The organism is Cupriavidus sp. D384 (assembly GCF_001652915.1).
Lineage (GTDB): Bacteria > Pseudomonadota > Gammaproteobacteria > Burkholderiales > Burkholderiaceae > Cupriavidus.
Window position 1 is genome coordinate 171384 of the sequence record NZ_BBQI01000012.1, and the last position, 46132, is coordinate 217515.

A 46132-nucleotide genomic window follows, 5' to 3' on the forward strand; every position below is an offset into this window, starting at 1 on the left:
CTCGGGCACCATCGCCGATGTAACGGGCAGTGGGCAGTTCTCGATCGGCCGGTGGACGAACGGCGCCACGAGCGTCGGCTCCATCAATGCAAACCAAGGCGCGCACTACGTCGTTGGGCGCCCCATTGCGCTTAATCGTGTCGCAGGGCCAACCGCAACCTTGACGTGCAGCCTCCAAAGTGCCACTCTGCCGACGGCAGTATCTGGGAACTTCCCGGCTGGGAAGCTGAACAGTGCTACAGCGGTTATCAATCTGAATGGTCCCCTCGTCGATACGCTGAGCCTCGACATCTCTATCGGCTCGGACCGCGTGGTTAAGACGTTCTCCGGTGCCGGTGTTACTGGTGTGAATCTGTCTGCAAGTGGCACTCTTCTGGCAGAAACTCTCGGCTCGGATCAAGCAAAGCCGTATCTCGCCATCGGATACACAGTTGCTAGCCAGTCGAGTGGTGATGTGTCGGGTGCGATTGTGTTCGCTTGCCAGTAAGTCCAGCAGCTTTCTCGAGGCAAAGAAAGAGCCGGCACTGCCGGCTCTTTTCATCGCAGTCAGCCTCCGTTTCCACCACCTCCACTTTGGATAGAGTAGAGAGGAATCATGGCCGTGCCAGGCGGGCATGCATACCCGTCGGACTGCTTGTAGCCCATGTTTCCATACATGTCGCTGTATGGCACCGAGCCCGCGCGATAGTCTGTCGAGAGGGCTCCCGACCCTTGATATACGCCGGGGGCGCCAGCTAAGGTAAAGCAAGCCATCGGAAATCTGTCCATACCCCCTTGTCCTCCGTATGTCCAGGTAATCGAATGGACACCCGAAGCGGACCCGCTAGCCGCCCGCCAGACACCAGATTGACAGGAGAGTGATTTCCCCGCAGCGTCGCTACGAATGGCCCCTTGCGGATCACCGCATCCCCATCCCTCCGCAACCTTTTGGCCAGGGTCGGCCGATGGCACGATCGCACCTGCGGCCGTTACATAGCCCGACGCAGCGACACTTCCGTAAGAAGTAATGGTATTTCCAGCGATCGTGTTTGCGGTCATCGCTCCAGCAACGTACGCACTACCGTTGGATTGCATGTAGTTGCCATACACCCCGTTCCCGGTCACGTTACCAGCAGCGGAGACGCTACCGGATGCCGACATGTTTCCGGCTGCCGCGACTGAACCATTCGACTGGAAATTCCCCACGCGATTCATCGCCTGGTTGTTTGCGTCCATTGGGCCGGTCAGGTTGAGCGAGCCGTCACGCTTGTAGAACTGGTTCATCGACTGCGCCAGCAATGAACTCGAACCGGTCCGCATGGCCAGCACACCGGAGGGCTGTGCGGCAACCGGATTCACGGTCGACCAGCTCGCAGACATCCCGGTGATCGCCGCGGGCGTTTCCGCGTACGACACGCCGGCATCCTGCCCGGCCTTCGCCACGGCAAGACCCAGCAGGTCGGTCCGAACACGGCCAACAGCGTCCCGATACCCCGTCGTCGAGTACACCAGGCCGGGGATTGAACATGCTGTGATGTCCGCCCCGCAGTTTGTCGGCGTCAGATCCACCCGAAACGACAAGCCCAATGGGCTGATGTCGGTGTATCCGATCGGCAGAAGACCGAAGTTAATGAGATCCTGCACCGTCGGATGCAGCGGATTTGGCACCCCGATGGTCTTGCCGCCCACCGTGAGGTTCGTTGGGCCGGTTGGGCTTTTCGCGAGGTCTGTGAACGCCTCGAACGTGTATGTATTCACGGCCGAAGCTATATTCGCCATGTAGTTGCCCGTGCCGACCGATTGCACCTCCTCGATCTCGGCGTACGTCCACGGCACCGATGCCATGAGAGCAACGCTGCTCAGCGCAAGCCCCATGGCGTAGTTCGACATCAACATATTCCACTCTCCTATGCCAAAGCCCGGCCAACGGCCGGGCTGTCTATACGCACGTCAGGTTGCGCTCAGGACATGTAAAGGTCGATCGTGTTGCTGTCGCTGGAGCACTTCACCTGCGTCATGTTCACACTACCGCCCACGTCCTTGACGGTGGTGCCATTGACAACGATCTTGCCCGCACTGCTCTGGAAGGCCGATGCGATCTGGGTGCAGGCGGCGTCCGGCTGATTCGGGATGGTGTACTGCACGGAGTCGTTTGCTGTCAGCAGCTTGCCCGGCACGATGGTCAGCGTGCCGCCGCCCGGCTGCACCGTCACCGTTCCGCTGTCCACGGTCATGGTGGTCAGATCCTTGAACGTGCCGTTGTCGACGACCGCAGCCACCGTGACCGTGCCGTAACGGCCGCGATAGTTAGTCTTGACCTTGCCCATCACCTTGTTCAGTTCGGTCGTGAACTGCTGGGCCTGCGAATCTGTCGAGTTGCCCGAGAAGAGCACCAGAATTGCAACGAGCGAGAAGGCCACCAGCAGCAGGTAGAAGCCATATTCGTCGAGGATGCCGCCGTGCTGGCCACGAAGGCGTGGATTGCTACGGATACGCTTCCATTGCTCGGCACGGCTCAGCTGATTGAGCGGTACCCGGTATTCGCCCGCCGTCGTTTCGCGAGCCGCCGTATTGGTTTGCAGGTTGGTTTCCATTGTTCAGCCTTGTTCGTCAGTTGGATGGGAGGGTGGAAGGATTGATGCCCTTCTGATGCGTCTTCATGCCGTGCACCTGCATGCTTTGCTTCAGCTCACGCGCCATGAACGCGGGCATGAACGCCAGGGCCGTGATCAGGAGGATCAGCAGGATGGAGGATCGTCGGTTGAACTTTGACGCCCGTTGCTCGAGCTCGCGCGGCGCAGTCTTCAGCAGCGTCACCGATACCGTATTCAGCATCTTGGACAGGTCGTCCTCATACTCCGCGATATCCTGAATGCGGTACGTGGTGTCGCGGTCGAAGAGGCCGGTATCGAACATCTTGCCGCCGGCGTTGGGCGACTCTTCAAGCGTCGCTTCGATACGCCGGATGTGCTGCGCAAGGTAGGGGTAGGCGTTGGCGCGCATCATCTCCAGCGCGTTGGTCAGGTTGTTCATGTCGCCGCCGAACCGCTGCGTCACGGCAGACATGGCGCCCAGGAACTGCGCACCCTGAAACCGGCGAAAGAAGTCGAAGATGATGACGTGCTTGTCCAACCACGCGCGATACGGGCCGGTGTAGTTGCGAAGCGCTCGCAGTACCCACCAGATGAGCCCCACCTCGCCAATGAGCACAAGCCAGCCCCACTCGCGCAGGAATCTCGTGCCCAGATGGAATGCCCGGGCAATCGGCCCGTAGCCATCGACCGGCAGGAGGTTCGCAAAGCTGCGATCCAGCATCGGGGCCACGATGAAAGCCATGACGCCGAGGTACACGTGCAGGATGATGAGCGTGATGCCCATGCTCGCGAGCAGCAACAGAATGTTGGACTTCGCCGCGCTCATGGCCCGGAGGTTGTCCGCCAGCCGGAACAGCCCGTCCTTTACATCGCCGCCCTGCTCCGCCACTGCAAGGATGGCCAGATCTTCGTCAGGCACCGTGCCCCGGAAGATCTCCGCCAGCCGTGATTCCTGCGTCTGCCCATCTAGACCTTCATAGCGGGCCAGCCATAGGGACGCCAGCAGGCCCAGCGGCTCACCGGCGCGGCGGGCCGCGTCCTTGGCAAAATGGTTCGAGATGGGCTCGCCCGGCATCTTCTCGATGCGCATGGCCAAGTCATAGTAGTAATCCGCACGTTTGGGCGAGAACTCCAGCTTTGCGAACCACAGTTTGTCGGGGAACCGCCCCGTCGCACCGCCAATACTCTCGGCGGCCGCCGCGTACTTTTTGCGCTTCATCGCGGCAAACGCATCTTTCAATCGTTGCATCATGCTCGGGCTCCCGTCAGCCGCTTCAACTTGGCTTCATATGCATCCAGAGACAAAATGCGCTCGGCCTGGCGCGGATCGACCGTGCCAGCGAACACGTGATACATCGCCACTTCGAACACCGACTTGCCGGTACTATCGGGGATATCGAAGCCCGTCGTTCGCTTCTCTCGCTGGTGCGCTTGCAGTTCGATGGCACGAGCGTCGCGGATGTACATCAGGTCCAGCTCATCCGGCTCGAACATCTCGGCGGCCATGACACGGCCGCGAATGCCGTTCAGATCCGGCAAATTCGCGCGCCGGCATTTGTCGCATCCGGCTTCGCGCCGCACTCGGATACCGTCCACGTCATACTGGAATAGACGCTCGATCTGATGCAGCTTCGCCGCGCCTAGAATGTCCTTGGCTTCCTCGCCGTGATGGCCGCATTCGCACGTCTTGGCGAGCAGCGCTTGATACACGTAGAGGTTCACGAAGCCTGGGGTGGCCAGCACACTGCGCGGAATCTGCAGTTCGCTGTCGGCAAGACGGTCGGTAGCTGCTGTCGCCGACGGCGCGTGCAGCGTCGTCATCGCGCGAAGGCCGGCGCCGGCAACGTCGCGGAACAGCCCGGCCGACTCGAAATCCCGCACTTCGCCAATCATCACGAAATGGGGATTCATCCGCTTGAGCTGGCGCTTGGCGACGATGAACGGATCCTCTTCCCGGTTCGAGCCGTCCAGCTGCCGTGCCACGGAAAAATGGTGCGTGCCGTGAGCCATCAGTTCGACCGGATCTTCGATCGACATCTTGTTCATCCAGGACGGCAAGCGCTGCATGACGGCGTGCGCCGTGGTCGTCTTACCCGAGCCCACCGTACCAACGAGGACGACGCCACCGCCCATCTGCATCGTGCAGCGATCGATGACATCCGCCTGCTGCTGGAAGAAGTGCAGGTCCTTGACGAAATCGACCTGAGTGGTCGTTGCGTTCTCGGGATTCATCCGCATGACGGTCACGTGGCCATCCGCGCTCTGCATCGACGCCCACCGGAACACCATTGGCACACCGTCGACAACCGTGCGGATACTCGTTTGCTGCGGTTGCACCCGGCTGAACACGCCATGGGAGCCGCCCTTCCCTTTCTGGAAGACGTGGGACAGCATGTCCAGCAGATCGGTGGTGCGGATCCGGAACTCGGGGGGCAGGACCAGATGGCCATCGATGGCGAAACGGATCTGCGACAGCTCGCTGTTGTCCTTCACCTCGAAGTGGAGGTCGGATGCCTGCTCGCGCTTTGCGAACTGCGCTGCCGCCAGGAACGTCTGCCACAGGCCGCTCGCATTGCGTAGGCCCGTGGTCTGGATGCCATCCTGCCGTGCACTGCCTTCGACACCGCGTGACAACGCCGTCATCACCTGGGGCGTGGCCGTGTAGAACAGTGGGTCGGCCGCGTCCCAGCGCAGCTTCGCTTGGCGCAGGATCTCATCCGTATAGTCCGAGTACCGCATGTCGGCCAACAGGATGAACGCGAACTTACCGCGCTGGCCATCTGCCGGCGCCTCGATCAGGACCGGACAAATCTGGTGCCGCAGCGATTGCGCCAACGAGAGGTCGTCGTACAGCACCCGCGAGAACGGTGGCAGGTCATCGGTCGTTCGTACCTCCGTACAACCGACCTCGCTCATCTCAGGCGTTGAAAGGGAGGGTTCGGCGTGAATGGGCACCGCCGCTACAGGCGCCGCGCCCGGGCGAGCCGAACCGCCGCCGGATATGACCATGATGCCGCCTGAGGCCTCGGGCACCAGCCCTTTTCTGGAGCGTTCAAAGAGTCGCACGATGGACTCCTTAGCCCTGCGCCACTGCGGCAGGCGCGGCCGGCAATGCTGGTACTGCCGGCACCGGCGGCATCACCGGGGCCACGCCGTTGCTACCAGCACCTGGAAACGGCGCCGGCATCACCGGGTGCTGCGACGGCATCGCGGCGGGGGTGCCGGGAGCGTGCGCGGGCATCGGGTTGCCGGCATTCATCATCGGCGCTCGCTGTACGGGCGGCTCCTCGACCAGAACCGCATCATCGTCGGCACGCGCGGCGTTCAGGGTCTGTTTTCCCCTGGAGAGCTTCGTGCCCGACTCGGAGATCGACACCACCTTGTAGCCGCGCACGCTGCCGCCGACCTTTGCCGCATAGACCTGCTCGCCCCACTTCACATAGCTGCGCAGCGTGACCGGTAGCCCGACCTTGCTGCCGTCCACGCCAAAGATTGCCACGGTCCTCGGGGTGCCGCGGGCTTCACGCTGCTCGGCGGTAGGCGCCGGCGTGGTGACTACTGGCGCCGGATTCGTCTTGGCCAGCTCCTGGTCAGCTTTCTGCACGGCGATCTGCGCGTCCTTCTCCAGAAGCACCCGCGTCACAGTCTTGTCGCCTTCCGCATGGGCCAGCGAGGCGGCAACTGCAAGAAATGTCATGGCGATGCGTTTCATTAGCTTTTTCCTCCATCGCGGGCGTACGCATCGCCCTTCACATTGAGTTCAAACTTCGATTTCTGGATGTCGGAGTCCGCGTCCAGGTTGATCGTCAGGGCGATCTCGTTGACCGAGACGTTCGGCGGGAAGGTGCCGATCTCCGCCGCATTGCGCAGCGGCCCCTCCATTTCCCACTTGGCGCTCTTGTAGACATACGGGACCGAGGCAATACCCTCGCCGGGGATCGTGCCGAACAGTCCGATGTCCTGCAGCACCGCCTTGGATGCCGCAGGACGCAACAATTGAAGGGTCGAGCCGAAGTCCATGCGCAGCGCCATCGACGTGGGCAGCGTATCGAGCAGCTTGGCGAGGGGTGCGTCCGGGCCGAATGGCACCATCGCCTGCACCGTGACTTCCTTGTCTTCCTTGGAGAAGACGGGCGCGCTGAAGGCGTCCGGCAGCGCAGCCAGGAACGTCGCGTTCGTGACACCTCGTGGCGCGCCCTTCGCGCCGCCGAGTCCGTAGGTCAGCGAGCAAGATGCTTGCGGCGCCACGACAACTCCGCAATTGATCTTCGTGAGCTTCCACCCGCCGACAAACAACGGATCGACGTCGACGAACCACTTTGCGAAGCGAGGCACGGCCACTGCCGCGACCGCCGATGGCGCGCGGCCGCGAGCGAGGATGTCTTCGGCATAGCGCTGCGCCGGGCTCTTTTGCGGAGGCGGCGGATGCTTGCGTGCCTCATAGGCCCGGTACTGCGCCATGCCATACTTGTAACCAACGGCGCCGACAACGATCAGCGCGGCGAGCGCAAGCAAGCGCTTCTTCGTGGCGGCGGAACTCGGTTTGCGCAAGGCAGCGTGCTGGTCGGCTGCGTCGGCCAGCTGCTCAAGCGTCAATTCCGAGAACGTGAGCGCCGGCACGTTGCCGAGCAATTGAGCCAGTTCGGGAAGGTTTCCAGCCAACCGGAAGGTACCCCCTGCGACCCGCGCGAACTCGACGGCAAGCTCCGACAGGGCTTGCTCGTCCTGAATGACGCGGTCGAACCCGACACGTGGCCTGCCCTTGAGGATGCCGCAGACCAGGTAGCCGACCTGCTTCCCGGCGTGTTCGAGCCTGAACGCGAAGAACACGTTCGGCATCAGCCCCGGAATGCGGGCCACGGCGACAGCCGCCGAATAGAGCTTGTCCTTGACCTTTGTCTGTGCGTCTTCCGGTGCGAGATAGCCCATGTGCAAGGCCGCCCCGTCATGCCAGATGCGCGCGGCCTTCACTTCCTTGGCTACCTTGGCGGCCAAATCAGGCGCGGGCGCGTTCCCGGTGAGGGTGCGCCATTGCATCCCGAACGCGATCGCCTTGCCGCGGATCTCGAGGATCATCGGGCAACTCCTGCCACGCTGTCGGCACCGGATTTCGACAGGCGCGCGCGCAAGAAGGAGCGGAACTCAGCCCTCTCGGCCGCCGGCACGCGCTCATTCCCCTCGAGCCGATAGAGGTCGGGCCGCTCAGTGGTGGGCAGATTCAGCCGCCGGCGCAGGGAGTGCTCCAGGTCGGCCCGAAACTGGTTGCAGAAGCCAATCGCATTCGGCATGAACATGCCATAGATCACGGCGGCCCAAGCGATCGTCAACACAAGGCCTTTAGCCATCCCATAGGCGAATGAATCAGGGGACGTCTGAGCGAGCACCCACACCTTACGTGCCACGGCCAGCGCTGTGGTCGTGTCGAGAAGCAGCCCCCCGATCACGACCCAGAATGCCAGGAATGGAATGGCCCGCGTCATCGAACGCACGAAATTGAAGCCCATCTCGCAAAGGTTGGCGATCTGGTGCAGATAGTTTGCGACCGAGAAGGCCGCGTGATGGCGCAACGAGGCGTATTCGACGTCCGAGATCACCCCCAGATCCATGCCGTGTACCTGAACTGTCCACGTGCGGTCAGTCTTGGCCAGCATCCGTTGCTCAAGCGACAGGCCAAAGATTGACAAGATCCCCTGGCCAATGAGTGTCAACACGGCCGATACCACAGCCACAGGGACCATATCCTCCCGATGTTGTATGAGGACTAACGAAAGGCCCGGCAGGCACGTCAGGATCGCCACAAGCGGGTAACGGCGATACAACGCCAGCGCGTCAGAGAGAAGCGTACGGATAGCCAGCATGATTACTTGCCCTCCCCGTGGTCCTGCACCATGACTGTGGCCAGCAGCAACGTGAACGTGCGGGTCTTCGATACGGTTTGCGAACCGCCGAGAATCATCGGCAACGACTCGCCCAGCGTTCGGCGCGTGTTGGCGGTATCGTCCTGGTCAAGCGCAGCCATCAGGACGGTCTGGCCGTTCCGGACGATGATGTCTTGCTTGGGAATGCCCTTGCCGATGATGTTGATCTGCTGCACCGACTGCTGGTTGTCGCCTGAGCCGGAAGTGAACTTCACCAACGGGCCATCCTGTTGCGACTGATCCAGAGCGATCGTCAGGTTCACGTCATCGCGCGAGGTCGCATCGGCGTAGGCGGCAAGCTTGAAGCCCACCGTGGCGGTGGACGTAGTGATGCCTGGCACGCCACCAGTCCCGCCCACCGTCGAGGCGGCAGGTGTCGTGTTGGAGACGTACGAGAAAGTCCGGCGGTTGTTGTATTGGAAGCCGTGGCGATTGCGCATCGACACCGGAATGGTCAGACCCGATGTGACCGTGCCGTATTGCTTCAGCGCATTCACGATTGCCTGTGTGCCATTGAACCCGCCCGATGTGATGTTCAGGCCCACACTGCCTGCCGCCGACGACACCAACGTCGCCGGTGACAACGCGTTGACGGTAAAGCCCGGGATATTCTGCAAGGCCTTAGTGAGCACAACATTCCAGTCGACACCTGCCTCTCCCGAGTCCGAAACTGTCAGGTCGATCATCTGGAACTTGAGCGTCACCATCCGCGAGTAGATGGCGATCTGCTTTCGGATGATCTCGTCGGCCGCATCCACCGCTTCCTTGGTATCTCGCAACGTCAGCACACCCGTCGCAGGATTCAGTTCGGCACTGCCAACCATCGTCATCGCCGGCAGGATGCTTTTCTGCACGCCGTCAAGGTCGTTCTGCTCCTTGATCTCCGCTTTAGCAGCGGCGTCAATCTGCGTCGACTGACCAGTACCGCCACTGCCGCCAGCCGACGAGTTGCCCTGTGCGGATTGCTTGAACTCTGTCGTGAACGAGTTCGTGCCGCCCGCCATCGGGAGTTGCCAGGTCTTCGTGACGAGCCGGTAGAACCGTACTACGCCCTTGTCGGCGTTGAACTCCCAGTTGATACCCAGCCGCGTGGCAATCAGGTCGAGCATGTTCGCCAGCGGCATCTTTTCGCTGTTCTTGAACTCGACATTCAGTGGGGTCTCAAGCAGCGCCGTGGCCTGCGTCATGCCAACGCCGCCGGCCGTCGTGAGAGCAGATGGCAGCGGCGAGTTGAGCGCCGGTGCCGGGCCCAGGCCCTGCGACAGCGGATTCACCGCCCCGCCCTGCCCTTGCTGCGCCGTGCGCAGCTGCTGCTGGGCTTGCGCGGCGAACGTCCGGGGGAGCAGCAGATTCGGCGGCAGGTAGACGTCGGATTCGATCTTGACCGGGATGCCGGTCGCCATCTGTACGCGCTGCGCCGCAACCGCCAGCGACATCGAGCGTTCGGGGAACACAACCAAGGTATCCACGTCCTTGCGAAGCGCAATAGGCAACGTCACATTGCGGGCCACCGGCACACGCTTGCCGGCCAGGAACGGTCGATTGACCTCCTGCTCCGCTTCCACGGCGGCACGGTCCCGGCGGATACGGGCGTACAGGTCTTCTGTAGACTGCGTGATCTGCATCGTGGTGTGGTCGGTGGTCTGACGGACGTCCTTGATCAGAGACGGTGAAACGCAGGCGGACAGCGTCGAGCACACCAGGGCAGCGCTCGTTACCGGGCGAATAATGCGATTCAGCTTCATGGGTACGCTCACTTCGTTGGGTCGCACTTCGTGGTGAGCTTCACCACACGGACGAGGTTGTTGGAGTAGAAGCACGGCTTCAGGCTGTAGTCGGTCATTTCCGTCGCCGAGAGCACCCGGCGAACCGCCGTCTTGAAGTCGGCGGTAAAGGCGTCAGCCCCTTCGATCTGCACGTCCTGATCCGGCTCCCACGGTGCGGTGGCCCAACCCGCATCGCGGGCCCACTTCTCTATGAGCAAGCGATAGTTGCCGTCAGCCGGCGAGACAGACCAGTCGCGCTGGCCGTTGGAAAGAACAGGTGCCGACGCAGGCGCCGGGGCCGCAGGCGTTCCCGAAACCGGTGATGCAACCGCTGTGATGGTCGCCGTGGCCACCGATGTCGGCGCCAGGGCCGCAACGGTCGTCGCATCGGCCCGCGGCGTCTTGCGGTCGGAAAGCAGCTGCCAACCGCCGCCAGCCAAAGGCTTGCTCGGCTCGAAGTTGCCCGAGGCGTCGGCGCCAAACGGAGAGGATGCAGGCACTGCCGCGTGCGCACAGGCAGCAACGGCTGCGGCGCCGGCAAGAAGAACCCGGCACATCCGGGACAACGATCGAGACTGGTGCATGGCTGTATTCCGTTTGAATTCGAATGGGTTATTTGGTCGTCGATTGCAGCTTCTGGTACACACGGTTCGCATACCTGAGCCGCTTGTCTGGCGAGCCGGCGTTGTAGCAACCGACAGCCGTCCACGTCTCGCCATACCGGCCCAGGCAATCGGCGAGGATCCAGGTACCAACGTAGGCATTGGTGCAAGGATCGAAGAGACTCTGGCGGGTGATCCCGAACTTCGCGAGGCGCGGCAGATGCACAGAATTGATCTGCATCAGCCCGATGTCCTCGCTGCCGTTGGTGTTGGTGTTGGTCACCCAAGAGCGCATGCCGGACTCGACTTGCGCGATGCCGCGGACCAGTACTGGACTCACGCGATGGAACGCCGCCGCATCGTCCAGGCAATCGGCGTGCACGACGCCGGCCAATGCGGTGCCCGCGATCAGCAGCCCGATGCGCATCGCAATCATTGGACCGCCCGCTCGTAGAAGCGGACCTCAGGCAAGCGGTCCACACGAACTACATTGCCGTCAGCGATGACGGTCAGGTGGTCCGATACCCCGTTGAACTTGAAGTAGCGGTCCTTTTGCTCTCCCCCGCCCTGGTGGTTGTCGCCGAACACGGAGATGCTGGCCATCGACTTGGCGAAGCTCAGATAGGTCGCACCATCCTTTTCGAACACGCGTTCGAGGCCGGCGCTGTTGTCACGCGGGAACAGGAAATTGATGCCCGGCACACGGGCCACCTCCACGCGCTTCCCGCCGCTGCTCGCAGTGAAGCTGTCCACCGTCGGGAAGGACAGCACCCGCTCGGTATCGTCCCAGCGCGTACGCAGCTTGTCGCCGGCGCCGTCACGCACTTCCAGGTCCTTCGGCTCGGCCTCGAAGCGCACCTCGATGCGGCCGTTCTTGGCATCGCGGATCGCCAATGCGTTGAAGGCCGAGGCGAGAGTCGGACCTTCCGGCAGTGCTGTGGCGGCAGGTGCCGCGTCAGCCACCGGCGCCGCCACTACAGGAGCCGTAGCCCGCAGCATGCCGCCCGCAGACGCCGTGTTACCGGGCTCTACCGAAAATGCCTTGGGCGGCGTGGCGCGCAGCGCGATATTCCGGCGACCGAAGTCCACCTCCGCATAGAGATTGCGCTGCTCGAGCACGCGCGCAAGCGCCTGGACCCAGTTCTCGCCCGCCCGCACTTCCAAAGCGACTTCGTCGGTCAGAGGAATGTCTTTTTGCGCGGTACCGCTCCACCCCGTCGGCGCGATAGACTTGACCATTTGCGCCAACGGCAATGAGGAACGGCCGGCACGGACGAGTGGCAGCTCGCTGTAACTGCCGATGAGCGCCAACCGACCAGACACTGACCCGAGACTGCGCGGGAGATCGCCGCTCGGATTCGCAGGCTCCGACGTAAAACCGTTCGCCCGCTTCCAGCGTGCGACTACCGGCTGACGATTGACCGTGTAGCGCAGCACGTCGGGGACGCCATCGACGACCCAATACGGACCGTTCTGGATAGCACCGTCCGCCTGTACGACTTGGCCGTGCCGAGGTTGGATGTAGGTGGAAAGGCCGTCGTTGAACACCATGGCCGGACGGTCCGCTGCGCGCGCGACGACCTGATAGTCGAAGTCGAGCGGATCGGTATCGGCCGCGTGAGCACACCCCGCGACCAGCGCAAATGCGGAGAAGAGTAGCGGCCTGATCATTGGAATTGGGCGACGTGTTTCATGAAACGGGAGAAATAGGGCCCACCACGCTCTGGATTGGCGCTGTGGTACCAGGCGACGGCCTTCATGGCCGATCCACTGCGCTGGAGGTTCTCTGCCAGAATGTCTTCTGCCACGCGGATATTCGTAGCCGGGGCCAGCGCCTCCCACGGCGATGCGAATCGCTTGCCGTGGTAGCACCAGTTCACCTGCATGAGGCCCACATCGAAATCGCAACGATCATTCGCAAGCAGGCGATTGACAGCGGCATAGGCTTCCTCGCGCGTCGCAAAGAACATGCCGCGCCCCGCCACGTTGAGGGTCCACGGCCACGGACGGCCCCGGTACGAGGACTCGTTCATGGCGATGCCAGCAGTGATCTTCGGATCCACGCGGCTGCCCATCTGGGCGAACGGCTCAGTCTTCGGCGCGCAGGCCCAGCCCCCGCGGCGCTCGGCGAGGGCTTCTTGGGACGCCTCGGTCAATACGGCCGGCCGGAGCCACCCTTCACGGGCGAAGAGTCGTGAAATCGGCGTGGACTTCTCGCCCAGCGTGACAACCGGGCCCTCGTCTGAGCCCGGCGCGATCTGTGCGCCGAGCAACCGGGCCGACCACCCCAGGAACGCATCGAGGCCGCAGTAGAGGACCGGCTTGCCCTCAAGCGAGTGCACGCGAACCTGCCCGGCATCCTTCACCACAATGGCATTAGGACTGATCACGGCTTCAATCGTCGCGGCGTGCGCGCCCGCCAAAGTCACGGCGCAGACCAGGAGAGTCGCCAGCGGCCTAATCACGGTAAGGCTCCAGGACAATGTCGTGCTTGACCTGAACCATCATCTTTTGGCCAGGCTCGGTGGTGATCGTCGGCCGAATGTTCTGGTTGCGGTTCAGGATCGTCTGTGCGGTTTGCGTGGCCACCTGACCCGCCGCGTTCCCGTATGCCACCAGGCCCGCCGGTCCGACCGTCGTCGTGGTGGGGTTGTCGTTGAAGCGCAACGACAGAGCGCCGATCACGAGCGCGCCGCCGAAGATCTTGAGGAAGTGGTTGTTGACATCACCAGTGTTGCCAGCGGTTCCGTCGGGGTCCGCGCCCTGCATACCCATGAGCGGCACGGTCTTTCCGTTCGGCAGTTGCATGCGGACGAAGGCCGTCAGAATCCGCTCCTGACCCACCGCGATGTCCGCGCTGTACATGCCCACCAGGGTCGTGCCGGCCGGGATGATCTTGCAGGTGCCCTTGACCGTGTCGTAGACGTCCTGCGATACCGTCGCGCGAAACTCGCCCGGCTTGTCCGAGTTAAGGCCGCCCGCGAAGTTGGCGGGGATAATGAAGCCGCGGCTCAGCGTACAGCGCGGCGGCTTGCCGTCGAATCCGGTTCTCAGCGTGTTCATGCTCCCGGCATCCCGCAGAAACTGGCGATCGGCCGAGGCCGGCTGCGGAGCGACGCCGTCAGGATTGACACCGGCTGCATTGGCAGCCGCAGCCTTCGCAGCGACCGCCTGCTGAATCGCGCGCATCTGCGCAGGGTCCGTCACGTCTGCGAGGCCTGCAGGCTGCTTTACCTGCGCGACCTGCGATTTGCGCGTGCCGCTCTTGAATACCGATGAGGTGAAGAGGTCGTCTTCCGCGTTTTTCTTCGCGTCCGCGGCCCCGCCCATGGACTTCGCCGGGGCGGTAAGGTCGCCGGCAGTCATGACCGGCGCTTTGGTGTCAGCTGGGATGGCTTGCTTGCGCTGCTTGTCGGATTCTTCGCGTGCCTTTTCTGCTTGCGCACGGATGGCGGCTTCGAGACTTTGCCCGTTGTCCGCACTGCCGGCGCGCTGCTTGATCTGGTCGGCGCGTGCCTGTTCCGCCTTAGCATCGAGCTGCTCATCTGACACCGTTTGGAAGTAGTATCCCAAGGCGCCGACCATCAGTGCCGCCACACCACCCAAGGCAAGCACGACGTTGCGCGGAAGCTTGCCCTTCACGGTGCGCTCCTGTGCTTCGGTCACGTCGGTGACGTTCTCCGCTTTCTGCTTGCCGCGCATCAGAACAGCCCCAGGATGCGACGGCGGCCGCGTTCGATCTTCACTTCATCGTCGCCCGAGCGCAGCACGACCGTGTCGGCCAATCGTTGCACCACCAGATACCCACCGCGCCGGATGGCATTGACGACCACGAAATCACTGCCGTCCTTGATGAACGCAACCGGCCAGTTCTGCAGTGCTGCGTTGGGCAGGCGCAGCCACAGCGCCTTGCCGTCGTCGAAGGCCGTTTCCGGCTTGAAGCTGGCACTTCCCGAGATTGCATACTCGAAATTGAGCTGGTCAGGCGAAACGCCAACGGCATCGGGACTGCGCGACACGTCCGGCTCGCTTGCCTTTGCTTCGTCCGAGGCGTCCGCACGTGCGTCATTGCGCGCCTTCACCTTGGCGGAGATTAACGTCGGCACCTTGAAGCGCACCTTCTGGTAGAAGATGCCGCCGAGGGGCGAGGATACGAGCGTGAATTCGTAGCTTCGCTTGTTGGTATTGACCGACAGCGTATTCACCAGGCCGGCCGCCTGCGGCTTGACGTACAGGTGATTGGCACCGTCCGTGTCGTAGTCCCAGCGGACGTTCTCGCCCCAGGCCGGGTCGCCGACGATTTGCTCGTCGTCCGGGAATTCGATCGTCGTGATCTTCAGCGGAGCACTAAGCACGCGGAAGATCTGGTCACGACTGTAGGTGAAGACAACCAGGCGAGAGTCGCCCGGCAAAGCGATGGGATCAACGCCGCCGTTAAACGGATTCGCCGGATTCATCGCATCGCTGAGGTCGCCAATACCGAGACCGGCCATGCCAGCGCCGGTACGACGAGTCTTGTCGGCGGCGTGACTGTCCGGTGCGGAAAGCATCAAAGCCATGCAAAGGGCGATGGCCAGAGGGATGAACCGGGAGGGGGTACGAGCTTCCATGGGCGTATGCGCGACGATCAGGCCGCCGATTTCTGAATGCTGAAAAAGATCGGGTACACCCCGAACGGGTTGGTACCGAGAACCGCCTCCTTATCCGCAGGCTTGGTCTGGTACCGGAACGTGATGGTGTAGCGCTGCTTGCGCGGCTTGTAGCCGTCTTCCGTCGTCGTGGTGACAAACTCGACCACCACCGTGCTATCCGGCAGGCTCGCGATATTGGTGAACTTCGGCTCTCGCGTGAGCGTGGGCGAGGACATGACTTGCCGGAACGGCTCGTCCTCTTGTACCCACGCGTTGAATTGGTCCTTGGCGGCACCCAGCATCTGCTCACGTACGGAACGCAGGTTCGCAGCCATGCGCGACGACTCGATCTGCGGCGTCAGGATGGGCTCGATCGTGAACCAGCGTTGCACCAGGTCCTTAAGCGCCGTCTGCACCTGGCGCTCGTCCGGACGAAAGGCCTCGAGTTCTCGGGTGATGGGCTTACCCGTGACATCGGACGACACACCGACTACCTTCACAACAGACGGGGGCGGCTCCCGCGTGAGTATCGCCGACACGGCAATGATGCCGAGGCCCACCGTTGCCAGCTTCCAATGATTGCGATCCACACTGATACGCGTGGTGCGGTCGAAGATCGCTTGCTCCGGGCTTTCATTGCCGTACATCCCCGGCGCAACGGTCAGGGGCTTGGCTTTGTCGGCGGGCTTTCGGAAGAAGGGCATGCTGCGGCGGTCCAGTGGGATGCCGCCAATTGAAACAGCGAATCGCGCTCGGTTTGTCTCGAAAGCTATGCCAATTTGCTGAGCTTTCCATCTTTTTGCGCGAGGCCTCCTTTCACGCTCTCGCATGAGTCATCGCGATCGATGAGCAGGCGGTGGAACGCGCATGTCGGGACGGCAGTTGGCCTCGGGCAGGTGAATGGGGTATCGACAGGCTTGAAACGCGAATACTCGGGATTTGACCGTGCGATTCGCGGTTTTTGAAAGGAACATGTTCCTTCGGCGGCACGGACGGTTAGTTCTCGGAGAACGTGGGACGAAAGCGATTTTGTCGAAAGCTATCGAAAATCGACCATCTTTCGCCGCCTCTCTTACCCAATTGCCCGCCAACAATAGCGGGCATGGAATCCCTCGCTAACAACCACCCTCTCTTGCAGTTGACGCAGCTGGCCGACAGCGCCGTCTCGATGTTCTTCGAGTCCCTCGCTCCGCTGCATGACGTCATCCATTCGGCGGACGTTGCCGAAGTCATGATCAACCGGTTCGACAGCATCTGGGTGGAACGTCGCGGGGTGCTAACGAAACTCGATATCGTCCTCGATCCCATCAAGGTCGAAGGCGCTGTCCGGTCCCTCGCCTCCTCGGTGGAGAAGTCCGCAGTACGGGGGACAACCCAAGGCATCATCAATGCAGGCCACAAAGGTCTGCGGATCGCAGCGGTCATGCAGCCGACAGCGATCGACGGCCACGCGCTGAGCATTCGCCGACATCGCGAAACGAACCTGACGCTGGAGGATTACGCCAAAGCGGGTGCGTTCTCGCTGCGCAACGCTACCACTCACGCTGAGGAGCCAATCTTCCTCGGCAATGAGGAAGATGAGGCGCTCGTGCGCGCGCTCGAGCAGCTGATGGTCCGGCGCAAGAACATCATCGTTGCGGGCGGCACGTCTACGGGTAAGACCACGTTCCTCAACGCACTGGCCGGGTGCGTACCGGCCAGCGACCGTGTCCTCACGATCGAGGACACGATGGAACTGACGCTGACCGTACCAAATCAAGTGCGCTTGCTCTCCAACAAGGACAAGGGCGTGACGACGCAGCACCTTGTCGCCCTCGCCTTGCGCTTTCGTCCCGACCGCATCTTCGTGGGCGAAGTCCGATTCGGCGAGGCGTTCGACATGCTCCAGGCCCTCAACACCGGCCACGACGGCGGCATGGCTTCCCTGCACGCCAGCAGCGCACGTTCTGCCCTTTCTCGCCTGGAAAGCATGGCGCTCCTCGGCATCCCGCCCGGATCAGGCTGGAAGCTCGACGACATGCGAAAGCTCATCGCGGACTGCATCCATTACGTCGTGCACCTCAGGCGCACCGGCGAGATGCGTCACGTCTCGGAAATCCTCGAGATCAACGGCTTCACCAACGGCGACTACGACATAAAACGCGTTTTTTAACCAACGGAGTCCATCCGAAATGACATTGACCCTGAACCACCGCGTCCGCGCCACGGCACGCAAGTACGCGCCCTCTGCCCTGCTGATGCTCGGCATGATGGCCGTGGCCACCTCGGCGGTCGCCGCCGACGACGCCTTCCTGAACAATCTCGGCAACTTCATCTGCGGCATCGCGACGTTTATCAACACGAAGTATCTTTTCGTGGTCGGCCTGATCGTGATCGTCCTGGGCGCCTACGCGTACGCCAACGCGGAGTCTTCGCTCTCCAAGTTCATCTCTGGCGCCTGTGTGGGCGTGGGCCTCGCGGCCGCCGCCCCTTCGATCCTGAAGTCGCTCGGCCTGATCGCCTCCTGCACCGGGTTCTAACATGCGCAAGCACCACGTGAGCATCGGCTTGTCCATGCCGCGCCTGATTGCAGGCGCAGTACGGGGTCTGGCCATCGCCAACGGCACCATCGTCGCGCTTCTGATCTACGTGACCTACCGCAGTGGCTGGCAAATCCCCGTGGCGGTCTTCGTATATGGACTGTGCAGCCACGCACTGCTCGCCTGGCTGACGAGCCGTGATCCGTGGTGGAACCAGATTCTGAATGTCTACAACCAGTACGGAGACCTATACGAGTCGTTGCCGTGGCATGGCAAGTCTCACGCGGTGTTCCGTCGCCCCTATGGCTTTGACAGCGATCTGCCATGCTGAAGCTGAAAAGACGGCCGCTGGCGGAAATCGCCCCCTGGCTCACCTCGATCACCCCCGAACTCATCCTGAATAAGGACGGCTCGCTGTTGGCCACCTATGAGTTTCGGGGTGTGGACGCCGATAGCGCGGATGCGAGCGACATCACCTCGGCCCGCGACCAGCTCGACCAGGCATGCCGTTCGTTCGACAACCGTATCACCGCATGGTGGCGCCTTACGCACCGGCGCACCAAGGGGTACGTCAACGGCGACTTCAGCAACGGAACAGACGCCCGTCTCGACGCGCTCAACCGCGCGCACATGACAACCGGCCGGTACTTCCGCAACGCGCATTCGCTGAGCATCGCCTATACGCCCGAAACGGGCGTGGCCAAGTTCTTCGAAAAAATCGGCCATCACATGACCGTGGGCGGGAAGCCGCTATTTGCCGCCTTGCTCGAAGCGACTAAGGATACCGTGCTTGCTCGCAGCGCGTTCGCCTTCGACATGGAAAAGATCCGCTCGGACACGCGGCGCTTCGAAGCCATGCTAGATGCATTCACCGGCGGTATTCCGCGCATCAAGCCGACCCGCCTTGCAATGCAGGACAGCTACGCGGCACTCCACCAGGTAGCCAATCCCTGTGTCCCGAAGCGCCGCATCCGGTTCCCCGTCACGATGCTGGACACCCATCTGAGCGAATCGGAGATCACGGTTGGCTCGGAGCGACTGCTGTTCGAGTCCGCCCACGGCAGACGCTATGCCGCGGTTGTTGCCGTCAAGGAATGGATGAGCTTCCAGGAGGCAGCGCTCGACAGTTTGCTGCAGGTCGATGCCGAGCTGGATATCTGCATCATGTACCGCTTCCTCGACACTGCTCGCGCGACAGCCTACATCGAGAAGGTACGCCGCTTCTACAAGATGGCGGCGGTCAACCTCCGGTCGATGGTCAAGCAATATGTGTCGAAGGAAGAAGACGACAACGACGAGGGCCGCGAGGAACTGGCCAAGGAAGCCGGCAAGGCACTCAAGCGCCTCACCGCTGAAGGCGTACAGCACGGGTTCGCCAACATCTCGATTGTCATCTATGCCGACACCGAAGCCGAATGCGAAGATGCCGTCAGCGAAGTGGTTGGCACACTGACCAACGCCGGCTTTGGCGCGATTCGTGAAAAGACCAATCTGATGGCGGCTTGGAACAGCACGCTCCCGGGGCGCTGGGACCGGCAGCGGCGCCTGCAGTTTGTCGAGACGCCCGCCGTGTCGGACATTGCTCCGGTACGGTCGGTGCTCGAAGGCCCAACGCGCAACGTCTGGCTGTCGGAGAAAACGGGCACGGAAGTACCCCCGCTCACGTGCCTTCCCACTCGCCACCGAACGGGCCAGCGTGTCGATATGCACCAGCCGGGAGGCAACGGTCACCTTTTTGTCATCGGCCCCATTGGTGCCGGCAAGTCAGTGATGCTGAATTTCCTGGTGTCTCAGGCCGACCGGCACAAGGCGCGGCGAATTCGCTTCGACAAAGACAGGTCGACCCGGATTCCAACCCTCTTGAGCGGCGGAGCATTCATCGACGTCACGGGAAAATTCCAGGCGAGTACACCGGTCAACCCCCTCTCACTGCTGGCCGATCCCGGCAGCTTCACCTACGTCGCGGAATGGCTCACCCTCGCACTGGAAGATGATGACTTTTCGCTGACGCCGCAGCAACGGCAGGACATCTTCGAGGCGGTGAAGCTCCTCGCCGGTTATCCGCGCGAGCGTTGGACACTGAGTGCCCTGTCCACCATGCTACACGCGGACTTGCGGGAACGGTTGCAAATCTGGCTGGTTGGCGGCCAGTACGGTCACTTCTTTGACCATGTCGAGGACGCCTTTGCGGTCAGCGACAACCTCTGCATCGAGTGCGGAGAACTGTTTCAGAAGTTTCCACGCGCGGCTGCTCTCTTCACCGACTATGCGTTCTACCGCATCAGCCAGTCGATGGACGGTATTCGCTACACAGTCATTGAGGTCGAGGAATGCGGCTTCTTCTTCCAGAACGAGCGCTTCTACAAACGCTTCGAGGACTGGATCACGACGATCCGGAAGCTCAATGGGTCCATCTGGGCCGCGACCCAATCCTTGCGGCAGATCGCTCGCGTGGCGAACTTCGAAATCCTGAAGGAGAACATCGCCAACTGGATCTATCTGCCCAACAGCCAGGCCAAGACGAGCCCCGAACTTTACAAGGAAAAGTTCGGCTTGACCGACGACCAGGTGCAGATGATCTCGGACGCGGTACCCAACCGTGACTACCTGTGGATCACGAACATCCAAACGCGAATGCTGCAGACGGCATTCAACGACGAGATGGTGGCGATGCTGCGCTCGGACGGCGTAGCGCAATCCATCTGTGACACCCATTACGCGTCGGGAGACCCCGACTGGCAAGACCGCTACGTGCGCGAAATGCTCGCCCGCGCAGCCTAAACAGGGAGAACCCAGAAATGAAAAAGTGGATCGCCAACATCGCCGTCGCCGCGTCCGTTCTCGGCGCTGCCCCGGCTCACGCCGCACTGCCCGTTACCGACTGGGTGGGACTTGTGCAGACGACGATCTCGGCCTTGCAGTCGATCAAGTCCGAGGTGTACGAGAACACCAACATCGTCTACCAGTACCAGATGATGGCCAATCAGCTACTGCAAGCGACGGGGCTCGACGCCGAAGCCATCATGGAACAGTTCAACAGCATCAAGGACGAGATCGGCAAGTACGAGATCTACGGGACGACGCTCAAGGATCTGTATGGGACTGTGTCCGACAACGCCGACTACCTGAAGAAGATTCAGAGCATGGTGGTTTCCTCCGGCAAGACCAAGGAACAGTGGTTCGAGGATCAGCGGGCCCTACTGACCAACGGCGACAAGACGGCGAAGGCACTATTCACTCTGGGCGAGCAGATTTTCAAGAACACGCAGTCGGTGGCCAAGCGCCGGCAGAAGATCCAGTCGCAAATCAAGCTGTCGCCCACGGCACAGGCAGCGGCGCAGACCACCAACCAGATGCTCGATGTGCTTGCCAGCCAGAATTCCGACCTGCTGCAGCTGATGAGTGTGCGCGCGCAGGCCGATGCCGACCGGGACCAGCAGAGCGTCGCCAAGGAAACGCAGAGCGCCGAAGCGATCCGCTCGATGGCGGCCGCGCAGGATGAAGAACTCAAGAATCTCCGCGCACGCGTCTTCTCGCGCAAGCTGCAGTCGAACTGATCCGAAACTGAAATGCAGATCGCCCGCTTCATCGTCCTGTTGCTTACGACTCTCCTGTTGCACTCGCCGGCAGTTTTCGCACAAGCGTCGGCTCCACAAACGGGCACCGAAGCGGCACAGACAACGCCGGACACGGCCGCCCCAAAGGGGTTGTTTTCCCAACCCGGTTCCATCGGCGAATCGCTTAAGAGTTGGCTCAGCCAGTTCGAGTCCTTCCGCACCGGCCTGATTGGCGGCGCTACGACGTTGAGCAAGAGCCTTACGCCTGATGCCGACAAGATCGCGTTCGGATTGGCAGTCATCACGTTGACGCTGGCGGGCATCCAGTTCGCCGCGACGTCGGACCCGGTATCGGCCTGGACGGAGGTGTTTGAGAAGCTGTTAATGCTAGGCATCTTCGCTTCGCTCTACACCGGATACGACAAGTTCGGGCCGGGCATCTACGAGTACTTCAAGCATCTCGCCGACAAGGTCGCGGGGACACAGGCCATGACGCCTGCGATGACACTCGCCGCCGTCGGTGCTGGTTTCATTGATTCCTACATTCAGTCAATGAAAGCCGCCAGCGGTATCTCTGACGTCTTGATGATCGCCTTCGCCGGACTAATGTTGATGGCAGCATTCGTCCTGTGTGCGATCGCGTCCCTGCTCTACACGTTCTTCATTTCGTTGGGAGAGATCGCGGCCGCCATTGGCATCGTGATCGGCCCGATTGCCGTGGCGTTGGGCTTCTCTGACTATAGCCGCCGCTACTTTACTTCGTGGCTCGATTTCATGATTGGCGCATCGATGTATTCGGTCGTCGCCGCCATCATGGCGCGGCTGGTCTCGAGCGCGCTGGTGTCGACGCTTTCCGAGCAGCAGAGCGCCGGCACCGCTACGCTTTCCGGCGCGGCGTACGCGATGAGCGTCGCATTCTGCATGATTCTGGTTGCCTTCGAGCTTCCGAAACTCGCCGGCGCAATCTTCGGATCGGGCGGTGGGATCAGTGGCGGCGGCGCCATGCGAGTGGGTCTCAAGGCAGCGGGCGGCATCGGTAAATTCCTCGCAAAGGCCAAATGAGCGCACATACCCATACCCCGCTGTCGCCAGCAGAATTGCTGGCTGCCCATGAGAGCCGCATTGCACTCATCCGCCAGTACGCGAACGAGACGTCCGCGGAGACGTTCGATGCCAAATGGCTGAGCATCCTTTCCCGATGCGCGGACTGGTTTTCGAGCATGCCCTTGCGGCCGGGAGAACATGCAGAGCCAGGCGGCGCCTTTCGGGCGACCATCGAAGCGGCCTACTTTGGCATGCGGCTATCCGGTGCACAGAAGTTCGGTGCGGACCTCTCGTCCGAGCGGCGTCGAGCGCTGGAGCCGCAGTATCTCTACGCCCTGTTCCTCGCTGCGTGCTGTTCGCGGCTCGACGAGCCCTGCAGGCATTTCCAGTTCCATCGTGACTGTGATGGTGCCGAATGGGTTCCTGCCGCCCACGGCGCCTTCGGCCCATGGCTTGGAACCAGCAGTTACAAGGTTTCTAGACGCGACGCTGCACAGCCTGTTGAGCGGATGCGCACCGCGCTGCTTGCGCGTGAGATTCTGGGCAGTGATCGACTCAGCGCCTTCGACTCTCAAGTACTGACTGACCTCTTCGGTGCCATCAATCCCGACCCGCGACCGACCGGTCTGGAAACCCTGCTGCATAAGGTCGTACGGCAATCGATCGATACCTTGACGCAATTCGAGGTAAAGGCTCGCAGAGCAGAGTTCGCGCCAGATCCGACACCAGCCCCGAACGCCGAAGTACTGGCGAAGGCTGGTCAGCCGTCCACCATTCAGCCCATGGCCGCTGCGGCAGCGGTACCGACGGCGACCGCCCACGTGGCGAGCGAAGGAGCAGTGGAACCGGAACAGGCGGTCGCGGAAGCCACCGCGGAGATCGGAGCGGTCACCGCCACCCCGTTGGACGCTTCCAGCACGCGGAACGTCGTACAGCTTGACGGTGTGCAATCCCTTCGGAAGGGACCATCCGGCGACGATCCCTTCAAGGCTGTGGCGGGTTCGTCCAATCTGATGCGGGAATTCTTCAAGGCGCTGGCCCAGGACGTGGCCGCCGGCAAGACCAAGGTTACGCGCATCGACGGCAAGGTCGCGATCAGCAAGCGCATGCTCGGCAACTATGGGCTCGCCTCCGACACCCTGGTCGAGCATCTTCGCAAAGGCAAGCACCTGTACAGGGCCGACGGCCAGAGCATCTTGCTGGTTGATGAGGTCGGCAACCTCATTGCGCCGGACGTCACGCCATGATGAACCACTACATCAACCATTTCCGGCCAATCTTCGAGTTTCGCGCGGCCGTTGGCTGGGCTCTCGCGGGGTTGCTGATCCTGGTGAGCGGCATGCCGCACGCCGGCTACTTTGCCCTTCTCTGCCTGGGCGCACTGTTTTTCCGCACGGCGCAAGTCTGGCGGGCTTTCAGGTTTAGACTCGCCATCTCCACAAAGTGGCTGACAGTCGTCAAGATCGACCGCCTGCTGGAGGCGAGCCAGCGCCTTCGGTCCACCGACAAAGACGCGGACGCCATGTATCTCGGGACAGGCTACGAGTGGACCCAGAAGCACTGCCAGCTCGCGCACGACATTCTGCGCATGCCATCGACCGATATTCCCGGCCTGCCGAAATGGCTAGCCAACGGCACCGTGCGCGCAATTGAAAAGGCGTTCTCACCACGTGGCAGCATCCCTGACCGCTCCCCCCAGGGCAAGCCGTGGATTGCAGGGCTCGAGGCCAAGAAGCGGCCGGTGCCTTTTCACTACAAGGCGATGGGCGGTCACACCTCGATCAGCGGCACCACTGGCGCCGGCAAAACGCGCACATTCGAACTCATTTCGACCCAGGTGATTCATAACAAAAGTGATGTTTTGATCATTCTGGACCCGAAGAACGATCCCGACTGGGTTGCACGATGCAAGCGCGAGTGCGAGCGCGTGGGTCGCAAGTTCCTGTATTGGAAACAGGCGGCGCCGTCACAGTCGATCCGGTTGAACCCGCTCGAGAACTGGTCGCAACCTTCGGAAATCCCAACCCGCATTGCGCAACTGATGGAAGAAGGCCCGTTCCGCCAGTTTGCGTTCCTGTTCATTGATCGCTCGGTCAAGGGCGAGCTTTACGTTGGCGACAAGCCAAACCTTCGCTCCATCCTGCAATACGCGCAGAACGGAATCAACAATCTGCTCGAGCGTGCGCTGCAACGCTTCTTTCCAGAAGCCGGCATGGCCGACTGGGATGCAGAGGTCGCAGGGTACATGCAGCAGGTCGGCCAGAAAGGTGGCACGCGACTCGACGCCATGGCGCGTTTGTACATTGACCGCTTCGCGAACGTCGGAAAGGGCCACGAATCGATCGATGGTTTGATCTCGACGTTCCAGCACGACCGCGATCATTACGGCCGCATCATCGCGTCCGCCCTGCCCCTTCTCCAAATGCTCGCCACCGGCGAGACAGGTCTGATGCTCGCGCCCAAGGCGGACGACTTCGACGACGACCGAGAAATCTGGGATATCGACAAGGTCATCAAGCAGAAGGCAGTGCTCTTCGTTGGCGCGGATTCCCTTTCCAATTCGATGGTGGCCCAGGCCGTCATGTCGATGTTGCTGGCAGACATCGCGTCCGTGGCTGGTGCCATTTACAACTTCTACGCCAAGCCACCCGAAATCGTCCTGGTGGTCGACGAAGCCGCCGAAGCGATCAACGAGCAATTGCTGCAATTGCTCAACAAGGGCCGGGGCGCGGGCTTCAAGGCGTTCATTGCTTACCAGACGCGCTCGGATTTCACGGCCAAACTCGGAAACGTGGCCAAAATGCAGCAGGTTTTGGGGAATCTGAACAACCAGATGGTCTTACGCTTGGAAGACATCGACACGGCCCAATGGTTTGCCGAGAAGGCCGGAACGACGGCGATCCGCAACCTGGTGATATCGAGCAGCACGAGTACCGGCACCGAAGCGCACGTGGGTGAATTCAGTGGCTCTGTATCGCGGTCGGCACAACTCGAAAAGGTCCCGCTGATTCCGCATGACCTGGTCATGCAACTGCCAAATCTCCAGTATTTCCTGCGAATCTCCGGCGGCGCTGTCTACCAAGGTCGTATTCCCATTATTCAGGACTAACCATCCATGCGCAGCAGTCTTTTCCGCGAAGTTATCAAGCAACACAATCTGTCGGCGAAGCTCTCGCCCGTCTTTACGCTGTCTCCGGACCTCGATGAGATCTGTGCACGCGTGGTCGATTACGTCGGTGTGAATTTCCGCGTGCGAGACGAGCCGCTGATCAAGGAGATGCTCACAGACGGCATCACCGCCTGGCGCGCAGCGCGCAAGCATGGTGACCCCTCGGTGGCGTTCATGAAGGGGCTCTTCTCACGGGCGCATGACCTGTACAACAAGCGGTACGCCGCTTTCAAAGGCGAAAAGTACAACGTCTGGTACCCCTTCCACGAATCCATCCCGGCATTCGAGCAACGGCAGACTGCAGGCTACGTCTGTCAGGTTGTCGACGAACCGGTGCCCGGCGAGATCTCCCAGCGGTGCGCGGCATTCCAGCTTGCCGCCAGGGTTCTCACAGGCTACGCCTTCTCACGCTACTTCGAGAGCTACGATGTCGCTGGCAACTTTGCACACTGACGCCCGCCGCGTCGCACAACGGCTTCGTCGAATCCCGCCGAGCGTGGCCGCCTGGTTGTGCAGCGTGGACCCCACGCTGGCCCTAAGCATGCAGGACTGGCTCACCTCGCCCGCCTGGGCGGATACGCCGCCGGAAGCGTTCACGGCCGCCGACGTCGTGCCCTGCTTTGCGCTGGTGAAGATCTCTGTTAGCAAGCCCGCTGTGTTCTGGGCCGCGCTGGTCGCGATTCCCAGTTTCCCTATCCTGCTGGCATTACGGTGGATCTGAGCCATGGCCAGTAGTCGTTTCGCATCCCATGTTCGTCTTTGGCTGATCATTTCGCCGCTGATGATCTGCACGCTCGCGCCATTCATCCAGGACCAATCTGCGTTCGAGATCAGTCGTGACGAGCGTGCGTCGGTGGAGCGCGTCCTCGGTCCGAGTAAGGCCGATATCGCGTTGACATCGGCGAACGCAAGGTTCCACGAATGGTTCATCGATTCCGGCGCAGTGAAGGCATCCTTTGCCGGTTCGGACGCCCCGAGTGCCTTCTCGGACGGAGGCGCATCAGCGTTCGGCCGCGGCTGGATGCAGCACTTCTGGCTGACACTCTATCGCGCGCTGTATCGCTCGGCCGTCGCTTATCACTGGCTCTTCGGCGCGACGGTGTTGATCATGGCCATCGTCAACGATGGATCAGTCTGCCGGAAGATCCGCGCGGCAAGCGCTGGATTCGCCAACCCCGTGTCTTTTCATGTCGCAGCTCACGGCCTGATGCTTAGCTTCGGCATAGGTGCGTCTGCGTTGCTACTCCCGATTTCACTGCTCGCTAACTGGTGGACCTATGTGGTCTGCCTGGTGGGCCTGCTTTGCTGGCGCCTTGCTGCGTCGTTTCATGTCGGCAAATAGGCCGGCCACTCAATGACGATGAGGCCATGTGGATGGCCTTCCAAATGGAGAAATCATGACCACGACCGACCTGATCCCGACCGATGAGAGCATTTTGGATGCATCGGCAGCGGCTTCCACTACGCCTAGCACGCTCGGCACCATCGACAGCACCGGTGACGTGGAGCACGAGCTCAACGAGATGGATGCTTCGGCCGATGCGCTGCGCAACGAGGGCCTGCTATCGCCGGCTGATCACGAGCAGCGCAAGGCTGACGTCGAGCGGACGCGCAAGCTCTTTCGTGAACTACCGCCGGAGCAGCGCCAGGCGATCATCCGCCGGCGCCGTGAGCTGGGCCTGCAGATCCTCGATCGCGAACTCGCAGGGGCTGCCGTCGTATCTGTCGCCCTGAAGTTGAACCACACGCGCCTGCGCCCGCTGTTCGAACAATGGTGGCCGTACATGAACCGGATGTCGCTCAATCTCCAGCGCTTCGGCCCCAGCACATTCACCCGCGCGGACCTTTCCACGCTGGAGACGTATCTGGAACGCGAGTTGTCCAAACTCGAGGACTACGTCGACGAACAGTTGCGCGTGGCGAAGGCGTACCGCGAGCAACGCGAAACCGAAATGCGTACCGTCGGAGATATCGTCTTCGCGCCGACGATCCAGCGCCCTTCGCTCTCACTCGAGGTTCAGGCTTACTCGCGTTTCGCCGTTCGCGCGCTACAGGTTCTGGTCAAGTTTGACCAGACCATGGATCAGTTCGACTTCATGGTGTGGAACGGGATTCGAGACCAAACCGATGTCAACGAAGAGGTCTCGCGTTTCCTGCGTAAGTTCCAGCCGCTGGGCCTGCGTAGCTATACCGCCCATTTGAAACTGATGACGACGGTGCGCGGCATCTAGTGGTCGTGCAATTGCAGTGGCATCAAGTCCGCCCCCCTCAGCCGTGTCCGGTCTTGATGCCACCAAGTGGCACATTCATTTAAACGCATGCTCAGTCGTGGCCAGAGTCTGTCGGACCATGTCAGTTGCAATGGCAGTGCGTGGCAGATGCCTCAAGGACATTCATGGCACTTGCTGCCACATGCCAGCGCTTGCGCCCAGTCGAATGTACCGGGTCTGAGCAAGTCCGATCTTGCCGGTCAACGGCTGAGTCTGATCCAGCGCTATGTCCTTCGCCGCAGCACTCGAAAAACTGAATCCCTCGCAGCGCGAGGTGGTGGATTGCCGTGACCATTGCGTCGCCGTTGCGGTGCCCGGGGCCGGGAAGACGGCCACGATCGCAGCAAAGGCCGCCTTGCTGCTGAGCGACCCGAACATGACCGTCGGTGCCGTTACCTTCAGCAAAGATGCCGCGGTCGAGCTACGCGACCGGATACTGGCTTTGGCGGGGCCATCTGCCAAAAGGCGTCTAATCGCAGGCACCTTCCATTCCTTGGCCTACAAGCAACTTTCGTCGGCAGCTGGCAAGAGGCCTGACATTGCGACTGATGGTGAGCGCACCGCGATTCTGACGCATGTCATACAGGAGTCGAGCACGGAATGGAAGCTCGAGGACGCCATAGCCGCGATTGAACGCATCAAGTCTGAGCTAGGCGATCCGTTGCTTGAGACGCCGGAAGGCCAACTGTTCGTCGCCTATCAAGAAGCGCTGCAGAGAAATGGCCGGGTCGATTTTCACGACCTCCTTCGATACGCAGTAGACGGCATGAAGCGAGGCACAATTGCTCCCTACAAAATCGACGCTTTATTACTCGACGAATATCAGGATGTGGACCCGCATCAGGCTCTATGGACCGCACTGCATGCGAGAACTGGTGCCATTACGACTCTCGTTGCCGACGACGACCAGGCAATCTACGGCTTTCGTTCTGCGCTCGGACTAAGGGGCATGGAAGCCTTCGCTAGAGAGTTCGATGCCCGACAGATTGTCCTGGGGATTAACTATCGCTCGCATTCTGAGATTTTGTCTGTTGCCGACAAGGTCATTCGAAACAACCGCGAGCGAATCGTAAAGGAGCTTGTATCCAACCGTGGCGCCGGCGGTACTGTGGACTTCGCACGGTACGACGACGAGTACAAAGAAGCCATTTCGGCGATGGAAGCAATGGCGGCGGCAGTGCGCGCTGGAAAGACTGCTGCGATCCTAGCCCGTACAAATCGCATTCTCGATCCAGTCGAGGCCGTTTGCCGATCACATGGGGTGAAGTACCACCGCGCGGCAGGACGCTCGATCCTGGATCGCCCCGAATCGGCCTTGATGGGCAACTTACTTGAATTGATCCATGGAACGAGAACCAGCGGCATAGACGCGATTCTCGGCTTCGCTGGCGTGGGTGCCGCCGATCTCCAAACGTTGTATCGCAAGTTCTCCGGCGCAAAGGAATGCGAAAAGATCAAGAAGAAGGATCTCTTGGACGCGGGACTGGGTGACGATGCCGTCGAGAAATATTTGGAGCTGGCGAAGAAGATCTGTGAATGGCGATCGCTTTGCGATCGCCAGTTCCATGCACTCGTACTCGACGGGGTAAGCGAGTGGATGCTGCGCTGGGTGAAATCAGATCAGGGTAAGCGTTCGATCACTACGACCTACGATGTGCTGACCAGGTTGAACGGCACTTTCGTGGATCGATTGGAGTTCCTGCGTCGTCGCAACAACGAACCAGCTGAAGATGCCGTCGTGCTCACAACCTTCCATTCAAGCAAAGGGCTCGAATGGGATCATACAGCTCTCATCCGGCTCGAAGAAACGGTCATCCCCGACGAAAGCAGTCCGGAGGCAGAGGAGCGGCGACTGTTTTACGTGGCACTCACCCGCGCCCGACGAGTCATGCTCCTTTCCACCGCGAAAAAGCATCCAACTTCAAGATTTGTCATCGAATCTGGCCTGGCGTAGCTAAAGATTCGCGTCGACGTACCGTCAGAGCTTGACTCCAATCTGCGACCGCTAGTCTGGTCGTGTCTGCAACAAAATATAGCTGAGAAATGAAACACCGACCTCGTGCCCATCAGCGGGAAGCGATCCAAGACGTGGTCGGCGGATTTCAATCCCACGACCGCGGTCAACTCATCATGGCTTGCGGAACAGGAAAGACTCTGACAGCTTTGTGGGTCGCGGAGTTGATGAAGGTGAGGCTCACGGTGGTATTCCTCCCATCTATCTCGCTTTTGCTGCAGTACGCGCTATCCTGGCGGGACAACCATTCGATGGCGGACTACCACGCCCTCTGCGTTTGTTCGGACACCTCTCTCTCACGTGGTTCTGTCGATGACCTCGGAGTCGCAAGCCTTAGCGATAGCGGGTTCGCGGTGACCACAGATTCCGGCGACATCGAATGCTTCATGCGAGGAGACGGAAGCCGTGTGGTCTTCTGCACCTATCAATCCGCCTGCGTGATTGCAGCGACTCAGACAGAGAGCGACGTACCGACCTTTGATCTCGCTATATGCGACGAGGCGCACCGTTGCGCGGGTGACATCAGCTCGCCCTTCGCGATCGTGCTCGATGGGAAGAGGATTCGTGCCGACCGAAGACTGTTCGCAACGGCAACGCCGAAGGACATGAACGCCCGGCGCAAGAGCAGTCCCAACTTCATCGGCATGGATAACGAAGCCGTCTTCGGCCCTCGCTTTCACACCCTTCCCTTCCGCAAAGCCATTGATTGTTGATTTGCACTGAGAACTGACCCACCTGACCCGGTAATTTGCATCGAATGTTGACCCACGGGGGGTGCGGCCGAAAACTGTGCAATTTACGATTGGCATTGACAGCGTACGCATCGGAGGGCTAACGGTCGCCAGCCCGACACTAAACCCGCCATGCCACGCTAGTGGGGCATACCTGCCGCGCGACCCACCCTACAATCACGCTGTCGTGATTGACCCCATGACACCCCAGCCCGCGCGCGATTCGCCGCGGGCTTCTTTTTTGCTGCATCCCGGATATACTGTATGCATATACAGTATCCGCGCGGTAAGCCCATGCTTCGGATCCGAAGCGTTGGCTGGGCTGGCGGCTAATCGCAAGCCCCCACACAACAAAACCCTTTGAATCGCTGGAACCGACTTCTCGCTCAGGCCCTAGTTACCGCGACCGTCATCGTCGTGGCCGCCGTCGTGTCGCGCCAGATCTATCTTCTCGTTCAACAGCCGCCCGCAGCAGAAATGGAAGATGTCGGCGACTTCGACCAGTCAACACCGGATTGCCCAGCGCCACGATGGGAGCAATCCGCACCACAAGGCGGAAATCCGGAACGCCAAACGCACAGATCTCCTGGCTGCCTGGAATCCTGAAATATGCCAACCGGTCTGCGCGCCCAATGGGCAAATAGACTGCAGTCGACGGCAGCACCCGACATCGGCGGCTTCGGCTGCCACGTTCTGCAGGCAAGCGGCCCGCTATCGCGCACAGGGTTTCCGCGCACAGGGTCGTTTTCAGAGTCTTTGGGGAGCCGAAAGGCAAAAAAAATGGGAAGCCTTGACTTCCCATTCTTCGTCCTGGCGAACCCGTGCCTTACAGGGCAGCGTCCTTCAGCTTCTTCAGCGGACGAACCTTGACCTTCACGGAAGCCGGCTTGGCAGCGAACCACTGATCCTGGCCCGTGAAAGGATTCTTGCCGAAGCGCTTTTTCGTTGCCGGAACCTGGATCGCGGAGACCTTGAAGAGGCCCGGCAGCGTGAATTCGCCAGCGCCCTTCTTGTGGATCGAGCTCACGATGGTGTTCTCGAGGTGCGACAGCACCGTTTGCACCGTTTTCTTGTCCAGTTCAGTCTGGGCAACCAGGTGGGCCAGCAGGCTCGACTTGTTGAACGTATCCTTCAGCGGTTTTGCAACCGGTGCGGCGGCGGCTGCCTTCTTGGCTGCAGGCGCAGCCTTCTTCGCTACGGGAGCAGCCTTCTTTACCGGGGCTGCCGCTTTCTTTGCCGCAGTCTTCGGGGCGGCCGTCTTCTTCGTTGCCATATCGCTCCTATCGCAGAACAACCGGCACCATTGCCGGATTCCGCGCAGCATAGCGGAGATTTGCGCGAATGTGCAGTCCCACCTGCGCATAGGTTGTTTCGGCCTGTTACGCAGAGCAAGCGTGCGGGAATCAAGTCAGCAGGCGGGCGCGCTAGAATTGCGCCCTCAATCCACGAAGGAGTTCGGTTGTGCCAGGCATGCATCCCGCACCGCACCGTATCGCGATCAATGGATACGGCCGTATCGGCCGGTGCTTCGTACGCGCACTCTACGAGTCCGACTGTCGGGAATCCTTCGAAATCGCGGCGATTAACGAGCCGGCCGACCTCTCGAGCATGGCATATCTCACCCGCTTCGATTCGACCCACGGACGCTTTCCGGGGAAGGTCGGTGTAGGCGATGGCGCCCTGCTCATCGAGGGTGACGAAATTCCGGTCTTCCATGCAACAACCCCCGAAGCGGTAGCTTGGGATGCTCTTAACGTCGACTTGCTCGTTGAATGCTCTGGCGTCTATGGCAATCGGGCATCGCTGACACGGTTTCTGAACGCCGGCTGCAAGCGCCTGCTACTGTCCCACCCCGGCGACAGTGCGGCCGATGTCGACGCAACCATCGTGTATGGCTCGAACCACAACACGCTTGCGGGCAAGGAGCGCCTGGTCTCGAGTGCTTCCTGTACGACCAATGCAGTGGTCCCGGTGCTTTCCCTGCTTCACCAGGAACTGGGAATCGAGCAGGCCGTGCTGACGACGCTGCATTCCGTCATGAACGACCAGCCGCTGATTGACGGCTATCACGATCGTGATCTGCGCCGAACGCGCTCGGCCATGCAATCCATCGTCCCGGTATCAACTGGCCTGGCCCGCGGCGTTGAACGCCTGCTTCCCGAGCTGAAGGGGCGAGTGCATGCCAAGGCAATACGCGTGCCCACGCATAACGTATCGGCCATCGACATGGTGCTTTCGGTCGAGCGCGACGTCGACACGACGAGCTTGAACCGCCTGCTCCAGGACGCGACGACCGGACCGTACGCGGGTCTCATCGCGTACTCCGAAGACCCCCACGCTTCGATAGACTTCAATCACGACTTCCATTCCGCAATCATCGACGGTGCCCAGACAAACGTAAGCGGCCAGCGCCTGGTCAATCTCATGCTGTGGTTCGACAACGAGTGGGGATTCGTGAACCGGCTCCTGGACGTGGCGCGCCATTGGCTCAGGCAGCCGGCCTGAAATGCAGGTCGGACCGGCTGGGCACACTCAGCCGGATGCGGCTGCTTCCCGGAGCGCCCGCAATTGCGTGATCGATGCGTCCGCGCGAGGTCTGACAAGACCGATCAGATAGAACGCGATGAGTGCCTACCGAATGGTCCGCCGAAGCGCGGAGAAAAACAGTTCTGACTGAAGGCGTTCGCCCTGGACCTGGCGGGCCACCGTCTCGGCGAGACTGGGCGCTACCGGGCACAGCTTCTTTCCCGTGGAGAGTGCAATCACCTGAGCGGCACAGGCTCGCTCCAGGTAATACAGGTCATCGTACGCATAGTCGACGCGCTCGCCGCACACGACCACGCCATGGTTGCCCAGAAACATGACATCGGCGCCCTTCATGGCTCTCGCAATGCGCTCCCCTTCGCTCGCATCCAGGGCCAGGCCGTTGTATTCGGCATCGATGGCGATGCGTCCGTGATACCGCATGGCGTTCTGCGACAAGGTCGTATCCAGCCCGCGAACCTCCGTCAACGTCAGTGCCGTGGCATAGGGCATATGTGTATGCAACACGCACTGCTTGCCAGCGATGCGGTGAATCGCAGCGTGAATGAACATGGCGGTTGGCTCCACTTCGTGGCGTCCCGCCACCTTGCTGCCTTCGGCATCGACGATGACGATATCGTCCGCCGTGACCTCGCTCCACATCAGACCGCGTGGGTTGAGCAGAAACAGACCCTCATCGCCCGGAATTGCCACACTGAAGTGATTGCAGACCCCTTCCGCAAGGCCATGGCTTGCCGCTGCCCTCAAGGCAAGCGCCAGGTCATCCCGGAGTACAGCTACCGCTGACTGGTAAAAACAATCTGGATTGCTACCTTGAAGGGCACTCATATGGTCTCCTCGGGTCCGAACAGCAATGTCATGCCGGCAATGCGACGCGGGCAATCTGCGCGAAATAGTTCGCCCCGATGGTCAGCACGTCGTCATTGAAATCGTAGTGGTTGTTGTGCAACGGAACGCCGCCCGTGCTACCCGATTCACCATTGCCGATAAAGACAAATGCGCCAGGTACAACCTGCAGGAACGCGCCGAAATCTTCGGAAATCATCATCGGGGCGACGGCGCCGTTCACGCGATCCTCGCCGACCACGCTGCGTGCCGCTTCCACCGCAACCGGAACACACTGCTCCCAGTTCACGGTCGGGGCAAACTCGTGGGTGTATTCGAAAGTGCAGGTCGCCCCATGCATTCGGCAGATGCCTTCGCAGATGTCCCGCATACGGGCTTCGAGCAGGGACTGGACGGCAGGAAGCCTGTCTCCGGATGTCGATGAAGTTCGTGCCGCCAGGATTTGAGCAGGTCACGGAGGTCTTTGTCAGCGTGCATGGAAGTGTCTCGATGTCGGAGCAACCGCTAGCATCTTACGTGCGCGACGTCGCAAGAATTGCTCGATCTTGCAGGCCGGAATGAAACGTCGTTGCGTTGGGAAGGGCGATATATTGGTAAAAATGCGCAATAATCGAACGAAACTTGCGTCGATCCGATCTACGCCGCCGAAGGGAATCCATGGCATCGCAACTAGATTCATATGACCGGAAGTTGCTGCAACTACTGCAGACCAACAACAGGCTGTCACAACGCGAACTCGCAGACGCGGTCAGCCTGTCGCCCTCGGCGGTGAATCGGCGCATTGCTGCCCTCGAGGCGGATGGCGTCATTACGGCGAACGTCTCGGTGGTGGACCCATCAAGGGTGGGCAAGCCCATTACCGTGCTGGTCCAGGTGAAACTCGAGAGCGAGCGGCTGGACCTGCTTGACGAGGTGAAAAAGCGCTTCGTCGATTGCCCACAGGTCCAGCAGGTCTACTATGTCACCGGAGACTTCGACTTCGTTCTGGTGCTGGCCGTCGCCGACATGACAGAGTATGAACGGCTCACCCGTGAGCTCTTTTTTGTCTCCGGCAATGTCAAGAGCTTTCAGACGCACGTGGCCATGCAGCGGGCCAAGGTAAGCCTTGGCGTGGCCATCGAATCCTAGGCTTTCGGCCAGACAAGCCTGTGCCACAGACTGGCTTCAACGCGCCAGCCAGGCAGTCTGGCGTGCGAGCACCGATTCATGCTGCTCGCCCACCAGTTGCTGGTAGACGGACGGCGCCGTTGCCCCTTCCGTATTGATGACCAGGACGCGTGAGGTTGCATCCAGCCCGGCTTCCTCGGAAAGCGCTGCATTCGCACGAAGCACGGCCAGTCCGGCGAGACCCGCTGCGCCAGATTCCCCCGCCACGACCGGCAGATCGCCAGTCGGCTTCCCCGCGAGTTGGTGCATTGCGGCCACGGCGTCTTCGTCCGAGATCGTCATGAAGACGTCCACGCTGCCCTCGAGAAAGCGCCAGGCGAGGGGCGACGTCTCTCCGCAGGCCAGCCCTGCCATCACGGAATCAACCGAACCGGTGGCGTTGGCCGCCCTGCCTTGCAGCGCGCTTTGATACAGGCAGTCCGCCTGCGCGGGTTCGACGACGATGAACTGCGGACGATGCGCGCCGAAGTACTCCCAGAAATAGCTGGCGATGCCAGCGGCAAGTCCACCGACGCCCCCCTGCAAGAATACATGCGTATAGGGGCACGACTGCCCCGAAGCCACCTCTGCCTGCGTCAGGATCTCGGCAGCGATGGCGCCGTAACCCTGCATTACGTCGCGTGGGATGTCCTGATAGCCCTCGTAGGAGGTGTCCGAGACGACCGTCCAGTGATTGGCAGCGGCAAGGCGAGCCGCCTCTTCCACGGATTCATCATAGTTGCCGGCAATACGGACAATGGTTGCGCCGTAGGCCGCGATGGCATCTTCGCGCTCCTGACTGACATTGGCGTGCAGCACAATCACGCATTGGCAGCCGAATGACCTGGCTGCGGACGCCAGTGCCCGGCCGTGGTTGCCGTCCGTCGCGCTGATGACGGTGAAGTCCTTCAGCAGGTCCGCATATTTCCCGTCAATCAGTGCCAGCGGGTCCAACTTCCGCTCGGGGTACACGCGCAGAATCAGTCGGACCAGGGCAATCGGTGCCCCCAGCGCCTTGAAACTGCCCAGCGGCGAGCGAACGGATTCATCCTTCACGCTCAGTTGGCCGATATTCAGGCTGGCGGCAAGCATGGGAAGGTCGCGCAGCGGCGTGGGCCCGGCGGTCAGTTGGTCCCAATGCGAGAGCCAGGCGCGGCTGCGCTCGGCTTGCTCGACGCTCATGATGTCCTTGAGCTCCGCAGGATAGGCGGCCCGGCGGGCACGGGGATTCTTGGTCAGCATAGATAATCCGATCGGATAATGGTTCAGGCCTGCGCCTGGCCGAGGCGATGGAGCACGACATCGAGCAGGACTTCCGCACCCATGATGAGTTGGTCGTCGTCGGTGTGCTCGCGTGGGTTGTGGCTGATGCCCCCCTGGCTCGGGACGAAGATCATGGCGGCAGGCGCGATGCGGGCAATCATCTGCGCGTCGTGGCCAGCGCCGGACGTCATGCGCCGGTTGGTAAAGCCAAGGCGATTCGCCGACGCCTCGACGCTATCCACCAGACCAGCGTCGAAAACAACCGGCTCGAACCGGGCCGACCGCTCCGTGGTAACTGTCACACCCTCCTGCTGGGCGACCGTCTCCAGGAATTCCGCAAAGCGCCGCTCGGCCAGCTTCAGGCGCTGCTCGTCCGGGTCCCGAAGGTCTACCGTGAGCGTGGCGCGGCGTGGGATGACGTTGATGACGTTAGGCTGCACGCTCAGGCAGCCAACCGTCGCCAGTGTCGTACCGCCGGAGTCCTGCGCGAGTTGGCGCAAGAACGTCACGATGGCAGCGGCCACGAATCCGGCATCGTGCCGAAGATGTGTCGGCGTCGTACCGGCATGGTTGGCGTTGCCTTGAATGGATACCTGTTGCCAGGAGATACCCTGCAGGTTTTCGACCACGCCAATCTGGATACCTTCCGCCTCCAGAATCGGGCCTTGTTCGATGTGGAGTTCGACATACTCATGGGGGACGATGGCACCGGGCTCCAGCGTGCCCGCATAGCCGATGCGCGTCAGTTCATCGCCCAGCCGCGTACCATCGGTCCCAACGGTATCGAGGGCTTCCTGGACGGATAACCCCCCGGCATAGACCAGCGAACCCATCATGTCGGGCTGATAGCGGATGCCTTCCTCGTTGGTGAAGGCCCCGACCATGATGGTGCGGGAGGGTGCGATGCCAGCTTCCCGATAGGCTCGCGCCACGGCCAGTCCTGCCAGCACGCCATAGCAGCCATCCAGCGCGCCCGCGTTTGTCACGCTATCAATGTGCGAGCCCATCATCAGCGGTGCCTGGGTGCCATCATCCGCCTCGGATCGAAGGATGCCGAACAGGTTTCCGATACGGTCGATAACGACCTCCAGTTCCAGTTCGCGCATCCAGTGGGCAACCAGGTCGCGCCCGGCCTTTTCGGCGTCGGTCAGGGCAATGCGAGTACGGCCGCCGACCTCGCTATCGGCGCCGATTTCCCCGAGCTCCTTGAGCTGGCGCAGCAATGTGCCGCCATCAAGCTGAAGCCGCTGCGCTTTCGTCGCAGTGTGTGACATTCAAACGTCTCCCATTCCCTGACATGCCTTGCCCAGCACGCGACGCGTCGTGGCGCAATGTCTGCAATGTTAGAGCGTTGTGGCGCAACAGCGTCCCCGTTTGCTACCTCCCTGCGCAACAACCTTGCGAAGTTGGATCGCAAACCGCAGCGAGGCAGCCAAGGCCACGGATTACGTAGCCTGCCTGCCCGATTCCTGCTGCTACTTTTGTCCTCCCAGGGCCGCTTCGAAGCACTGCATGAGGGCTTGTACGCGCGCCGTCCGTCCACGCCGTCTCGGTACGAGCAGGGTCACCGGCGCGCTGTCGAACTCCCAGTCGGCCAGAACCCGTACAAGCCGGCCACGTGCGACAGCTTCGGTCGTGTCCCACTCCGAACGCAGCACCAGACCCAATCCCTGCTCCGCCCACTGGCGCGCAATACTCCCGTCGTTGCTGGTGTAGGCGGGGACCACACGAACGGTCTCGCGCGCAGATTGCCGTCGGCCAGCGCTGCTGTCAGCCCGTCGAAAGCGCCATAGGGTCACATCCTCATCGTTCTCACGAATACAGATGCAGGCGTGCGCGAGCAGGTCGCGCGGTTCGGCAGGCGTGCCGTGCTTGCGCAAATAGGCCGGGCTGGCACACAACCAGCGCGCATTGGCCGCCAGCGTGCGGGCGACCCAGGATGAGTCCCGCACGGTGCCAATGTGAATGACGGCATCTGAATCATGCCGATCCGGCCAGGGTGTCTCGCGTAAATCGAGCTGCAGACGCAAATCCGGATGGGCCTGGGCGAAGCGAGCCAGCAGCGGCGCAATATGGTGTCGTCCATAGCCGAAGGGTGCGGCGATACGCAAGGTTCCCGTCAGTCGGCTGTCCTCACGCCGGAAAGACTCCGGCAGCGCTTCCAGTTGCGCCAGCAGGGCCGAACCCTCGCGCGCAAGACGTTCCCCCTCCGGGGTCAGGCTCAACCGCCGCGCCGTGCGGGTAGCAAGCGCCAGTCCCAGGGTCGCTTCCAGCTTGCGAAGACGCGCCGACAAGGCCGGAGGCGTCACATTCAGGGCGCGTGCCGCCGCACTGAGCGAAGGCGACTGCGCCAACGCTTCGACCAGCCGGAGGTCCTCGATCTGGATCATTCACTTCAGCTTAACGATTGATGTTCTCAAATTTAACCACAAGCCGCCCTATCGTTCGTACATTAAGGGCCTCGGCCAGCCGTTCGTCTCGGCGCAAGTTGCCAGGCAACAAGAGGCAACCGATTGCGAGCGGCCTGCGCGACGATGCGCTGACGCTGAACGCCAAGGGCCAATTTCCGGACTGAAGACAAACAAGGACGATATGACAAACCACTCCCAATCCCTTGCGAGCGTCGACACGCCAGCGGCGATCATCGACACGCAGCGCATGCAACACAACATCCACTGCATGCAGACGCGCATGGATGCGCTGGGTGTGCGCTTTCGCCCGCACGTCAAAACGACCAAGTGCTCCCCCGTCGTCAAGGCACAGATTGCGGCGGGCGCCAGCGGCATCACGGTTTCCACGCTCAAGGAGGCCACGCAATTCTTTGACGACGGCATCACGGATATCCTCTATGCCGTGGGGATGGTGGCCAACAAACTGCCGCAGGCGTTGGCGCTGCGCCGCCGAGGCTGCGATCTCAAGATCCTGACGGACAGTGCGGATTCCGCCCGCGCCATCGTTGCCTTCGGCGCCGCGCACGGCGAGATGTTCGAAGTCTGGATCGAAATCGACACCGACGGTCATCGCTCCGGCATCCGGCCGGATGAACCGGCATTGCTCGACGTTGCAACCATTTTGCATGAAGGCGGCGCGTGTCTGGGTGGTGTGATGACCCACGCTGGGTCGAGCTATGAACTCAATACCCGCGAGGCACTTGTCGCGATGGCCGAACAGGAGCGATCCGGGTGCGTGCGGGCTGCCGAGCGCCTGCGGCAAGCCGGCCTGCCGTGCCCGGTAGTGAGCGTCGGGTCGACGCCTACGGCCCTCAGCGCAGAGAACCTGCAGGGCGTGACCGAAGTGCGCGCGGGGGTCTATGTCTTCTTCGACCTCGTGATGCACAACGTCGGCGTTTGCTCGACCGACGACATCGCGCTCAGTGTGCTGACCACCGTGATCGGGCACCAGGCCGAAAAAGGGTGGGCTATCGTCGACGCGGGCTGGATGGCCATGAGTCGCGACCGTGGCACGCAGAAGCAACAACGCGACTTCGGCTATGGTCTGGTGTGCGGCATCGATGGCGCGGTGATTCCAGGGTACATCCTTGGCGGCGCGAACCAGGAGCACGGCATCCTGTCGGCGCGAAGGCGCCCCGGACACCGACATTGCCGCGCGCTTCCCGATCGGGACCCTACTGCGCATCCTGCCCAACCACGCCTGCGCCACCGGCGCGCAGTTTCCTGCTTACCAGGCTCTTGACAAGGAAGGCGGAATCACGGAATGGAGCCGCTTGCATGGCTGGTAATCGGGGGGCCCGCCTGGCGGTCACTACAGCCACACCGCCGTCGACAACGGCACGGGCCAGGCTTACGCCCCAGCCGCCACGGCCGATCCACGGTGCATAGGGCTTTCGCAGAGTCAGGGTTAGCAGCGATAATCGGGCAACTCTGATCGAATCAAAAGGCACAAGGAATGGACAAGCAAGGCTTCACGACCGCCATCGTTCATGGCGACAGGACCACAGGTACCGAGCATGGTGGCGTTCACCAGCCGATTCATACCTCCGTGCAGTTTGGTTTCGATCGCGTCGAGGATCTGATCGGTGTATTTCAGGGCACCAGGAAGGGCGGATTCAACTACGCGCGGCAGGGGACACCTACGACCGCCGCCCTCGAGCGCAAGATCACCAAGCTGGAGGATGGCGCCGGGACAATCTGCTTCAGCACCGGCATGGCCGCCATCACGGCCACGTTTCTCACGCTCCTGCGCGCGGGAGATCATCTCGTTGCAAGCCGTTACGTGTTCGGCAACACCAACAGCCTGTTCGGAACGCTCCGTACGCTTGGCATCGACGTGACGACGGTCGATGCATGCAACGTCGAAGACGTGAAGCAGGCAATCCGACCGAACACCCGCATGGTGTTCGTCGAGACCATCGCGAATCCGGGCACACAGATTCCCGATCTGGTTGGCATCGGCAACGTGTGCCGCGAGCGCGGTATCGCCTATGTCGTCGATAACACGATTACCTCGCCCGCCCTGTTCAAGCCAAAGGCGGTCGGCGCAAGCCTCGTGATCAACTCGCTGACGAAGACGATCGCCGGCCATGGCACCGCGCTTGGGGGCGCCGTAACCGACACCGGCCTGTTCGACTGGAGCGCGTATCCGAACATTGCAGATGAATATCGGCGTTCGGCGGCACAGGAACAGGGCCTTCTGCAGATACGCAAGAAGGGGCTGCGCGACATGGGCGCGGCCTTGTCGTCCGAGCAGGCCCATACGATTGCCACCGGGGCGGAAACGCTTGCGCTGCGCGTGAAGCAAAGCAGCGATAACGCGCTGGCACTCGCCCAATTCCTGGAGGGACACGAGGCTATCGGCAAGGTGTTCTATCCTGGCCTGAAGAGCCATCCCCAATATGAGATCGCGCAATCGCTGTTTTCTGGCGCGTCATGGCTCCTGTCGTTCGAACTGCTGAACGCCGACCGCATGATTGACGTGGTCAATGCGCTGAAGCTGCCGATCAAGGCGACCGGCCTCGGCGACACGCGCACACTCATCATTCCCGTGGCGCCGACGATTTTCTTCGAAGCCGGCCCGGAGACCCGCAAGGCAATGGGAATTTCCGATGGCATGCTGCGACTGTCGGCCGGTATCGAGGATATCGATGACCTGATCGCCGACTTCTCGCAAGCGCTGAAACTCGCCGCGTAGCACTGGCTGGAGGCGTTCTCGACCTCCGGCCATCGATCACCTCGCAGCCAACCACGAGCACGGTGCCCAAATGTTAGTGGAATGGGGCGACGCGGAAAGCGCCGCCCTTTACCGCTTGAACCTCAGTGCACTTGGCGAAGTGAGCATGCGTGCAATCCCGCGCCCGATCAGTTTCTGAACGAAGCGCGGCGCGTGCTTGCCGGCTTACCTGCTTACTTGAAGGGCGTCTGCAAGATGCCCATGACAGTCTGAATGCCGTCGCGATAATTGCCAAGCCGCATGTTCTCATCAAAGCTGTGCTGATTGTTGTCGGCATTGACCAGCGGCACGATCACGAACGGGGACTTGAGCGCCTGCACTGCGGCGCCCGTGGGTACGGTTCCCCCCATCATCCGGATCTGCACGGGCGCCTTCCCGTAGGTATCGTGCATCACGCCCTGCAGCCATTTACTGATCGGCGCATCCAGATCGGTGCGTGCGGCCGAACTGGAGGCGGAGACTTCGCCGGCCGTAAGCGATGCCAGCTTCGGATAGCGCGCCCGTTCTTCCGCCGTCGGCTCGCCGTACACCAGGTGGTAGCCCTGCTTCTCGATATGCTTGCGCAGCAGCGCCACCAGCGACTCGGGCGGTGTCTCCGGCACCGTACGCAAATCGATGTCGGCGATGGCGACTTCCGGAATGATGGTCCGCGCCTTGGGGCCCACGTCGCCCGCCACGATGCCGCGCACGTTCAGGCTCGGATACTGCATCGCCTCCTGATAATTGGCGCCAACCTTTTCCGTGCTGGCGATGCCCAGCCGGCGCTTGAGCGCCGCTTCGTCGTCCGGCACCGCGGCCATGATCTTGCGCGCACGCTCATCGAATTTCACCGGCGTGTAATAGCCCGGGATGGTCACACGGCCATTGTCGTCCTTCATCGACGCCAACAGGCTCGCCATGCGCTGCACCGGATTGGCGGAATAGTTGCCGTAGTGCCCGCTGTGCAGCCCCTGGCTTGCACCGAAGACTTTCAGCTGCACGAGCTGGATGCCCCGATTGCCAAATACCAGCGTCGGCTGATTGCTCTGGTGCATCGGGCCGTCGAAGATGACCATGCCATCATTTCGCAACAACGCAAGATTCTGCGCAATGACCTGTCCCAGCGAGGGCGAGCCCTTCTCCTCCTCGGAATCGAGCAGCACCTTGATGTTCACGCCCGGCTCCACGCCCGCCGCCTTGAGCGCATCGAAGGCCGCCAGGAACATCACGATCGGCCCCTTGTCGTCCGATGAAGACCGCGCGAACAAGCGCCACTCGGGATCCACCTGCCCCCCGTACAGTTTGTCCAGCGGCAGGGTCTCCCACTTGCCATCGGCAGCGCGCGCCTTGAGCGTGGCTTCCCATGGACTCTTCTGTGCCCACTGGGACGGCGTCACGGACTGTCCATCCAGATGCATGTAGAACAGCACGGTCTTGCGCGGCCCGGCCCCAGGCGCGGTGTACTCGGCGTACATCATCGGCTTGTCGCCATTTGCAAGCGCCAGCGCCTGGAAGCCGCGCCGTGCGAACGCCTTGGTAAGCCAGTCCACGTTCTTCTGGATATCGGCCGGCACGGTCGCATCATTGGGAATCGCCAGCAGTTCTACCCATTCGCGATAGCTCGCCGCCGCCGCGCGCCCTGCCGACTGCTCAAGCTGTGTGCGATCCAGCGTGGCGGCGCCTACCCCAGTCCCGTACGCCAGGATGAGCGACGCGACAAGTGCCAGTCTGCCGGAACGATGGTGAATTGCCGATGGGGTGCGCATGTCCTTTTCTCTCTCTTCGTTGTATGACGACATGCATTATGGCGGCAGATTCGGCCAACAAAAAGGCCTTGTGCGCCGTGATCTGCCCCCTGTGGATGTGCCCACGTACATACCGTTCCACAGGGGGCGTTTCTCCACGGGAGTCCAGGCACTGTTTAGCCGTCTTGGCAAGCAACCTCGGCACGGATCGCAGCGCCATGCTGGTCCAGGTCGGGTAGCGTCGCGTCGAGGTGCGGCGTCTGATCGATCGTGAGGGGCAACGCTGGCATCCGCAGCATCCGATTTCCCGGGCTCGATACGCTGACCAGCCGCTCCGGGGTGTGCGTCTCGGCCTGGTGCATGGCCCCCCCAAGGTCGCGCACAACACCGCTGACGACACCAGCCTCGTTCAACAAGACACACGCCTGCTCGGCACTCACCTTCGACATCGCATCGGCCAGCACCTGTCGCAACGCCGCCCGGTTCGCCACGCGCGCGGCGTTGTCGCGGAAGCGCGGGTCCTGGGCGAGGTCTGGTTTTCCGATGCACTGGCACAGGCGCACGAAGTGCTCCTGCAGGTAGGCCGACAGCACGATCTTGCCTTGCGCGGTGCCGACCACATCGGCCGCTGGCGCCAGTGCCGGTTGCCCATTGCCACACCGCGACGGCATGGTGTCGTAAAGCTGGTGTTCGGCCCACTGCTGGCTCAGGGCGTCGGTCGCCACGTCGATCAGCGACACCATGACATGTGCGCCCTGCCCGCTCACGCTACGCCGTACCAATGCAGCAAGCACCCCGGTAACCAACGTTCGACCGGCCAGGACATCGACGATCGTGAAGCCAACCCGGGTGGGATCTGCATGAGCGTCGCCATTCATGCTCATCATGCCGCTTTCCGCCTGTGCCGCGATATCGAGTCCGGGCCGGGAAGCCGCCGGGCCGCTGTGCCCGAAGCCGTTCACCGACGCGTAGATCAGTTTGGGAAACTGCTCACGCAACTGGCTGGCGCCCAGCCCGTACTTTTCCATGACGCCAGGGCGTGCGTTCTGCAGCAGGACATCCGCGTCTTGCACCAGCGCCAGCGCTACGCCACGATCCTTGGCATCCCGCAGATCGAGCACGATGGAGCGCTTGCCACGGTTGTAGGCCGAGAACATCGGCCCGCACTCATCCGCCTGCCAACCGGAGCGGCGGCTGGCATCGCCCCCCGGCGGCTCCACCTTGATCACGTCCGCCCCAAGGTCAGCCAGGATCTGCCCGGCAGATGGCGCCGCAATGAACTGACCGAAGTCGATCACGCGCAGGCCCGCCAGCGCGGCGGGCTCCTGACCACCAGTTTTCGAAGATTGCATTGTTGTCCGCTTCCCTTTCAGGCTTACTCCGGCTTCACGCCGGCCGTCTCGGCGATGTGATGCCAGGCCACCGTGTCGTCTGCAACCACCTTGCGGAACTGCGCCGGTGTGAGTGCCGGGGATACCGGCACATTCAGCACCGTCAGACGTTCACGAAAGGCTGGGGTGGCGATGGCACACAGCACCTCCTGGCTGGTATGGCTTGCCTCCTGTCTTGTCTGCAGCGTGATGGTGGCGATCCCATTTGCCACGTTGTATTGGAGGGTGTGGAAAGCAGGGTTTGTCGTCATGGGCGGAAGGCGCCAGGGCCGTCAGGTTGTCGGTGCCATTGACACTAGCAAGCCCTGTTCTGCGCCTGCGACAACTGTTTCGCTATCTTGAACGGTCCCGGCAGGGCGTGGTCGGGGTGCGGTATGACCGTGGGCCGTCCTTTTCCGGACATGAATGGTCCGGAATCGGACAAGCTTTCAGCCCTGGCCAGCCAAGGCTGGGGGCGATGCCTACCATTGCGGCACATTTCAACGCCTGTGAAGACCAAACCATGAAGACCAAAGCCGCCATCGCCTGGAAAGCCGGCGCCCCGCTCACCGTCGAGGAAGTGGATCTCGATGGCCCGCGTGCCGGTGAAGTCCTCGTCGAAATCAAGGCCACTGGCATCTGCCACACCGACTACTACACGCTGTCCGGCGCCGACCCCGAAGGCATCTTCCCGGCCATCCTGGGCCACGAAGGCGCGGGCATCGTCACCGACGTGGGCCCGGGCGTGACCTCGCTGAAGCCGGGCGATCACGTGATTCCCCTCTACACGCCGGAATGCCGCCAGTGCAAGTTCTGCCTGTCGCGCAAGACCAACCTGTGCCAGGCCATCCGCGCCACGCAGGGCAAGGGCCTGATGCCGGACGGCACGTCGCGCTTCTCGATCGACGGCAAGCCGATCTTCCACTACATGGGCACGTCGACGTTCGCCAACCACATCGTGGTGCCGGAAATCGCACTGGCCAAGATCCGTCCGGACGCGCCGTTCGACAACGTCTGCTACATCGGCTGCGGCGTGACCACGGGCGTGGGCGCGGTGCTGTTCACGGCCAAGGTGGAAGCCGGCGCCAATGTGGTGGTGTTCGGCCTGGGCGGCATCGGCCTGAACGTGATCCAGGCGGCCAAGATGGTGGGCGCCGACAAGATCATCGGCGTCGACCTGAACCCGGGCCGCGAAGCCATGGCACGCAAGTTCGGCATGACCCACTTCATCAATCCGAAGGACGTCGAGAACGTGGTG

The 46132-nt window shown here is 61.6% G+C and carries 42 protein-coding genes and 2 pseudogenes (1 of these 44 running past the window's edge); 20 read left to right on the plus strand and 24 right to left on the minus strand.

Annotated elements, in window-relative coordinates:
- Window positions 1-487, plus strand: the 3' portion of a protein-coding gene (locus A9J21_RS30790; protein WP_082926268.1) for a hypothetical protein. The gene continues 332 nt to the left of window position 1, outside the view; the window shows 487 of its 819 coding nt (coding positions 333-819); its start codon lies off the left edge, out of view; it ends in the stop codon at window positions 485-487.
- Window positions 488-546: 59 nt separating this feature from the next.
- On the opposite strand, the gene A9J21_RS06415 is transcribed toward A9J21_RS30790, so the two are convergent.
- The 15 genes from A9J21_RS06415 to A9J21_RS06485 all read right to left on the minus strand — a co-directional run bounded on the left by A9J21_RS06415 (window position 547) and on the right by A9J21_RS06485 (window position 16194).
- Window positions 547-1875, minus strand: coding sequence for an adhesin (locus A9J21_RS06415; protein WP_066733020.1), 1329 nt, complete (start codon window positions 1873-1875; stop codon window positions 547-549).
- A 65-nt stretch (window positions 1876-1940) separates the two neighbouring features.
- Window positions 1941-2573 carry a type 4 pilus major pilin gene (locus A9J21_RS06420; RefSeq protein WP_066733022.1) on the minus strand — a complete coding sequence of 211 codons (633 nt, stop codon included), beginning with the start codon at window positions 2571-2573 and terminating at the stop codon, window positions 1941-1943.
- A 16-nt stretch (window positions 2574-2589) separates the two neighbouring features.
- Window positions 2590-3825 (minus strand): pilus assembly protein TadE, encoded by a 1236-nt coding sequence (locus A9J21_RS06425; protein ID WP_066733025.1) that lies wholly within the window; start codon window positions 3823-3825, stop codon window positions 2590-2592.
- Window positions 3822-5639 carry an ATPase, T2SS/T4P/T4SS family gene (locus A9J21_RS06430; RefSeq protein WP_066733027.1) on the minus strand — a complete coding sequence of 606 codons (1818 nt, stop codon included), beginning with the start codon at window positions 5637-5639 and terminating at the stop codon, window positions 3822-3824. The genes A9J21_RS06425 and A9J21_RS06430 overlap by 4 nt, the downstream gene beginning before the upstream one ends.
- A 10-nt stretch (window positions 5640-5649) precedes the next feature.
- Window positions 5650-6285, minus strand: a complete 636-nt coding sequence (locus tag A9J21_RS06435) for a hypothetical protein (RefSeq protein WP_066733029.1) — start codon at window positions 6283-6285, stop codon at window positions 5650-5652.
- Window positions 6285-7649 carry an ATPase gene (locus A9J21_RS06440; protein WP_066733030.1) on the minus strand — a complete coding sequence of 455 codons (1365 nt, stop codon included), beginning with the start codon at window positions 7647-7649 and terminating at the stop codon, window positions 6285-6287. The genes A9J21_RS06435 and A9J21_RS06440 overlap by 1 nt, the downstream gene beginning before the upstream one ends.
- On the minus strand, window positions 7646-8431 hold the full coding sequence (locus A9J21_RS06445) for a hypothetical protein (RefSeq protein ID WP_066733031.1): 786 nt from the start codon (window positions 8429-8431) through the stop codon (window positions 7646-7648). Before A9J21_RS06445 ends, A9J21_RS06440 begins: the two co-directional genes overlap by 4 nt.
- A gap of 2 nt (window positions 8432-8433) precedes the next feature.
- Window positions 8434-10236, minus strand: coding sequence for a protein PilN (locus A9J21_RS06450; protein WP_066733032.1), 1803 nt, complete (start codon window positions 10234-10236; stop codon window positions 8434-8436).
- An 8-nt stretch (window positions 10237-10244) separates the two neighbouring features.
- Window positions 10245-10841: a toxin co-regulated pilus biosynthesis Q family protein gene (locus A9J21_RS06455; protein WP_066733034.1), complete on the minus strand. Its 597-nt coding sequence runs from the start codon at window positions 10839-10841 to the stop codon at window positions 10245-10247.
- 28 nt (window positions 10842-10869) lie between these two features.
- Complete coding sequence (locus A9J21_RS06460; RefSeq protein WP_066733035.1) at window positions 10870-11295, minus strand: lytic transglycosylase domain-containing protein; 426 nt, start codon at window positions 11293-11295, stop codon at window positions 10870-10872.
- Window positions 11292-12530, minus strand: a complete 1239-nt coding sequence (locus tag A9J21_RS06465; RefSeq protein ID WP_066733036.1) for a TrbG/VirB9 family P-type conjugative transfer protein — start codon at window positions 12528-12530, stop codon at window positions 11292-11294. Before A9J21_RS06465 ends, A9J21_RS06460 begins: the two co-directional genes overlap by 4 nt.
- Window positions 12527-13324, minus strand: a complete 798-nt coding sequence (locus tag A9J21_RS06470) for a transglycosylase SLT domain-containing protein (RefSeq protein WP_066733038.1) — start codon at window positions 13322-13324, stop codon at window positions 12527-12529. The genes A9J21_RS06465 and A9J21_RS06470 overlap by 4 nt, the downstream gene beginning before the upstream one ends.
- The gene (locus A9J21_RS06475) at window positions 13317-14561 is read right to left on the minus strand and encodes a TrbI/VirB10 family protein (protein ID WP_066733040.1); all 1245 of its coding nucleotides are present in this window, start codon (window positions 14559-14561) and stop codon (window positions 13317-13319) included. Before A9J21_RS06475 ends, A9J21_RS06470 begins: the two co-directional genes overlap by 8 nt.
- On the minus strand, window positions 14561-15469 hold the full coding sequence (locus A9J21_RS06480; RefSeq protein ID WP_066733042.1) for a TrbG/VirB9 family P-type conjugative transfer protein: 909 nt from the start codon (window positions 15467-15469) through the stop codon (window positions 14561-14563). The genes A9J21_RS06475 and A9J21_RS06480 overlap by 1 nt, the downstream gene beginning before the upstream one ends.
- A 17-nt stretch (window positions 15470-15486) precedes the next feature.
- Window positions 15487-16194 carry a type IV secretion system protein gene (locus A9J21_RS06485; protein WP_066733044.1) on the minus strand — a complete coding sequence of 236 codons (708 nt, stop codon included), beginning with the start codon at window positions 16192-16194 and terminating at the stop codon, window positions 15487-15489.
- 398 nt (window positions 16195-16592) lie between these two features.
- Here A9J21_RS06485 and A9J21_RS06490 point away from each other — a divergent pair, with 398 nt between their 5' ends.
- The 14 genes from A9J21_RS06490 to A9J21_RS06555 all read left to right on the plus strand — a co-directional run bounded on the left by A9J21_RS06490 (window position 16593) and on the right by A9J21_RS06555 (window position 30776).
- Window positions 16593-17642: a CpaF family protein gene (locus tag A9J21_RS06490; protein WP_066733046.1), complete on the plus strand. Its 1050-nt coding sequence runs from the start codon at window positions 16593-16595 to the stop codon at window positions 17640-17642.
- A gap of 19 nt (window positions 17643-17661) precedes the next feature.
- The gene (locus A9J21_RS06495) at window positions 17662-18009 is read left to right on the plus strand and encodes a TrbC/VirB2 family protein (protein WP_066733048.1); all 348 of its coding nucleotides are present in this window, start codon (window positions 17662-17664) and stop codon (window positions 18007-18009) included.
- 1 nt (window position 18010) lies between these two features.
- Window positions 18011-18340: a conjugal transfer protein gene (locus A9J21_RS06500; protein ID WP_066733049.1), complete on the plus strand. Its 330-nt coding sequence runs from the start codon at window positions 18011-18013 to the stop codon at window positions 18338-18340.
- The gene (locus A9J21_RS06505) at window positions 18334-20790 is read left to right on the plus strand and encodes a VirB4 family type IV secretion system protein (protein WP_066733050.1); all 2457 of its coding nucleotides are present in this window, start codon (window positions 18334-18336) and stop codon (window positions 20788-20790) included. Before A9J21_RS06500 ends, A9J21_RS06505 begins: the two co-directional genes overlap by 7 nt.
- 17 nt (window positions 20791-20807) lie before the next feature.
- On the plus strand, window positions 20808-21566 hold the full coding sequence (locus A9J21_RS06510; protein WP_066733051.1) for a conjugal transfer protein TrbJ: 759 nt from the start codon (window positions 20808-20810) through the stop codon (window positions 21564-21566).
- 12 nt (window positions 21567-21578) lie between these two features.
- Window positions 21579-22628 carry a type IV secretion system protein gene (locus A9J21_RS06515; RefSeq protein WP_066733053.1) on the plus strand — a complete coding sequence of 350 codons (1050 nt, stop codon included), beginning with the start codon at window positions 21579-21581 and terminating at the stop codon, window positions 22626-22628.
- A complete protein-coding gene (locus A9J21_RS06520; protein WP_066733055.1) occupies window positions 22625-23857 on the plus strand; it encodes a TraI domain-containing protein in 1233 nt (410 codons plus the stop codon). The genes A9J21_RS06515 and A9J21_RS06520 overlap by 4 nt, the downstream gene beginning before the upstream one ends.
- The gene (traD, locus tag A9J21_RS06525; protein WP_066733122.1) at window positions 23857-25719 is read left to right on the plus strand and encodes a conjugative transfer system coupling protein TraD; all 1863 of its coding nucleotides are present in this window, start codon (window positions 23857-23859) and stop codon (window positions 25717-25719) included. The genes A9J21_RS06520 and traD overlap by 1 nt, the downstream gene beginning before the upstream one ends.
- Before the next feature lie 6 nt (window positions 25720-25725).
- Window positions 25726-26232, plus strand: coding sequence for a hypothetical protein (locus tag A9J21_RS06530; RefSeq protein ID WP_066733057.1), 507 nt, complete (start codon window positions 25726-25728; stop codon window positions 26230-26232).
- Window positions 26207-26500 (plus strand): hypothetical protein, encoded by a 294-nt coding sequence (locus tag A9J21_RS06535; RefSeq protein WP_231906831.1) that lies wholly within the window; start codon window positions 26207-26209, stop codon window positions 26498-26500. The genes A9J21_RS06530 and A9J21_RS06535 overlap by 26 nt, the downstream gene beginning before the upstream one ends.
- Before the next feature lie 3 nt (window positions 26501-26503).
- The gene (locus tag A9J21_RS06540; RefSeq protein ID WP_066733060.1) at window positions 26504-27121 is read left to right on the plus strand and encodes a DUF4400 domain-containing protein; all 618 of its coding nucleotides are present in this window, start codon (window positions 26504-26506) and stop codon (window positions 27119-27121) included.
- A 55-nt stretch (window positions 27122-27176) separates the two neighbouring features.
- The gene (locus A9J21_RS06545; protein WP_066733062.1) at window positions 27177-28010 is read left to right on the plus strand and encodes an ATPase; all 834 of its coding nucleotides are present in this window, start codon (window positions 27177-27179) and stop codon (window positions 28008-28010) included.
- Between the two features lie 265 nt (window positions 28011-28275).
- On the plus strand, window positions 28276-30003 hold the full coding sequence (locus tag A9J21_RS06550) for an ATP-dependent helicase (RefSeq protein ID WP_066733064.1): 1728 nt from the start codon (window positions 28276-28278) through the stop codon (window positions 30001-30003).
- A gap of 89 nt (window positions 30004-30092) precedes the next feature.
- On the plus strand, window positions 30093-30776 hold the full coding sequence (locus A9J21_RS06555) for a DEAD/DEAH box helicase family protein (protein ID WP_082926269.1): 684 nt from the start codon (window positions 30093-30095) through the stop codon (window positions 30774-30776).
- 844 nt (window positions 30777-31620) lie between these two features.
- Here A9J21_RS06555 and A9J21_RS06560 read toward each other — a convergent pair.
- Complete coding sequence (locus A9J21_RS06560; protein WP_066733068.1) at window positions 31621-32067, minus strand: HU family DNA-binding protein; 447 nt, start codon at window positions 32065-32067, stop codon at window positions 31621-31623.
- Window positions 32068-32264: 197 nt separating this feature from the next.
- Between A9J21_RS06560 and A9J21_RS06565 the strand changes: the two genes are divergently transcribed.
- Window positions 32265-33299: a type I glyceraldehyde-3-phosphate dehydrogenase gene (locus A9J21_RS06565; RefSeq protein WP_066733070.1), complete on the plus strand. Its 1035-nt coding sequence runs from the start codon at window positions 32265-32267 to the stop codon at window positions 33297-33299.
- Window positions 33300-33425: 126 nt separating this feature from the next.
- Here A9J21_RS06565 and A9J21_RS06570 read toward each other — a convergent pair whose 3' ends face one another.
- Both A9J21_RS06570 and A9J21_RS06575 read right to left on the minus strand, forming a co-directional pair.
- On the minus strand, window positions 33426-34166 hold the full coding sequence (locus tag A9J21_RS06570) for an aldolase (protein WP_066733075.1): 741 nt from the start codon (window positions 34164-34166) through the stop codon (window positions 33426-33428).
- 28 nt (window positions 34167-34194) lie between these two features.
- Window positions 34195-34584: pseudogene (locus A9J21_RS06575) on the minus strand (M20/M25/M40 family metallo-hydrolase); the annotation flags it as partial.
- Window positions 34585-34841: 257 nt separating this feature from the next.
- Here A9J21_RS06575 and A9J21_RS06580 point away from each other — a divergent pair.
- Window positions 34842-35312, plus strand: a complete 471-nt coding sequence (locus A9J21_RS06580) for an Lrp/AsnC family transcriptional regulator (protein ID WP_066733079.1) — start codon at window positions 34842-34844, stop codon at window positions 35310-35312.
- 36 nt (window positions 35313-35348) lie between these two features.
- On the opposite strand, the gene A9J21_RS06585 is transcribed toward A9J21_RS06580, so the two are convergent.
- The 3 genes from A9J21_RS06585 to A9J21_RS06595 all read right to left on the minus strand — a co-directional run bounded on the left by A9J21_RS06585 (window position 35349) and on the right by A9J21_RS06595 (window position 38983).
- The gene (locus A9J21_RS06585; RefSeq protein WP_066733081.1) at window positions 35349-36572 is read right to left on the minus strand and encodes a diaminopropionate ammonia-lyase; all 1224 of its coding nucleotides are present in this window, start codon (window positions 36570-36572) and stop codon (window positions 35349-35351) included.
- 23 nt (window positions 36573-36595) lie between these two features.
- A complete protein-coding gene (locus A9J21_RS06590; protein ID WP_066733082.1) occupies window positions 36596-37867 on the minus strand; it encodes a Zn-dependent hydrolase in 1272 nt (423 codons plus the stop codon).
- Window positions 37868-38068: 201 nt separating this feature from the next.
- Window positions 38069-38983: a LysR family transcriptional regulator gene (locus tag A9J21_RS06595; RefSeq protein ID WP_066733083.1), complete on the minus strand. Its 915-nt coding sequence runs from the start codon at window positions 38981-38983 to the stop codon at window positions 38069-38071.
- A gap of 202 nt (window positions 38984-39185) precedes the next feature.
- Between A9J21_RS06595 and A9J21_RS06600 the strand changes: the two are divergent.
- A pseudogene (locus A9J21_RS06600) lies at window positions 39186-40332 on the plus strand (DSD1 family PLP-dependent enzyme).
- Window positions 40333-40499: 167 nt separating this feature from the next.
- Window positions 40500-41741, plus strand: coding sequence for a cystathionine gamma-synthase family protein (locus A9J21_RS06605; RefSeq protein WP_066733085.1), 1242 nt, complete (start codon window positions 40500-40502; stop codon window positions 41739-41741).
- 212 nt (window positions 41742-41953) lie between these two features.
- Here A9J21_RS06605 and A9J21_RS06610 read toward each other — a convergent pair whose 3' ends face one another.
- The 3 genes from A9J21_RS06610 to A9J21_RS31895 form a co-directional block, all read right to left on the minus strand.
- The gene (locus A9J21_RS06610; RefSeq protein ID WP_066733124.1) at window positions 41954-43525 is read right to left on the minus strand and encodes a M20/M25/M40 family metallo-hydrolase; all 1572 of its coding nucleotides are present in this window, start codon (window positions 43523-43525) and stop codon (window positions 41954-41956) included.
- Window positions 43526-43680: 155 nt separating this feature from the next.
- Window positions 43681-44856, minus strand: coding sequence for a CaiB/BaiF CoA-transferase family protein (locus A9J21_RS06615; protein WP_066733087.1), 1176 nt, complete (start codon window positions 44854-44856; stop codon window positions 43681-43683).
- 23 nt (window positions 44857-44879) lie between these two features.
- Window positions 44880-45146, minus strand: a complete 267-nt coding sequence (locus A9J21_RS31895) for a hypothetical protein (RefSeq protein ID WP_197497466.1) — start codon at window positions 45144-45146, stop codon at window positions 44880-44882.
- A gap of 251 nt (window positions 45147-45397) precedes the next feature.
- Here A9J21_RS31895 and A9J21_RS06625 point away from each other — a divergent pair.
- Window positions 45398-46132, plus strand: a 735-nt coding sequence (locus A9J21_RS06625; protein ID WP_066733125.1) for an alcohol dehydrogenase catalytic domain-containing protein, incomplete at its 3' end; no start/stop codon positions are given.

Excerpts from the sequence above, each read along its gene's own strand:
- A9J21_RS06505 (WP_066733050.1), top strand. The coding sequence starts at position 18,334 with ATGCTGAAGCTGAAAAGACGGCCGCTGGCGGAAATCGCCCCCTGGCTC.
- traD (WP_066733122.1), top strand. The coding sequence starts at position 23,857 with ATGAACCACTACATCAACCATTTCCGGCCAATCTTCGAGTTTCGCGCG.
- A9J21_RS06440 (WP_066733030.1), bottom strand. The coding sequence starts at position 7,649 with ATGATCCTCGAGATCCGCGGCAAGGCGATCGCGTTCGGGATGCAATGG.
- A9J21_RS06580 (WP_066733079.1), top strand. The coding sequence starts at position 34,842 with ATGGCATCGCAACTAGATTCATATGACCGGAAGTTGCTGCAACTACTG.
- A9J21_RS06420 (WP_066733022.1), bottom strand. The coding sequence starts at position 2,573 with ATGGAAACCAACCTGCAAACCAATACGGCGGCTCGCGAAACGACGGCG.
- A9J21_RS06570 (WP_066733075.1), bottom strand. The coding sequence starts at position 34,166 with ATGAGTGCCCTTCAAGGTAGCAATCCAGATTGTTTTTACCAGTCAGCG.
- A9J21_RS06455 (WP_066733034.1), bottom strand. The coding sequence starts at position 10,841 with ATGCACCAGTCTCGATCGTTGTCCCGGATGTGCCGGGTTCTTCTTGCC.
- A9J21_RS31895 (WP_197497466.1), bottom strand. The coding sequence starts at position 45,146 with ATGACGACAAACCCTGCTTTCCACACCCTCCAATACAACGTGGCAAAT.
- A9J21_RS06465 (WP_066733036.1), bottom strand. The coding sequence starts at position 12,530 with ATGATCAGGCCGCTACTCTTCTCCGCATTTGCGCTGGTCGCGGGGTGT.
- A9J21_RS06425 (WP_066733025.1), bottom strand. The coding sequence starts at position 3,825 with ATGATGCAACGATTGAAAGATGCGTTTGCCGCGATGAAGCGCAAAAAG.
- A9J21_RS06615 (WP_066733087.1), bottom strand. The coding sequence starts at position 44,856 with ATGCAATCTTCGAAAACTGGTGGTCAGGAGCCCGCCGCGCTGGCGGGC.
- A9J21_RS06550 (WP_066733064.1), top strand. The coding sequence starts at position 28,276 with ATGTCCTTCGCCGCAGCACTCGAAAAACTGAATCCCTCGCAGCGCGAG.
- A9J21_RS06510 (WP_066733051.1), top strand. The coding sequence starts at position 20,808 with ATGAAAAAGTGGATCGCCAACATCGCCGTCGCCGCGTCCGTTCTCGGC.
- A9J21_RS06435 (WP_066733029.1), bottom strand. The coding sequence starts at position 6,285 with ATGAAACGCATCGCCATGACATTTCTTGCAGTTGCCGCCTCGCTGGCC.
- A9J21_RS06500 (WP_066733049.1), top strand. The coding sequence starts at position 18,011 with ATGCGCAAGCACCACGTGAGCATCGGCTTGTCCATGCCGCGCCTGATT.
- A9J21_RS06555 (WP_082926269.1), top strand. The coding sequence starts at position 30,093 with ATGAAACACCGACCTCGTGCCCATCAGCGGGAAGCGATCCAAGACGTG.
- A9J21_RS06480 (WP_066733042.1), bottom strand. The coding sequence starts at position 15,469 with ATGGAAGCTCGTACCCCCTCCCGGTTCATCCCTCTGGCCATCGCCCTT.
- A9J21_RS06560 (WP_066733068.1), bottom strand. The coding sequence starts at position 32,067 with ATGGCAACGAAGAAGACGGCCGCCCCGAAGACTGCGGCAAAGAAAGCG.
- A9J21_RS06590 (WP_066733082.1), bottom strand. The coding sequence starts at position 37,867 with ATGTCACACACTGCGACGAAAGCGCAGCGGCTTCAGCTTGATGGCGGC.
- A9J21_RS06605 (WP_066733085.1), top strand. The coding sequence starts at position 40,500 with ATGGACAAGCAAGGCTTCACGACCGCCATCGTTCATGGCGACAGGACC.
- A9J21_RS06565 (WP_066733070.1), top strand. The coding sequence starts at position 32,265 with ATGCATCCCGCACCGCACCGTATCGCGATCAATGGATACGGCCGTATC.
- A9J21_RS06450 (WP_066733032.1), bottom strand. The coding sequence starts at position 10,236 with ATGAAGCTGAATCGCATTATTCGCCCGGTAACGAGCGCTGCCCTGGTG.
- A9J21_RS06610 (WP_066733124.1), bottom strand. The coding sequence starts at position 43,525 with ATGCGCACCCCATCGGCAATTCACCATCGTTCCGGCAGACTGGCACTT.
- A9J21_RS06460 (WP_066733035.1), bottom strand. The coding sequence starts at position 11,295 with ATGATTGCGATGCGCATCGGGCTGCTGATCGCGGGCACCGCATTGGCC.
- A9J21_RS06530 (WP_066733057.1), top strand. The coding sequence starts at position 25,726 with ATGCGCAGCAGTCTTTTCCGCGAAGTTATCAAGCAACACAATCTGTCG.
- A9J21_RS06445 (WP_066733031.1), bottom strand. The coding sequence starts at position 8,431 with ATGCTGGCTATCCGTACGCTTCTCTCTGACGCGCTGGCGTTGTATCGC.
- A9J21_RS06535 (WP_231906831.1), top strand. The coding sequence starts at position 26,207 with ATGTCGCTGGCAACTTTGCACACTGACGCCCGCCGCGTCGCACAACGG.
- A9J21_RS06495 (WP_066733048.1), top strand. The coding sequence starts at position 17,662 with ATGACATTGACCCTGAACCACCGCGTCCGCGCCACGGCACGCAAGTAC.
- A9J21_RS06515 (WP_066733053.1), top strand. The coding sequence starts at position 21,579 with ATGCAGATCGCCCGCTTCATCGTCCTGTTGCTTACGACTCTCCTGTTG.
- A9J21_RS06415 (WP_066733020.1), bottom strand. The coding sequence starts at position 1,875 with ATGTTGATGTCGAACTACGCCATGGGGCTTGCGCTGAGCAGCGTTGCT.
- A9J21_RS06485 (WP_066733044.1), bottom strand. The coding sequence starts at position 16,194 with ATGCCCTTCTTCCGAAAGCCCGCCGACAAAGCCAAGCCCCTGACCGTT.
- A9J21_RS06475 (WP_066733040.1), bottom strand. The coding sequence starts at position 14,561 with ATGCGCGGCAAGCAGAAAGCGGAGAACGTCACCGACGTGACCGAAGCA.
- A9J21_RS06520 (WP_066733055.1), top strand. The coding sequence starts at position 22,625 with ATGAGCGCACATACCCATACCCCGCTGTCGCCAGCAGAATTGCTGGCT.
- A9J21_RS06585 (WP_066733081.1), bottom strand. The coding sequence starts at position 36,572 with ATGCTGACCAAGAATCCCCGTGCCCGCCGGGCCGCCTATCCTGCGGAG.
- A9J21_RS06595 (WP_066733083.1), bottom strand. The coding sequence starts at position 38,983 with ATGATCCAGATCGAGGACCTCCGGCTGGTCGAAGCGTTGGCGCAGTCG.
- A9J21_RS06540 (WP_066733060.1), top strand. The coding sequence starts at position 26,504 with ATGGCCAGTAGTCGTTTCGCATCCCATGTTCGTCTTTGGCTGATCATT.
- A9J21_RS06545 (WP_066733062.1), top strand. The coding sequence starts at position 27,177 with ATGACCACGACCGACCTGATCCCGACCGATGAGAGCATTTTGGATGCA.
- A9J21_RS06490 (WP_066733046.1), top strand. The coding sequence starts at position 16,593 with ATGGAATCCCTCGCTAACAACCACCCTCTCTTGCAGTTGACGCAGCTG.